The 56,159-nt window shown below is 68.2% G+C and carries 57 protein-coding genes (2 of these 57 only partly in view); 25 read left to right on the top strand and 32 right to left on the bottom strand.

Features of this window, described 5'->3' with window-relative positions; genetic code table 11:
• Positions 1–1,296: the 5' portion of a vWA domain-containing protein gene (locus NM203_RS06150; RefSeq protein WP_255058829.1), read on the bottom strand. It extends 681 nt beyond the left edge of the window; 1,296 of the gene's 1,977 nt are visible here — the first part of the coding sequence; the start codon lies at positions 1,294–1,296; its stop codon lies beyond the left edge, outside the window.
• Positions 1,289–2,707 (bottom strand): sigma 54-interacting transcriptional regulator, encoded by a 1,419-nt coding sequence (locus NM203_RS06145; RefSeq protein ID WP_255058828.1) that lies wholly within the window; start codon positions 2,705–2,707, stop codon positions 1,289–1,291. Before NM203_RS06145 ends, NM203_RS06150 begins: the two co-directional genes overlap by 8 nt.
• Before the next feature lie 210 nt (positions 2,708–2,917).
• Between NM203_RS06145 and NM203_RS06140 the strand changes: the two genes are divergently transcribed.
• Entirely contained in the window at positions 2,918–5,011 is a 2,094-nt protein-coding gene (locus NM203_RS06140) for a lipase family protein (protein ID WP_255058826.1), read from the top strand.
• Positions 5,012–5,252: 241 nt separating this feature from the next.
• On the opposite strand, the gene purH is transcribed toward NM203_RS06140, so the two are convergent.
• The 5 genes from purH to sfnG all read right to left on the bottom strand — a co-directional run bounded on the left by purH (position 5,253) and on the right by sfnG (position 11,096).
• A complete protein-coding gene (gene purH, locus NM203_RS06135) occupies positions 5,253–6,827 on the bottom strand; it encodes a bifunctional phosphoribosylaminoimidazolecarboxamide formyltransferase/IMP cyclohydrolase (protein WP_255058825.1) in 1,575 nt (524 codons plus the stop codon).
• Positions 6,824–7,453: a phosphoribosylglycinamide formyltransferase gene (purN, locus tag NM203_RS06130; protein WP_255058824.1), complete on the bottom strand. Its 630-nt coding sequence runs from the start codon at positions 7,451–7,453 to the stop codon at positions 6,824–6,826. Before purN ends, purH begins: the two co-directional genes overlap by 4 nt.
• A gap of 10 nt (positions 7,454–7,463) precedes the next feature.
• Entirely contained in the window at positions 7,464–8,879 is a 1,416-nt protein-coding gene (locus NM203_RS06125) for a cell division protein PerM (protein ID WP_255058823.1), read from the bottom strand.
• A 56-nt stretch (positions 8,880–8,935) separates the two neighbouring features.
• Positions 8,936–9,895, bottom strand: a complete 960-nt coding sequence (locus NM203_RS06120; RefSeq protein ID WP_255058822.1) for a DUF5336 domain-containing protein — start codon at positions 9,893–9,895, stop codon at positions 8,936–8,938.
• A gap of 70 nt (positions 9,896–9,965) precedes the next feature.
• Positions 9,966–11,096 carry a dimethylsulfone monooxygenase SfnG gene (sfnG, locus tag NM203_RS06115; RefSeq protein ID WP_255058820.1) on the bottom strand — a complete coding sequence of 377 codons (1,131 nt, stop codon included), beginning with the start codon at positions 11,094–11,096 and terminating at the stop codon, positions 9,966–9,968.
• Positions 11,097–11,224: 128 nt separating this feature from the next.
• Here sfnG and NM203_RS06110 point away from each other — a divergent pair, with 128 nt between their 5' ends.
• The gene (locus tag NM203_RS06110) at positions 11,225–12,073 is read left to right on the top strand and encodes an LLM class F420-dependent oxidoreductase (RefSeq protein ID WP_255058819.1); all 849 of its coding nucleotides are present in this window, start codon (positions 11,225–11,227) and stop codon (positions 12,071–12,073) included.
• Position 12,074: 1 nt separating this feature from the next.
• Here NM203_RS06110 and NM203_RS06105 read toward each other — a convergent pair whose 3' ends face one another.
• From NM203_RS06105 to sucC, 3 genes are all read right to left on the bottom strand, one after another.
• Positions 12,075–13,604 carry an acetyl-CoA acetyltransferase gene (locus NM203_RS06105; RefSeq protein ID WP_255058818.1) on the bottom strand — a complete coding sequence of 510 codons (1,530 nt, stop codon included), beginning with the start codon at positions 13,602–13,604 and terminating at the stop codon, positions 12,075–12,077.
• Between the two features lie 147 nt (positions 13,605–13,751).
• Complete coding sequence (gene sucD / locus NM203_RS06100) at positions 13,752–14,654, bottom strand: succinate--CoA ligase subunit alpha (protein WP_255058817.1); 903 nt, start codon at positions 14,652–14,654, stop codon at positions 13,752–13,754.
• Positions 14,655–14,671: 17 nt separating this feature from the next.
• Positions 14,672–15,835, bottom strand: coding sequence for an ADP-forming succinate--CoA ligase subunit beta (gene sucC / locus NM203_RS06095; protein ID WP_255058816.1), 1,164 nt, complete (start codon positions 15,833–15,835; stop codon positions 14,672–14,674).
• Positions 15,836–16,106: 271 nt separating this feature from the next.
• Between sucC and NM203_RS06090 the strand changes: the two genes are divergently transcribed.
• Positions 16,107–17,171 (top strand): M23 family metallopeptidase, encoded by a 1,065-nt coding sequence (locus NM203_RS06090; RefSeq protein ID WP_255058815.1) that lies wholly within the window; start codon positions 16,107–16,109, stop codon positions 17,169–17,171.
• A 52-nt stretch (positions 17,172–17,223) separates the two neighbouring features.
• Positions 17,224–17,790, top strand: a complete 567-nt coding sequence (locus NM203_RS06085) for a hypothetical protein (RefSeq protein WP_255059133.1) — start codon at positions 17,224–17,226, stop codon at positions 17,788–17,790.
• Between the two features lie 7 nt (positions 17,791–17,797).
• On the opposite strand, the gene pcrA is transcribed toward NM203_RS06085, so the two are convergent.
• Complete coding sequence (gene pcrA, locus NM203_RS06080; protein WP_255058814.1) at positions 17,798–20,119, bottom strand: DNA helicase PcrA; 2,322 nt, start codon at positions 20,117–20,119, stop codon at positions 17,798–17,800.
• 249 nt (positions 20,120–20,368) lie between these two features.
• Here pcrA and NM203_RS06075 point away from each other — a divergent pair, with 249 nt between their 5' ends.
• Positions 20,369–20,632 (top strand): chorismate mutase, encoded by a 264-nt coding sequence (locus tag NM203_RS06075; protein WP_255058813.1) that lies wholly within the window; start codon positions 20,369–20,371, stop codon positions 20,630–20,632.
• A gap of 20 nt (positions 20,633–20,652) precedes the next feature.
• Here NM203_RS06075 and modA read toward each other — a convergent pair whose 3' ends face one another.
• The 3 genes from modA to NM203_RS06060 all read right to left on the bottom strand — a co-directional run bounded on the left by modA (position 20,653) and on the right by NM203_RS06060 (position 23,345).
• Positions 20,653–21,390: a molybdate ABC transporter substrate-binding protein gene (gene modA, locus NM203_RS06070; RefSeq protein ID WP_303624271.1), complete on the bottom strand. Its 738-nt coding sequence runs from the start codon at positions 21,388–21,390 to the stop codon at positions 20,653–20,655.
• Positions 21,391–21,422: 32 nt separating this feature from the next.
• Entirely contained in the window at positions 21,423–21,830 is a 408-nt protein-coding gene (locus NM203_RS06065; RefSeq protein ID WP_255058811.1) for a TOBE domain-containing protein, read from the bottom strand.
• 66 nt (positions 21,831–21,896) lie between these two features.
• Positions 21,897–23,345, bottom strand: coding sequence for an NAD-dependent succinate-semialdehyde dehydrogenase (locus NM203_RS06060; RefSeq protein ID WP_255058810.1), 1,449 nt, complete (start codon positions 23,343–23,345; stop codon positions 21,897–21,899).
• A 50-nt stretch (positions 23,346–23,395) separates the two neighbouring features.
• Here NM203_RS06060 and pgi point away from each other — a divergent pair, with 50 nt between their 5' ends.
• Positions 23,396–25,051: a glucose-6-phosphate isomerase gene (pgi, locus tag NM203_RS06055; protein WP_255058809.1), complete on the top strand. Its 1,656-nt coding sequence runs from the start codon at positions 23,396–23,398 to the stop codon at positions 25,049–25,051.
• 53 nt (positions 25,052–25,104) lie between these two features.
• Here the strand turns inward: pgi and NM203_RS06050 are convergent, their stop codons facing one another.
• From NM203_RS06050 to NM203_RS06035, 4 genes are read right to left on the bottom strand one after another with little or no spacing between them, the layout of a single operon-like run.
• Entirely contained in the window at positions 25,105–25,938 is an 834-nt protein-coding gene (locus NM203_RS06050) for a glycoside hydrolase family 16 protein (RefSeq protein WP_255058808.1), read from the bottom strand.
• 35 nt (positions 25,939–25,973) lie between these two features.
• The gene (locus tag NM203_RS06045; RefSeq protein WP_255058807.1) at positions 25,974–26,504 is read right to left on the bottom strand and encodes a hypothetical protein; all 531 of its coding nucleotides are present in this window, start codon (positions 26,502–26,504) and stop codon (positions 25,974–25,976) included.
• A 5-nt stretch (positions 26,505–26,509) separates the two neighbouring features.
• Positions 26,510–26,773, bottom strand: a complete 264-nt coding sequence (locus NM203_RS06040) for a helix-turn-helix transcriptional regulator (RefSeq protein ID WP_255058806.1) — start codon at positions 26,771–26,773, stop codon at positions 26,510–26,512.
• Positions 26,774–26,829: 56 nt separating this feature from the next.
• Positions 26,830–27,579 carry an SDR family oxidoreductase gene (locus NM203_RS06035; RefSeq protein WP_255058805.1) on the bottom strand — a complete coding sequence of 250 codons (750 nt, stop codon included), beginning with the start codon at positions 27,577–27,579 and terminating at the stop codon, positions 26,830–26,832.
• Between the two features lie 50 nt (positions 27,580–27,629).
• On the opposite strand from NM203_RS06035, the gene NM203_RS06030 reads away from it, so the two are divergent.
• Positions 27,630–28,187, top strand: a complete 558-nt coding sequence (locus tag NM203_RS06030) for a chorismate mutase (RefSeq protein ID WP_255058804.1) — start codon at positions 27,630–27,632, stop codon at positions 28,185–28,187.
• Positions 28,188–28,190: 3 nt separating this feature from the next.
• Here NM203_RS06030 and NM203_RS06025 read toward each other — a convergent pair whose 3' ends face one another.
• Genes NM203_RS06025 through cobF form a run of 3 tightly spaced genes read right to left on the bottom strand, consistent with a single transcriptional unit; the run spans position 28,191 to position 30,292 of the window.
• A complete protein-coding gene (locus NM203_RS06025; RefSeq protein ID WP_255058801.1) occupies positions 28,191–29,054 on the bottom strand; it encodes an Fpg/Nei family DNA glycosylase in 864 nt (287 codons plus the stop codon).
• A gap of 19 nt (positions 29,055–29,073) precedes the next feature.
• Positions 29,074–29,478 (bottom strand): phage holin family protein, encoded by a 405-nt coding sequence (locus NM203_RS06020; protein ID WP_255058800.1) that lies wholly within the window; start codon positions 29,476–29,478, stop codon positions 29,074–29,076.
• A gap of 37 nt (positions 29,479–29,515) precedes the next feature.
• A complete protein-coding gene (cobF, locus tag NM203_RS06015) occupies positions 29,516–30,292 on the bottom strand; it encodes a precorrin-6A synthase (deacetylating) (protein ID WP_303624185.1) in 777 nt (258 codons plus the stop codon).
• Positions 30,293–30,345: 53 nt separating this feature from the next.
• Here cobF and NM203_RS06010 point away from each other — a divergent pair, with 53 nt between their 5' ends.
• Entirely contained in the window at positions 30,346–31,560 is a 1,215-nt protein-coding gene (locus NM203_RS06010; protein WP_255058798.1) for a diiron oxygenase, read from the top strand.
• Here the strand turns inward: NM203_RS06010 and NM203_RS06005 are convergent.
• On the bottom strand, positions 31,521–32,717 hold the full coding sequence (locus NM203_RS06005) for an MFS transporter (protein ID WP_255058797.1): 1,197 nt from the start codon (positions 32,715–32,717) through the stop codon (positions 31,521–31,523). The genes NM203_RS06010 and NM203_RS06005 overlap by 40 nt on opposite strands.
• A gap of 53 nt (positions 32,718–32,770) precedes the next feature.
• Here NM203_RS06005 and NM203_RS06000 point away from each other — a divergent pair, with 53 nt between their 5' ends.
• Positions 32,771–33,652, top strand: coding sequence for an LLM class flavin-dependent oxidoreductase (locus tag NM203_RS06000; protein WP_255058796.1), 882 nt, complete (start codon positions 32,771–32,773; stop codon positions 33,650–33,652).
• Here NM203_RS06000 and NM203_RS05995 read toward each other — a convergent pair.
• Positions 33,649–35,139, bottom strand: a complete 1,491-nt coding sequence (locus tag NM203_RS05995; protein ID WP_255058795.1) for an arylsulfatase — start codon at positions 35,137–35,139, stop codon at positions 33,649–33,651. The two genes, NM203_RS06000 and NM203_RS05995, sit on opposite strands and share 4 nt — an antisense overlap.
• 76 nt (positions 35,140–35,215) lie before the next feature.
• Complete coding sequence (locus NM203_RS05990; protein WP_255058794.1) at positions 35,216–36,373, bottom strand: ROK family transcriptional regulator; 1,158 nt, start codon at positions 36,371–36,373, stop codon at positions 35,216–35,218.
• Between the two features lie 100 nt (positions 36,374–36,473).
• On the opposite strand from NM203_RS05990, the gene NM203_RS05985 reads away from it, so the two are divergent.
• Positions 36,474–37,688, top strand: a complete 1,215-nt coding sequence (locus NM203_RS05985; RefSeq protein WP_255058793.1) for an MFS transporter — start codon at positions 36,474–36,476, stop codon at positions 37,686–37,688.
• 1 nt (position 37,689) lies between these two features.
• Here the strand turns inward: NM203_RS05985 and NM203_RS05980 are convergent, their stop codons facing one another.
• Positions 37,690–38,265, bottom strand: a complete 576-nt coding sequence (locus NM203_RS05980) for a hypothetical protein (protein ID WP_255058792.1) — start codon at positions 38,263–38,265, stop codon at positions 37,690–37,692.
• Between the two features lie 71 nt (positions 38,266–38,336).
• Here NM203_RS05980 and NM203_RS05975 point away from each other — a divergent pair, with 71 nt between their 5' ends.
• Positions 38,337–38,999, top strand: coding sequence for a cutinase family protein (locus NM203_RS05975; RefSeq protein ID WP_408633300.1), 663 nt, complete (start codon positions 38,337–38,339; stop codon positions 38,997–38,999).
• A gap of 86 nt (positions 39,000–39,085) precedes the next feature.
• On the opposite strand, the gene NM203_RS05970 is transcribed toward NM203_RS05975, so the two are convergent.
• On the bottom strand, positions 39,086–39,472 hold the full coding sequence (locus NM203_RS05970) for a hypothetical protein (RefSeq protein ID WP_255058791.1): 387 nt from the start codon (positions 39,470–39,472) through the stop codon (positions 39,086–39,088).
• A gap of 53 nt (positions 39,473–39,525) precedes the next feature.
• Entirely contained in the window at positions 39,526–40,101 is a 576-nt protein-coding gene (locus tag NM203_RS05965; protein ID WP_255058790.1) for an RNA polymerase sigma factor, read from the bottom strand.
• A 172-nt stretch (positions 40,102–40,273) separates the two neighbouring features.
• Here NM203_RS05965 and NM203_RS05960 point away from each other — a divergent pair, with 172 nt between their 5' ends.
• From NM203_RS05960 to NM203_RS05930, 7 genes are all read left to right on the top strand, one after another.
• Positions 40,274–40,735, top strand: a complete 462-nt coding sequence (locus NM203_RS05960) for an Asp23/Gls24 family envelope stress response protein (RefSeq protein ID WP_255058789.1) — start codon at positions 40,274–40,276, stop codon at positions 40,733–40,735.
• Complete coding sequence (locus NM203_RS05955) at positions 40,735–41,052, top strand: hypothetical protein (protein ID WP_255058788.1); 318 nt, start codon at positions 40,735–40,737, stop codon at positions 41,050–41,052. Before NM203_RS05960 ends, NM203_RS05955 begins: the two co-directional genes overlap by 1 nt.
• Positions 41,049–41,228: a hypothetical protein gene (locus tag NM203_RS05950; RefSeq protein WP_255058786.1), complete on the top strand. Its 180-nt coding sequence runs from the start codon at positions 41,049–41,051 to the stop codon at positions 41,226–41,228. Before NM203_RS05955 ends, NM203_RS05950 begins: the two co-directional genes overlap by 4 nt.
• Positions 41,221–41,592, top strand: coding sequence for an Asp23/Gls24 family envelope stress response protein (locus NM203_RS05945; RefSeq protein ID WP_255058785.1), 372 nt, complete (start codon positions 41,221–41,223; stop codon positions 41,590–41,592). Before NM203_RS05950 ends, NM203_RS05945 begins: the two co-directional genes overlap by 8 nt.
• Positions 41,589–42,158, top strand: coding sequence for a DUF6286 domain-containing protein (locus NM203_RS05940; RefSeq protein WP_255058784.1), 570 nt, complete (start codon positions 41,589–41,591; stop codon positions 42,156–42,158). The genes NM203_RS05945 and NM203_RS05940 overlap by 4 nt, the downstream gene beginning before the upstream one ends.
• The gene (locus NM203_RS05935; RefSeq protein WP_255058782.1) at positions 42,155–42,718 is read left to right on the top strand and encodes a hypothetical protein; all 564 of its coding nucleotides are present in this window, start codon (positions 42,155–42,157) and stop codon (positions 42,716–42,718) included. The genes NM203_RS05940 and NM203_RS05935 overlap by 4 nt, the downstream gene beginning before the upstream one ends.
• 77 nt (positions 42,719–42,795) lie before the next feature.
• Positions 42,796–43,416, top strand: coding sequence for an FHA domain-containing protein (locus NM203_RS05930; protein ID WP_255058781.1), 621 nt, complete (start codon positions 42,796–42,798; stop codon positions 43,414–43,416).
• Here the strand turns inward: NM203_RS05930 and NM203_RS05925 are convergent.
• A complete protein-coding gene (locus tag NM203_RS05925; protein ID WP_255058779.1) occupies positions 43,409–46,441 on the bottom strand; it encodes a serine/threonine-protein kinase in 3,033 nt (1,010 codons plus the stop codon). The genes NM203_RS05930 and NM203_RS05925 overlap by 8 nt on opposite strands.
• Positions 46,442–46,750: 309 nt before the next feature.
• On the opposite strand from NM203_RS05925, the gene NM203_RS05920 reads away from it, so the two are divergent.
• The 4 genes from NM203_RS05920 to NM203_RS05905 all read left to right on the top strand — a co-directional run bounded on the left by NM203_RS05920 (position 46,751) and on the right by NM203_RS05905 (position 48,953).
• Complete coding sequence (locus NM203_RS05920) at positions 46,751–47,380, top strand: VOC family protein (protein ID WP_255058777.1); 630 nt, start codon at positions 46,751–46,753, stop codon at positions 47,378–47,380.
• Between the two features lie 32 nt (positions 47,381–47,412).
• Positions 47,413–47,595 carry a helix-hairpin-helix domain-containing protein gene (locus tag NM203_RS05915; RefSeq protein ID WP_255058776.1) on the top strand — a complete coding sequence of 61 codons (183 nt, stop codon included), beginning with the start codon at positions 47,413–47,415 and terminating at the stop codon, positions 47,593–47,595.
• Positions 47,596–47,597: 2 nt separating this feature from the next.
• The gene (rnhA, locus tag NM203_RS05910) at positions 47,598–48,053 is read left to right on the top strand and encodes a ribonuclease HI (RefSeq protein ID WP_255058775.1); all 456 of its coding nucleotides are present in this window, start codon (positions 47,598–47,600) and stop codon (positions 48,051–48,053) included.
• 267 nt (positions 48,054–48,320) lie between these two features.
• Entirely contained in the window at positions 48,321–48,953 is a 633-nt protein-coding gene (locus NM203_RS05905; protein ID WP_255058774.1) for an Rv1733c family protein, read from the top strand.
• Here the strand turns inward: NM203_RS05905 and NM203_RS05900 are convergent.
• Both NM203_RS05900 and NM203_RS05895 read right to left on the bottom strand, forming a co-directional pair.
• Positions 48,950–50,020, bottom strand: coding sequence for a GGDEF domain-containing protein (locus NM203_RS05900; protein WP_255058773.1), 1,071 nt, complete (start codon positions 50,018–50,020; stop codon positions 48,950–48,952). The genes NM203_RS05905 and NM203_RS05900 overlap by 4 nt on opposite strands.
• Before the next feature lie 134 nt (positions 50,021–50,154).
• Positions 50,155–51,750, bottom strand: coding sequence for a PucR family transcriptional regulator (locus NM203_RS05895; RefSeq protein WP_255058772.1), 1,596 nt, complete (start codon positions 51,748–51,750; stop codon positions 50,155–50,157).
• A gap of 80 nt (positions 51,751–51,830) precedes the next feature.
• Here NM203_RS05895 and NM203_RS05890 point away from each other — a divergent pair, with 80 nt between their 5' ends.
• Together NM203_RS05890 and NM203_RS05885 are read left to right on the top strand one after the other, a co-directional pair.
• The gene (locus NM203_RS05890) at positions 51,831–53,333 is read left to right on the top strand and encodes a CoA-acylating methylmalonate-semialdehyde dehydrogenase (RefSeq protein WP_255058771.1); all 1,503 of its coding nucleotides are present in this window, start codon (positions 51,831–51,833) and stop codon (positions 53,331–53,333) included.
• A 10-nt stretch (positions 53,334–53,343) separates the two neighbouring features.
• Entirely contained in the window at positions 53,344–54,720 is a 1,377-nt protein-coding gene (locus tag NM203_RS05885; protein WP_255058770.1) for an aspartate aminotransferase family protein, read from the top strand.
• A 46-nt stretch (positions 54,721–54,766) separates the two neighbouring features.
• Here NM203_RS05885 and NM203_RS05880 read toward each other — a convergent pair whose 3' ends face one another.
• Positions 54,767–55,009: a hypothetical protein gene (locus tag NM203_RS05880; RefSeq protein WP_408633308.1), complete on the bottom strand. Its 243-nt coding sequence runs from the start codon at positions 55,007–55,009 to the stop codon at positions 54,767–54,769.
• Between the two features lie 105 nt (positions 55,010–55,114).
• Here NM203_RS05880 and NM203_RS05875 point away from each other — a divergent pair, with 105 nt between their 5' ends.
• Positions 55,115–55,765: a GAF and ANTAR domain-containing protein gene (locus tag NM203_RS05875; protein ID WP_255058768.1), complete on the top strand. Its 651-nt coding sequence runs from the start codon at positions 55,115–55,117 to the stop codon at positions 55,763–55,765.
• A gap of 5 nt (positions 55,766–55,770) precedes the next feature.
• Here NM203_RS05875 and NM203_RS05870 read toward each other — a convergent pair whose 3' ends face one another.
• Positions 55,771–56,159: the end of an acyl-CoA thioesterase gene (locus tag NM203_RS05870; protein ID WP_255058766.1), read on the bottom strand. It continues 478 nt past the right edge of the window; 389 of the gene's 867 nt are visible here — the last part of the coding sequence; the start codon falls outside the window, past its right edge; its stop codon occupies positions 55,771–55,773.

Genomic DNA, 56,159 nt, shown 5'->3' with positions numbered 1-56,159 from the left:
GTTCGTCAGCGTCCTCGTCACGTTCCACGGCTCGGTGTCGCCGAACTGCCACGGCCGGGTGCCACCCGTCAGCTCGCCCGCCGCACCGGCTCGCCGCGTTTCCCGCTCACCGTGGCGACCCGAAAGCTGTTGCGCCACATCGCGTAGCGCGGCCTGACCCAGTTGGCGCATCGCCTTGGGCGACAACCGCCACTGCCCGTCGGAGCCGCGATCGAGGAAGCCCTGGTTCATCATCGCCTTCTCCAACTCGGCAAGGGTGCGCGCGTCGACGGCGGCGTCCTCCCCCAGTTGGCGGGCGAGCATGTCGAGGTCGACGTCGTCCATCTGGGCGCCCGCGTAACTCTGCGAGAGTTGGTCGGCCAGCTGCTCCAGCTCGGCGATGTCGTTCATCGCCTGCGCGCCCTCGCCCATGCCGAGCGGGTTGTCGCCGGAGAAGCGCTGCGAACCGTTCCAGTCCTCGCCGGGACGGGCTGCCTGCAGGTGCGAGTCGAGCCGGTTCAGCGCGTTCATCAGCGACGGCGAGCCGAAGGCGTTCTGCGCCAGTTGATCCAGCTCGGCGCGCTGCTGTTCGGACAGGCTGTTGCGGAACCGCTGCGCGGCCGCGGCGCGCTGCGCCAACGAGTCCAGGAGCTCGTCGATGTTCTTCGGATTCTCGGGGAAGAACTCGCCGTGCTTGGACATGAAGTCCTTGAAATCCTGCTCGGTGTCCTGCCCCTGCGCGTGCTTGTCGAGGAGATCGTTGAGGTCGTCGAGCATGTCGTTGACGCGCTGCCGGTCCTCGTCGGTGGCGTTCTCAAGGGCCTCCTTCATGCCCGCGAAACGCTGGTCGAGCATCTCTCGGCCCATCAGATCCTTGATCTGCTCGTACTTCTGGCGCGCCGCCTCGCTGCGCCAGTCGTACTCGGAGAGTTCCTGCACCGCCTTGGCCGGTGAGGTCGACAGCGACTCGAGCTGCAGCTCACCGAAGCGGGCGTCGTCGTCGAGCGCCCGCGCGAGTTCCTTGCGCTCCGCTAGCACCGCTTCGTCGAGCAGCTTCTTGATCTCCTGAAGCGTGCCGTCAAGGTTGTTGTTCTGCAACAGCTTCCGGCGCTTGCTGTTGGCCTCAGCCGCCAGCCGGTCGGCGCCCTTCATGTTCTTCGAGCCGCGACGCATCAGTTCCTGGAGAGCCCGGCGTGGCGACGACCCCTCCATGACGTCCTGGCCGATCGCCTCAAGCGCCTCCCGCAGATCGACGGGCGGAGCCAGCGGATCGGGCCCGCCGGTGTATCGCGAATAGCGCGAAAGGCGTTTAACCATAGACTGTTTCACCCTCGCCCGATACCTTGTCGATCTTCTTGGCGAGGTACAGCGCCTCGAGCGCCATCTCCAGCGCGGCGGCCCGTTGCCCGTCGGACTGGGCGCCGAGCTTCTCCGCGATCGCCTCGACCACGGGCAGGTCCGGCACGGCGGCGAGAACGTCCTTGGCCGAGACGCGCTCGCCGGTGGTGACCGGTGCGCCCTCCTCGACGGCGGCCACCAGGGCGCCGACGTCCAGTCCGCCGAGCAGTCGCTGCGCGGTGTCCGCGGTGGCCCGGCGGAGCAGGTGCTCGAGCACGGCCTGCTCGCGACCCTCCTCGCCGGATTCGAACTCGAGCTTGCCGCGCAGCACGTCGATCACCGTCGACAGGTCGACGACGCGGGCGACGGGGTCCTGCTCGCCGAGGATCGTCGAGCGGTGCCGCGCGGCGGCGGCGACCGTCTCGGCAGCGGCGATCGCGAACCGCGCCGACACCCCCGAACGCTGGTCGACCGACGTCGACTCGCGCAGATGCCGCGCGAACCGTGCCAGCACCTGCAGCAGATAGGCGGGCACCTCCGCGGCCAGATGCGCCTCCTGCGTGATGACGCCGACCTCGGCCGCGAGTTCGAGCGGGTAGTGCGTGCGAATCTCGGCGCCGAACCGGTCCTTGAGCGGCGTGATGATGCGGCCGCGGTTGGTGTAGTCCTCGGGATTGGCGCTCGCGACGACGAGCACGTCGAGCGGGAGGCGCAGCGTGTAGCCGCGGACCTGGATGTCGCGCTCCTCCATCACGTTGAGCATCGCGACCTGAATGCGCTCGGCGAGGTCGGGCAGCTCGTTGATCGCGACGATGCCGCGGTGCGCCCGCGGGATGAGGCCGAAGGCGATGGTCTCCGGATCGCCGAGGCTGCGTCCCTCGGCCACCTTGATGGGGTCGATGTCACCCACGAGGTCGGCGACGCTGGTGTCCGGCGTCGCGAGCTTCTCGGTGTAGCGCTCGCTGCGGTGCACCCATCGGATCGGAAGGTCGTCACCCGACGTCGTCGCGCGGCGGATCGACTCCGGCGTGATGGGCGTGTACGGGTGCTCGTTGAGTTCGGACCCCTCGATGACGGGCGTCCACTCGTCGAGCAGGCCGGTGAGCGCGCGCAGCAGGCGGGTCTTGCCCTGACCGCGCTCGCCGAGCAGGACGATGTCGTGTCCGGCGATCAGCGCGCGCTCGAGTTGCGGCAGCACGGTGTCCTCGAAGCCGAGGATGCCGGGCCACGTCTCGCGTCCCTCCGCGAGCGCAGCCAGCAGGTTCTCGCGCATCTCGGTCTTGACGCCGCGTTCCCGGTGACCGGATGCACGCAGCTCGCCGACGGTGCGGGGAAGATCGTTAGGTGACGTCACAACCTCCACGCTACGACGGACTAGCCCGCTAGGCATCGGTTACCCGTCGCGCGAACTCGGGAATAGGGCCGGCCAGGGGCATGTGTTGGCATGAGTGCGATGGTCCTCGAGTCCCCGCTATCGGCCGGTCGAGGCGAAAATCCACGGCCTGGCAAATATGCGTAGTCAACTACGCGTGTCGCGTCGACGCCTTTCGCCCGACACTGACGGATGCGCGAATGCGCGACTGATTCAGGGGGTGGGGAAATGGCGGTAGATAGGGAAGACAAGGGCCGGGACTACGGAATCGAAGTTCGAGTGCACGGCATCGGCGATCACGAGCGCTACAGCGCACTTGGCGAGCCGACCTATAAGGAGACGGTGGACAGCCGCGTGTGGATCGGACGCGTGCCTCAATTGCCCAAGCACAAACTGCGACTCGTGAACTGGAGCCGTGCGAATCGGAAGATCACCCGAAATACCGCGTGGTATCTGGCATTCCCATTCACCCTCCTCAACGTCGTCGGCTTCATGGAACCTCGGGAGAAGCGGTGGCGACTCGTCGTCCGAGCCATGATCGCGAGCGCGAGCCTGTGTCTCACGATCAGCATGGCAGCGTGGATCACCGTGATCGTCGAGACCGCATGGCGGTCTCTGGACGGCCACGACGACCGGTTGACCGCCGTGATCCTGCAGGCGTCGGGGCCGAGCATCCTGATCATCCTGGTCCTCTATCGGCTGGTAGCGGGTCGCCCTCTCGTCGATCGCGGTGGCACGCTGATATCGGTCACCACAATCGCCGCGCTCATCGGCATGATCGTGTATCTGCACGGGCACCCCGCGTCGCGGACCCACGGTTTCCTCCACACGATGCTGAACCGTGGGAACGAGAACGCAATCGATCCGATGACTCCGGTCGTGGTCTACACGACGGCGACGATCTGGTTGATTGCGCTTTTCCTCGGTGTCGCCGCATGGACCGATCGGAAGAGACGGGCTCACCTCGCGGGGGCGGCGATCCTGGCGATGCTCGCGGTCGTTCTCCTGCACGCCGGCGGTTCGATAATTCGATTGTTCGTCGCGAGTGCGCTGCAGATCGTGCCATTCGTTCGGAGTAGCGACGACGACAAGAGCACGGGGCTCGAGTACATCCTCTTGCCGAAGGCCGATGATTTCCAAGGCGGGAAATCGCTGGAGTTCGGACACGCATTGCGCATCGACCTGATCCCGCTGTTCCTTCTCGCGATGTTGGCTGCCTTCAGTGTGTTCGTGGCCATCGAGGTGTTTCGGTTCAGAAAGAAGCGTGAGCTACCTGGATTCCGGCCGGACGCTGAATGTTCAGTTCCTGCGGCGGGCGCCCCGGAGTCCCGCAGGATTACGATTAACGGACATTCTTCGACCAACGGACACGGTGCGAGTTCGCGGCTTCCGCGGCCGCCAGCCGAACACGGCAGAGGTGTGGCCGAGGACGCCGAGGATCGCAAGGGAGTCTCCGCGTCGCACTATCTGGTGACCCACCTGTCGAGTTTCCTACCTCGGCTGGCCGTGTTATCACTCGCCCTCACCGCCGCGCTGTGGCTCCTATCGGCATACGCGATCAGCAAGGTGAGCCTCCCGCTCATCGAGGAGTGCTTGATCGTGCTCAAGATCACCGGAGCGGTCGTGATCGTCCTGATCATCGTCCGCCGACCCGAGGACTGGGCCAATCGCCTCGGACGCTTCTTCGGGTCGATCGCCGACATCGCCGGATTCTGGGCCCCCGACCTGCATCCGCTGGCCGGTGCGTCGTATCGGCGGGCGCTGCTGTCGGGAATCCGCCAGGCGATCAACGACCTGGCTCTTCAATTCCCAGGGGAGCCCGTAGCTCTCGTCGGCCACAGTCAGGGATCGGTAGTCTGCGCATGGTTCGTGCGCGGCGGCCACTGGATGGAGAAGCGCACCGAGGGTCGGACGGATCGACGCTCGCTGAAGGATGAGTTGCACCTGGTCGAACGCGAACGATCGGCTCGGATCGCACTGTTCACGTGCGGATCGCCGCTGCACTCGTTGTACGAGACGTTCTTTCCCCGGTACTTCGACGACGCCTTCTTCAAAACGGCGTTGACGATGTCGTACGGCGGGGATCAGTGGAAGAACTATTGGCGCGCAACCGATCCGATCGGAACCTGCCTGCCGTCGTTGGGTGAGGACAGCAACGAGGATGTCACGGAACTGGCCAAGGAGGACACCCTGGGCCACAGCGAGTACTGGAAGGACGATGACCTCCGAGCGGACGTGACGGCCTTCTTCCACCGGGTCCAGAATGACAAACCCAGCCGTGCCACCGTAGTCGCCGACTCGGAGCTGGCGAGATCGCGATGAACAGCACGCGACGATTGAGGAAGACCGTGGTCTGCATCGTGGCTCCCGCCGCCCTGCTCCTGACCGCCCCCAGCGGATCGTGGCTCAGAGCATGCAGCCATGAGCGCCCTCCGATTTCGGTTGTCCACGAGACCCCACCGAAACCGCCGCTGTGGACGCCGCCGACGCGGAAGCCGAGGAACGTCCCGACCGATCTGCCCACCACGGAGACCAGCGAAACGGAGCGCCCATACGGGTGACGTCAGTGCGCGAAGTGTCGTGCGCCCGTCAGATACAGCGTGATCCCGGCCTTGGCCGCGGCCGCGGTGACCTCGTCGTCGCGGACGGAGCCGCCGGGGTGCACGATCGCCCGCACGCCCGCGACGGCCAGCGTTTCGAGGCCGTCGGGGAACGGGAAGAACGCGTCCGACGACGCGACCGCTCCGTCCACCCGCTCGCCGGCCCGCTCGACCGCGAGTCGGGCGGCATCCACCCGATTGACCTGACCCATGCCGACGCCGACCGTCGCCCCGTCCTTCACGACCACGATCGCGTTGGACTTCACCGCCCGGCACGACCGCCAGGCGAACACCAGGTCGGCCAGCGTCTCCGGGTCGGCGGGGGTGCCCGTCGCGAGCGTCCAGTTGTTCGGATCGTCGCCCGCTGCGTCGAGCGCGTCCCGGCCCTGCATGAGCAGCCCTCCGCTGATCTGCCGGAACTCGGTGCCACCCACCTGGGGTTCGGAGGCGACGAGCACGCGGATGTTCTTCTTGCGCGTCAGCACGTCGACGGCACCGGGCTCGTAGGCGGGCGCCACGATCACCTCGGTGAAGATGTCGGCCACCGTCTCCGCCATCTCGACGCTGACCGTGGTGTTGGCCGCGATGACGCCGCCGAAGGCGCTCAGGGGGTCGCACTCGTGCGCCTTGCGGTGCGCGTCTGCCACCGAAACCGACGACACCGCGATGCCACAGGGGTTGGCGTGCTTGATGATTGCGACGCACGTCTGCTCGTGGTCGAACGCAGCACGCCACGCCGCATCGGCGTCGGTGTAGTTGTTGTACGACATCTCCTTGCCGTGCAACTGCTCGGCCTGGGCCAGGCCCGGCCAGCCGATGTCGTTGCGGTACAGGGCCGCCTGCTGGTGCGGGTTCTCGCCGTAGCGCAACACCGCGGCGCGCTTCCACGTCGCGCCCGCCCACGGGGGCAGCGGCGACGGATCCTGCTCGGGCGCCAGTACCGACGTCATCCAGCTCGCCACGGCGACGTCGTACTCGGCGGTGTGCCGGAATGCCAATGCCGCCAGCTTCTTCCGCTCGGCGAGCGTGAAGCCGCCGGCGCGTACCGCGGCGAGCACGCCGTCGTAGCCCATCGGCTCGACCACGACGGCGACGCTCGGGTGGTTCTTGGCCGCGGCGCGCACCATCGACGGGCCGCCGATGTCGATCTGCTCGACGCACTCGTCCTCGCCGGCGCCCGACTCGACGGTCTGACTGAACGGATACAGGTTGACGACGACGAGTTCGAAGGCCGCGACCCCGAGTTCCTCGAGCGCGGCCAGATGTTCGGCCTTCCGGGTGTCGGCCAGCAACCCGGCGTGCACGCGGGGGTGCAGCGTCTTGACGCGGCCGTCGAGCACCTCGGGGAACCCGGTCACGTCCTCGACCGGGGTCACCGGAACACCGGCATCCGCAATGGTTTTCGCGGTCGATCCCGTCGAGACGATGCTCACACCCGCGTCGTGCAGGCCGCGCGCGAGGGCACCGAGACCCGTCTTGTCGTACACACTGATCAACGCCCGCCGGATCGGTCGCCTACCCTCACCGCTGCTGGTCATCCCAACGCCGCCTTTCGTCCAGTCCACGTCACGCCGCGTGTGGCCATCGCGGCGAGTACATCCACCAACAGGCGGCGCTCGACCACCTTGATCCGCTCGTGTAGTGCGGCCTCGTCGTCGCCGTCGAGGACCGGGATCGCCTCCTGTGCCAGGATCGGCCCGGTGTCGACGCCGGCGTCCACCAGGTGCACCGTGCAGCCCGTCACCCGCACCCCGTAGGCGATCGCGTCGCTCACCGCGTGCGCACCGGGGAAGGCGGGCAGCAACGCGGGATGCGTGTTCACGATGCGACCGAGGAAGCGCGAAAGGAACCGTGCACCAAGAATCTTCATGAAACCGGCGGCCACGATGAGATCGGGTCGGTGTTCTTCGGTCGCCGCGGTGATCGCGTCGTCCCACGCCCCCCGGTCGGTGTGATCGCCGAGCTTGACGGCGTAGCCGGGGACCCCGTCGGCCGCCGCGATCTCCAGCGCGCGGCAGTCCCTGTCGGCACCGACCGCCACCACGCGGGCCGGGTAGTCGTCGACGGCCGCGGCGAGCAGCGACTCCAGCAGCGATCCGGTACCCGATGCCAGCACCACGAGTCGCGCAGGCGCACTCGGTGGCACGTGGAGGGGTGGCTGCACGCGATGCAGCCTAATCTGCCGTTCCGCGCTTCTCGTCGCTGGTGCTCTCGTCCTCGTCGGCGAAGAAGTGGGCTTCGGGATCGTCGTCGTGATCGGGAACGGGTGCCGGGGCGCGCGGAGGTTCCGGCGCCGGCTCGGGTTCGACGTACTCGGGCTCCTCGTCGGCCCACTCGACGTACTCGGGCTCGGTCTCGGTCTCGACGTACTCGGCTTCGACGTCCTCGGGCTCGGGCTCCTCGTCGACGGCCTCCGGCTCCGGTGCAGGCGCCGGCGCGGCCGGTGCTGTGCGGACCTTCGGCGTCCGCGCGATGCCGCCGGCCATCGCCACCGTCAGACCGCCGATTCCGAGGAACCACAGGAACACCGCGGGCCCGAACGTCACCTGGTCGACACCGACAGCGCCGAAATTGCCAAGCTTGCCGCCGCTGACGTGGCCCAGCAGCGCCATCACCAGCGCGGCGATGCCCGCCGCGACGGTCACCTTCGCCGCTGCGAGTGCGACGGGCAGTGGCCGACGCGCGCACTGCTGGCCTACGGCTACGGCCGACGCCGCCCCGACGATGAGCAGCGCCACCCAGATGGGCCCGAGCGGGGGCGTCGGCACGGCCGCGAGCACCGGCAGCGCCGGGATGTCGCCGCCGAGCACGGTGAACGAACTGAACGTCGCCAGCCCGATGTGCGCGCTGGATCCGACCGCGATGGCTGCGGTTCCGACGATGACGTTCGGCGCGTACAGGACCGCCAGCACCGTCAGGCTGAACTGGCCGAACACCGAATCCGTGATGCCGTACAGCTGATCCATGGTCGACCAGTGCACGATCATCGAGATCGCCGACACCACGCCGGACAGCCCGAGCAGGGCGAGCACACCGGCCGCGGCGGCCCGCGTCGCGTCCGGTAGCCAGCCGGGCAGCGGCGACTGCCGGAGCAGCCGCCGACCCACCTTCGTGCCGACACCGATCAGCGCCCCGGCCAGATGCACCCCGAGGACGCCGGTGAAGGCGCGCAGCGCGTTCGGCGTCTGCAATTCGGTGAGCACCGACGACGCGTCGTGGATGACCGCGAGGGCGATCGCCGCGATGAGCAGTGGGCCGCCGAGTGCCGACGCCACGACCCACCGCACGACGAACAGCGACGCGCCGGGACTCGTCGCTCTCGCCGTGGTGCGCGCGGTGCCCCACACCATCAACAGCACGGGCAGCAGCGGCATGACGCCGAGTTCGCTCCCGCCGATGTTGACCGGAACCTGGTGCACGCCAAGCCACATGCTCGCGATCGCACCGAACGCGCCGGTCATGTCGCTGTTGGCGATCAGCAGTTGCAGCAACACGAGCGCTGCGATGACCACCAGGGCGACGACCGACGGGCCGAACGCAACCCTGAGAAGGTCGCGGGCCTGACGGGTGCCGACTGGCCGGTTGTCCACTAGACGGGTAGCTCCTCGCGCCTGGTGCGCGCGAACGCCGCGTGCGCCGCTAGTGATTATGACGGCGGCGGCGCCGATTGCTGCGGAGCCACCTGAGTGTGGTGTGCCGCGTCGTCAGGCTCCGGTTTCGCGAGGGACGGTGCCGCCGCGGAGTCGGGTGCCGCCTGCGGCTGACCGAATGCGGGGAAGCCGGTCGGCGGCGTCGGAGGGCCGCTCTGTTGGCCGCCCTGTGATCCGGATGTCGGCCAGGCGGTGGTCTGCGCCTGCGACCCCTGAGGCGCGTTGCCGAAGTGGCCGCCCTGCGGACCCGGTCCGTTCGGCGGCCCGTTCGGGCGTCCGAGGGCCTGGAATCCGCCGGTGTTCGGGGCGCCGCCCTGATAGCCGCCGTACTGCTGCGGCGGGTAACCCTGCTGCTGCGGTCCGCCGTGTGGCTGACCGTAGTACCCACCCGATGCGCCGTAGCCGGGGCCGTAGGCCGGTTGCTCGTACTTGGGCCGCGGCGGGGGCGCGGTGATGACGCCCGCGTCGAGGAGCACAACGGCGACCGCGGCGATCGACTGCAGCACGGAGAACACGATGAACGGGTAGAACGCCCAGTCGATGGGCGCGCCGGCCACGACGACCAGGATCAGCAGCAGGAAGCCGAGCACGGCGAACACCGCGGCGATGGCCGAGCGGTCGGTCTGCTTCGGCAACAGCCCGACACCTGCGAGCAGCGCCGCGACCACGGGTGCCACCACGAGTTCGAAGGCGCTACCGCCGAACTCGCCGAAGACCGGGCCGAAGCTGGTCAGGTAGATCGCGAAACCGAGCACCGCGACCGCGGCACCGAGGTAGACGGGCAGCTTGCTCGGGCCTGCGTCCGGGGCGGACGGCGCTGCCGACGGAGTCGCCGACGCATGCGCCAGCGCCGGGGGCTGGGCGGGCTCCGGGACCCTCTCGAACTGCTGAGTGGGCGCCGAGAACTGCGATTGCGGCGGCTGTGGGTAACCGGGGCCGCCGGGCGGGTAGGTCATGACCTCTCCTGTCCTGTGCGTGTCGAACACCCACGCTAGCGCACCCACCCGTGAGCGCGTCCGGTGCGCGTCAGGCCGACACCAGCACGGGTGTGTTACGCGAATCCGCTTCTGATTCCTCGATTTCCCGAACGAGGGGCAGGACGTGGGCCCCGAAGTACTCGATCTCCTCCTGGAAGTGGAGGAAGCCGCCGAGGATCAGGTCGACCCCGCGTTTGCGGTAGGCCGCGATGCGCTCGGCGATCTGTTCGGGCGTGCCGATGAGCTGGGTACGGAAACCGTCGTTGTACTGCACGAGGTCCTCGAACGACGAATCGGCCCACATGCCCTTCTTGTCACCGGTGGAGTTGCCGGCCTGCTGCACCGCGCCGCGGAAGCCCTCGACGGCGGGCTTGTTGGCCTTGGCGATGATCTCCCGCAGCGTCTCCTTCGCCTCCCGCTCGGTGTCGCGGGCGATGATGAAGCCGTTCAGACCGACCTTCACCTCGCGGCCCACGCTGCGGGCGTGGTCGCGCACCTCCACGACCTGCTCGGTGATCCCGTCGAAGTCCTTGCCGTTGGAGAAGTACCAGTCGGAGTAGAGGCCGCCGTTGCGTCGGGCCGCCGTCGAGTTGCCCCCCTGGAACAGTTCCGGGTTGGGCCGCTCGGGCGTGTTGAGCGGCTTGGGCTTCAGCGTGAAGTCGTGAATGCGGTAGAAGTCGCCGCGGAAGTCCACGTCATCCACGGTCCAGATCTTGCGCAGCACCTGCAGGAACTCCGCGCTTCGCCGGTACCGCTCGTCGTGTTCGAGCCAGGGTTCGCCGAGGTGGGTGAACTCGTCCTTGAACCACCCGGACACCACGTTGACCGCGAACCGGCCGCCCGACAGGTGATCGGCGGTGGCGCCGAGCTTGGCCAACACGGCGGGCTGCCACAGGCCGGGGTGTACCGCGGCGATCACCTTGAGCCGCTCGGTGGCCAGCAGCAGCGCGAGGCTGAAGCTGGTCGACTCGTGCTGGTACTCCGCGCCGTAACTCGCCTCGTAGCGGACCTGCGACAACGCGTACTCGAACCCGTTGTTCTCCGCGGTCTGCGCCAACCTGCGGTTGTACTCGTAATTCCAGTCGGTGCGCTGCTCGATGTCACTGGTCACCAGCCCGCCGCTGACGTTGGGCACCCAGTAGGCGAACTTGACGTGGTCGGCGATTCGTTCGGTCGTCATACCGCCATGCCACCAAGCGAGGTGGCCGCGGTCACGGGTAACGATCCGCGTGACCCTAAGTGGTTGCTGCGGACGCGCTGGGAGGTCCGCCTTGCTTTCCCAGACTGGAACACGTTCTAATTCCAGTCATGAACTTCGGGCTCGTCCTCTTCACCAGCGATCGCGGCATCACCCCGGCGGCGGCTGCCAAGCTCGCCGACGACCACGGGTTCGAAACCTTCTACGTGCCCGAACACACCCACATCCCGATCAAGCGCGAGGCCGCGCACCCGACCACCGGTGACGAGTCGCTGCCCGACGACCGCTACATGCGCACCCTGGATCCGTGGGTGTCGCTGGGAACGGCCGCAGCCGTCACGACGCGGGTACGGCTGTCGACCGCGGTCGCGCTGCCCGTCGAACACGACTGCATCACCCTGGCCAAGTCCATCGCCACGCTCGACCACCTCTCCGGCGGCCGCGTGTCGCTGGGCGTCGGGTTCGGTTGGAACACCGACGAACTCACCGACCACAACGTCCCACCGGGGCGGCGGCGCACCATGCTGCGCGAGTACCTCGAGGCGATGCGCGCCCTGTGGACGCAGGAGGAAGCCGAGTACGACGGCGAATTCGTGAAGTTCGGCCCGTCCTGGGCGTGGCCGAAGCCGATCCAGTCGCACATCCCGGTCCTCGTCGGCGCGGCGGGCACCGAGAAGAACTTCAAGTGGATCGCGAAGTCGGCGGACGGCTGGATCACCACACCGCGCGACTTCACCATCGACGAACCGGTGAAGCTGCTTCAGGACACCTGGGCCGCCGCCGACCGCGACGGCGCCCCGCAGATCGTCGCGCTCGACTTCAAGCCCGATCCCGAAAAGCTGGCGCACTGGCGCGAATTGGGTGTTACGGAGGTGCTCTTCGGGCTGCCCGACAAGTCCGAATCCGACGTCGCCGCCTATGTCGAGCGGCTCGCGGGCAAGCTCTCCGCGCTGGCGTAACTCAGGCCAGCTGGGCCCTGTTGACGTCACCGTCCGCGGTGACCGTGATCTTCGCGCCGAGCGGATCGCCCTCGGTCATCAGCGCCATCAGGCGCTCATCGGTGCTGAGCGCCATGAACCGGCTGCCGTCGGCGTCGAGCCGGCCGATGACGACGCCGGTGATCTCCGGCCAGTCGTAGCGCACCGAATACGTCTCGATGGTGCCGCGGCCGTCGGCGTTGCGGGTGACGGGGATCGTCGGAAGCGCGGCGATGTCGGCCTGCAGCTCCCTGCTCCGGTCCGGCGCCCAGTCGGCGGGCTCGGTTGAGTACACCCCCACCGAGTACTTGCTCATCACACCGCCGTTCGCACCGACGAGGCCGAAAGCACCTGGCTTGTCTCGCATTTCGGCGACAGTCTCGGCGATCCCGTGCAGGGAGTAGCTGTTGCCGGGTCCGCCGAAGTATGGCAGGCCACCGGTGAGCGTCAACCCGCGCGGATCGTCGGGGGCGACGCCCGTCTCGTCGCACACCGCGAACACCGGGAAGGGGAAGCAGCTGTAGAGGTCGAAGGTCGCGACGTCGTCGATACCGATGCCCGCGACCCGAAGCGCTTCGGCCACAGCCTGTCTCGCGGAGACGCTGACATCAAGATCGACGCGATCGAGGAGGTCCTGCTCGGTCTGGTCGGCGTGCCCGCGCAGGTACACCCACCTCTCCTCGGGCACCCCGAGTCGAGCGGCGGCGGCCACCGACATGACGAGCACCGCCGCGCCCTGGTTCACGGTGTCGCGAGCGACCAGGTAACGGGGGTACGGGTCGCAGATCATCCGGTTCTCGTCGGTGACGGTCACGATCTCGTCGACCGAACGCTCCACCGGGGACGACGAGAACGGGTTCTTGGCAGCCACTTTCGAGAACGGAGCGAAGAGCTCGGCCATCGCCCGGCGGTAGTCGGCCACACCGAGCCCCAGCCGTGCGCGGCGGGCGTTGTCCAGCAGCCCGTACTGCACGGGGGCACCGGTCAGGCCGTGCTTGGCGGTGTACTCGCTCATGTACTGCTCGAAGCCGTACCCGCGGTCCTCCAGCTGCCCGCCGACGCGCTCGGTGAAGTCCGGCTTGTCGGCACGATTGGAGAAGTACTTCGCCGTGGACCCCGGCTCCGAGCCGAGGACCAGGGCCACCTCGATGTCGCCGGCCGCGATCACCCCGGCGAACTCCGTCACCACCTTCTGCGATCCGTTGCCCCCGATGGGCTCGAGCACCGCACGCGCCGGATCGGCGCCGACTCGCTTCGCCACCGACCGCACGTAGTTGTCCGACGCACCGAGGGGCGGATCGGCGAACGGCGTGCAGATCTCGAACTGCCGGAGGCCGGCGAAGACCTCGATCGCCCGCGCCACCTCGGCCACGTCGGCTCCGGTGTCGGCGAGCGCCGCCCGCACCGCCTCCGTGGCCAGGTCGACCGCCGACATACCGCGGTATCCGGGGTCGTCGAGGCGTTCGGTGAACTGGCCGACTCCGACGATGACGGGCGTGCGCGGATCCACCATTACAGACCTCCTGGCAAGTGTTAGTTCGTGAGGCTAACCGATACCTGGAACCTGTTCCAATTCCTGTGACTCACCAGACCCGCGACCAGACGCAGAATCCCCTCAATCGCGGGGATTGAGGGGATTCTGCGTCTGCTCGCGGAGGAACTAGAGCGCCTCGAAGATCTCGCGCGCCAGCTTGGCGGTCTCGGACGGCGTCTTGCCGACCTTCACCCCGGCGGCTTCGAGCGCTACCTTCTTGCCGTCGGCGGTGCCCGCACCGTCGGAGACGATGGCACCGGCGTGGCCCATGGTCTTGCCCTCCGGCGCGGTGAAGCCCGCGACGTAGCCGACGACCGGCTTGGAGACGTTGGCCTTGATGTACGCGGCGGCCTTCTCCTCGGCGTCGCCGCCGATCTCACCGATCATCACGATCAGCTTGGTCTCGGGATCCTTCTCGAACGCCTCGATGGCGTCGATGTGGGTGGTGCCGATGACCGGGTCGCCGCCGATGCCGATGGCGGTCGAGAAGCCGAGATCGCGCAGCTCGAACATCATCTGGTAGGTCAGGGTGCCGGACTTCGACACCAGCCCGATCGGCCCCTTGCCGGTGATGTTGTTCGGCGTGATGCCGACGAGCGCCTCGCCGGGCGTGATGATGCCGGGGCAGTTGGGCCCGATGATGCGGGTCTTCTCACCCTTGTCGACGTTGTACGCCCACGCATACGCGGTGTCCTGCACCGGGATTCCCTCGGTGATGACGACGAGCAGCGGGATCTCGGCGTCGATGGCCTCGATGATCGCGTCCTTCGAGAAGGCGGGCGGCACGAAGGCGATCGACACGTCGGCGCCGGTCTCCTTCATGGCCTCGGCGACACTGCCGAACACCGGCAGTTCAACGTCGTTGCCGTTCTTGTCCTTGTGCGACACCGTCGTTCCGGCCTTGCGCGCGTTCACGCCGCCGACGACCTGCGTGCCCGCCTTCAGCATCAGCGCGGTGTGCTTGGTGCCCTCGCCGCCGGTGATGCCCTGGACGATGACCTTGCTGTCCGCGTTAAGGAAAATCGACATGGGTCATAGTTCCTTGTCTACTTGTTGGCCAGCTCGGCGGCCTTGTCGGCGCCGGCGTCCATGGTGTCGGCCTGGATGACCAGGGGGTGGTTCGCCTCGTCGAGGATGCGACGACCCTCTTCGACGTTGTTGCCGTCGAGGCGAACGACGAGCGGCTTGTTCGCACTGTCGCCGAGCTTCTTGAGCGCGCCGACGATGCCGTTGGCCACCGCGTCGCACGCGGTGATGCCGCCGAACACGTTGACGAACACGCTCTTCACCTGGCTGTCGCCGAGAATGACGTCGAGTCCGTTGGCCATCACCTCGGCCGACGCGCCGCCACCGATGTCGAGGAAGTTGGCCGGCTTGACGCCGCCGTGCTTCTCACCGGCGTAGGCCACCACGTCGAGCGTCGACATGACCAGACCCGCGCCGTTTCCGATGATGCCGACCTCGCCGTCGAGCTTGACGTAGTTGAGGTCGTTCTCCTTGGCCTTGAGCTCCAGTGGATCGGTCGCGTCCTTGTCCTCGAACTCCGCGTGGCCGGGCTGCCGGAAGTCGGCGTTGGCGTCGAGGGTGACCTTGCCGTCGAGCGCGAGGATCTGATCGTCGGGCGTGCGCACCAGCGGGTTGACCTCGACGAGGGTCGCGTCCTCGCCGACGAACACCTCCCAGAGCTTCTGAATCGTCACCGCGGCGGCGTCGAGCACCTCGGCGGGCAGGTGACCCTTCTCGGCGATCTCACGGGCGAAGGCCAGGTCGACGCCCTTGACGGCGTTGACGGGCACCTTGGCGAGACGCTCCGGCTTGGTGGCGGCGACCTCCTCGATCTCCATGCCGCCCTCGACCGAGCACATGGCGAGGTAGGTGCGGTTCGAGCGATCGAGCAGGAAGGAGATGTAGTACTCCTCGGCGATGTCGCTCGCTTCGGCGACCAGCAGCTTCTTGACGATGTGGCCCTTGATGTCGAGGCCCAGGATGTTGGTGGCGTGCTGATGAGCGTCTGCGGGCGTGGCAGCAAACTTGACGCCACCGGCCTTGCCGCGGCCCCCGACCTTCACCTGCGCCTTCACCATGACGGGCTTGCCGATCTCCTCAGCAATCGCCTTGGCGTCGTCAGCCGATTCGGTCACCCGGCCGGGGGTGGTGGGTACGTTGTGCTTGGCGAACAGTTCCTTCGCCTGGTATTCGAATAGATCCATTGTGCTTTACCAGGATTCCTGTCTGTCTGCGTTGACTCTCGGACTGACTTCCACGGGTTCGGGCCTAGAAGGCTCGAGGGAACTTTATCCACACCCGCTCAGCCCACCCGCACCGCCTACCACTCATGTGGCAGATCTCACCGGGCCCCATTGGTGATACAAATCACAATATTCCGCGGAATTACCGCTCGGGTTGCCACCAACATTGGATTTTGGTTAACGTGCCTGTGGTCTTGATAACGGACAGGTCACGACGACAAGGACATTTGGGTTGGCATCGCATAGTTCGTCCCGCTCTCCACGAAGAGCTTCGACGAACGCCCGGCCCGCGGTATTCGACGCCGACGTCACCGACATCATCCCCTTCAACGAGTTCGGCGATCTGTCCGAATCCGTGACCGACCTGGACTTCTGCAACTCCTCGGCGTTCGACCGGGAAGCGCGTGTCATCAGCGCGCCCGAGCTCGACGACCTGCACCACACCGACGATCTGGTGCCGTTGCGACTCGTCGTTCCCTCGGAGTTCGCCGCCGCGCCCGGTGCCGAGCGCCGGTCACGGGCCTACCGCGACAGCCGGACCGACATCAGCGACGGCATGGACCAGACCGACGTCATCGACATGCGTCGCGGCGGGTCCCATCGCAAGCTCAACGACGGTCACGTCAAGGGCAAGCTGGTCGCCGCTGCGATGGCGATCGGCGCGACCGCAGCCGGCGGCTACACGATGGCCACCGCGACCAACACCCCCGAGGCCGACGCTCTGGTGGCCGCGGGCCCCGGCGCGTTCGTCGATGAGAGCGTCAGCACCTCCGGCGGGGGCATGCAGATCGTCTCCGTCGCTCCCGCCGCCAGCTCGGCCATCCACAGCGAGGAGCTCGCCAAGGGCGCCGCCTTCGCAGCCGAGCGCGCCGAGCGTGAGGCGCGGCTCGCACGGCCGTTGTTCGAGATGCCCACCCGCGGCGTCTGGACGTCCGGCTTCGGCTACCGGTGGGGCGTCCTGCACGGCGGCATCGACATCGCGAACTCCATCGGCACCCCGATCCTGGCTGCGTCCGACGGCGTCGTCATCGACGTCGGCCCCACCGCCGGATACGGCGCCTGGGTCAAGCTCCGGCACTCCGACGGCACCGTGACGCTGTACGGCCACATCAACACCTGGCTCGTCAGTGAGGGCCAGCGCGTGATGGCGGGCGACCAGATCGCCACGATGGGCAATCGCGGTAACTCGACGGGGCCGCATCTGCACTTCGAGGTGCTCGTCAACGGCAGCGACCGGGTGGATCCCACCCCGTGGTTGGCCCAGCGCGGCCTGAGCCCCGGCAAGTACTCCGGCTGACGCCGACTACTCTGGCCGAGTGACCTCCGGCGGCGATTCCGACCGCACCCAGATGATCCGGCGCGAGCCCGATACCACTCTCGCGCCGACCACCGCCGCGGAGATCCCGGACGCCGACGCCCCGCAAACCAGCATCATCCGCCGTCACCCCACCGGGTCGTTCCCCGTCCTCCCCGAACCGCCGGTCGACGAGATCGCCACCAGCTACCTGCCTCGGGCAACCCCGGTCGAAGTTCCCGCGCCGCGACCGCCCAGACCGGATCCCCGTGCGGCTGTCGCGACCGCGGCGGTCAGCATCCTCAGCGGCTGGGCGACCGCCGTCATCGCCACGTCCCTGATCTCGGCCTGGTGGCGCACCGACGAGTTGTTCTGCGTCGCAATAGGTTTCCTGGCGGCAGTATCAGCGGGAGCGACCATCGGCGGGCTCATCTCGCTGCTGCTGCGCCGGCGCGTCGGCCGTCTGCTGATCATCGTCGGCGCGTTCGTCGCGGTCATGATCTTCGCCGGCCTGTTCGTCGCGGGTGCCGCGCTGCCGACCATCGTGTACGCCATCCCGCTGCTCCCGATCGCCAGCGTGGTGCTCGCCGCGCTGCCGGCGACCGGCCGGTGGTGTCGCTAGCCGGCTGTTACAGCTTCTGCACCGGCGCGTGGTTGTGCATCAGCTTCACGCGTCCCGCACTGCCGAAGTCGATGAGCGACATCGCGGACTCCCCCACCCCGGACACCTCCTCGACGCGGCCCAGGCCGTACTTGTCGTGGGTGACGCGATCACCGGGTTCGAGCGTGATCGGCGGCCGTTTGTTGCCACTGGAGCGGGCGGGGGACGGCCGGGGGTTGTTGCCGAACCGTCCTGCACCGGAAACGGGCGCGCTCATCGCCGACGGTGGCGCTTCCACCCGGCGCCAGTCGATGAGCTCCTGCGGGATCTCGCGCAGGAAGCGCGACTCCGGATTGAGCATCGGCTGACCCCACGAGGACCGGACCTTGGCCCGGCTGAGGTAGAGCCGCTGCCTGGCGCGAGTGATCCCGACGTAGGCGAGCCTGCGCTCCTCGGAGAGTTCCATCGGATCGCCGAGAGCGCGCATGTGGGGGAACATGCCGTCCTCCCACCCGGTGACGAACACGACCGGGAATTCGAGCCCCTTGGCGGTGTGCAGCGTCATCATCGTCACGACGCCTTCGCCGTGCTCGGGGATGCCGTCCGCATCGGCCACCAGCGACACCCGCTCGAGGAAGGCGGCGAGAGCGCCGGTTTCGGGGATGTCCTCGTCGACCGGATCGTCGGACTCCTCGCGCAGCGCGGTGGCGTTGGCCAGGTCGATGCTGAATTCGTGTGCGACGCTGACGAGTTCGTTCAGGTTGTCGAGCCGGGCCAGATCCTGCGGGTCACTCGACGCTTCGAGCTCACGCCGGTAGCCGGTGCGGTCGAGCACCGCCTCAACGAGGTCGCCGAGCTCGTCGCCGAGCAGGCCGCGCAGCCCGTCCACGAGTTCGACGAACGCCGCAATCGCCTTCTCCGAGCGGGTGTTCAGCATCGGCACCCGGCCCTCGGCCGCGGCCTGCAGCGCGTCGTTGAAGCTGGCGCCGGTGTTCTCGGCGTACACCGCCACGCACGCCTCAGCGCGGTCGCCGATGCCGCGGCGCGGCGTGTTGAGGATGCGCCGCATGCTGACCGAGTCGCCGGGGTTGTCGAGCACCCTCAGGTACGCGACGATGTCGCGAATCTCCTTGCGCTCGTAGAACCTCACGCCGCCGACGACCTTGTAGGGGATGCCGGCGCGGATGAACACCTCCTCGACGGCGCGCGAGTTGTTGTTGGTCCGGTAGAAGACGGCGACGTCGTTGTACGAGATGTCACCGCGGTCGTGCAGGGTGTCGATCTCGCCGGCGACGAACCGGGCCTCGTCGTGCTCGTTGTCGGCGACGTACCCGACGATGAGCTCGCCCTCACCGGAATCGGTCCACAGCCGCTTCTCCCGACGGCCGGTGTTGCGGGAGATGACGGCGTTGGCCGCCGACAGGATGTTCTGCGTCGACCGGTAGTTCTGTTCCAGCAGAATGGTTTCCGCGTTCGGGTAGTCCCGCTCGAAGTCCTCGATGTTGCGGATCGTCGCGCCCCGGAACGCGTAGATGGACTGGTCGGCGTCGCCGACGACGCACAGCTCCGCCGGCGGTACCTCGGTGTCGGTGAGATCGTGGCCGACCAACTCGCGCACCAGGACGTACTGCGCGTGGTTTGTGTCCTGGTACTCGTCGACGAGGATGTGCCGGAAGCGGCGCCGGTAGTACTGGGCGATCTGCGGGAACGCCTGCAGCACCGCGACCGTCTCGCCGATCAGGTCGTCGAAGTCGAGGGCGTTAGCCGCGCGCAGCCTGCGCTGGTACTCGCCGTAGACCTCGGCGACGATGCGCGGGAGCTCCTCCTCGGCCTCGGTGGCCTCGGTGAGCGCCTGCTGCGGGTCGACCAGCTCGTTCTTGTGGTTGGAGATGCTGTTGGACAGCAGTCGCGGCGAGTACCGCTTGGTGTCCAGGCCCATGTCCTTGCCGATCATCATCAGCAGGCGGCGGGAGTCGTCGGCGTCGTAGATCGAGAAGTTCGAGTTCAGCCCCGGCAGCAGCGAGGCCTGGTTGCGCAGAATGCGCACGCACGTCGAGTGGAACGTCGACACCCACATCGACCGGGCGCGGGGCCCGATCAGCCCGACGACGCGCTCGCGCATCTCGGCGGCGGCCTTGTTGGTGAACGTGATGGCGAGCACCTGTCCGACACCGACGTCGCGGGCGGCCAGCAGATAGGCGATCCGGCGGGTGAGGACGGCGGTCTTGCCCGAGCCGGCACCGGCGACGATGAGCAGTGGCGAGCCCTCGTGCAGCACGGCCTGCCGCTGCTGGGAGTTGAGGCCGTCGAGGAGCTCGTCGGTTTCGGTTCGCGCGGGAAGCACAGTCATATCGTCGCCGAATCTACCGCTGCCGGGCGACACATTGCATCGACGCGACCGGTGGTGGCACACTCAATCCGTGCTTAATGCGCAGGGACGATTTTTCTACGGGTACCGGCCAGCGGTGCCCGTGGTCTAGCTGCTCCCCAGTCAGCCCCGCGGTCCGCATCCGGATCCGGGGCTCTTTTGTTGTCGAGGCCCGAAACCGGTTCGGATCGCACACCCCCAACGCAACCCCGAAACGACAAGGAACCCGACATGAGCGTAGAAACTGAAGCCATGGCCGACATCGACGACCTTCGCCTCGAGATCGACACCCTCGACGCCACCATCCTCGCGGCGGTCAAGCGCCGCACCGAGGTGTCGCAGGCCATCGGCAAGGTCCGGATGGCGTCCGGCGGCACCCGGCTGGTGCACAGCCGCGAGATGAAGGTCATCGAGCGCTACAGCGAGCTCGGCCCTGACGGCAAGGACCTCGCGATGCTGCTGCTGCGCATGGGCCGCGGCCGCCTCGGCCACTAGGACCTGAGCCGCCTCGGCCACTAGGGCTTGGCGAACCCCGCCGCGTCGAGCACCTGCTGCCCCCGCTCCCCGGTCACGTAGCCGACGAACCTGCTCGCCAGCTCGGGGTCGGCGGCGTCCTTCAGCGACGCGATCGGGTAGGTGTTGACCGCGTCGGTCGTCTCCGGGAACGCCACGGCGTCGACCGAGTCGCCCGCGCCCTTGGCGTCGGTGACGTAGACCAGGCCGGCGTCGGCCTCGCCCGAGGTGACCTTGTTCAGCACATCGGTCACCGAGGACTCCTCGCTGACCGGGTTGAGCGTCACGGCGGTGGCCTTCTCGATCTTCTCGGTGGCCGAACCGCACGGCACCTGCGGGGCGCAGACGACGACGTCGAGGCCCTCGCGGGTCAGGTCCGTGAAACCGGTGATCCCCTCGGGGTTTCCGGGGGCGACGGCGATGGTGAGCGTGTTCGACGCGAAGTTCACCGGATCGCCTGAGAGCAGGTTCGCCTGGGCGGCCTTGTCCATGTTCCCGGCGTCGGCCGAGGCGAAGACGTCGGCTTTCGCGCCCTGCTGCAACTGGGTGACGAGGTCCGAGGATCCCGCGAAGGAGAATTCGACCGAGGTTCCGGGGTTGTCGGCCTCGAAGCGCTCGCCGATGTCGGTGAACGACTGCTTGAGCGATGCCGCGGCGAACACCACCAGGTTGGTCGCACCCTCGCCCGCCGTCGCGGGCTGCGAGCCGGAGCCGCAACCGGCGACCAGCACCACCGCCATCGCCGCGGCGAAGGCAAGGGCGGCAGGACGTTTCACCAGGTTCCTCCGGGCGTTTCGACGATGACGGTGGTGGCCTTGACGACGGCGGTGGCGACGCTGCCCGGCTCGAGGCCGAGCTCACGCACGGCGTCGGTGCTCATGAGCGAGACGACCGTGAACGGGCCGCAACGCATCTCCACCTGGGCCATCACCTTGTCGGCGGTCACCTTCGTGACGAGGCCGGCGAAGCGGTTGCGCGCCGAGCTGCCGACCGCGACGGGGTCCCTGGGTACCCGGCCGCCCTGGGCGCTGACGAACCGCGCCAACTCGGCTCCGTCGAGCACCTTGCGGCCGGAGTCGTCGGTGCGCACCGACAGCTGGCCGTCGTCGACCCAGCGTCGGACGGTGTCGTCGCTGACCCCGAGCAGTTCAGCGGCGTCGCGGATGCGGATGGACGGCACACCCCGGATATTAGCCGCAGGTGCGGATGAATACGCCCTCTCCAGCCGCAGCCGCGGAGCCCGTGCCTAGTTCGTCAACGCGATGTACTTGATGTCGAGGTACTCGTCGATGCCCTCGGAGCCGCCTTCGCGGCCGAAGCCCGATTCCTTGACACCGCCGAACGGCGCGGCCGGATCGGAGATGACACCGCGATTGACACCGACCATGCCCGCCTCGAGCGCCTCGGCGACGCGCAGCGCCCGGTCCAGCCCCTGGGTGTAGATGTAGGCCGCCAGACCGTATTCGGTGTCGTTGGCCGCGGCGATGCCCTCCTCCTCGGTGTCGAAGCCGATCACCGGGGCGACGGGCCCGAACACCTCCTCCTTGAAGATGCGCGCGTCGGCGGTAACGTCGGCCAGCACGGTCGCCGGGTAGAAGTGCCCTGGCCCGTCCGGCGCGGCGCCGCCGACGGCGACCCGTGCGCCCTTGGACACGGCGTCGGACACCAGGTCCTCGACGGTGGCGACCTGCTTCTTGCTGATCAGCGGACCCAGGGTCGACGACTCGTCCAGCCCGTTGCCGAGCTTGTACTCGCTCATCCGCTTCACCAGCTTCTCGGTGAACTCCTCGCGCACCGCGTTCGCGACGTGGAAGCGGTTCGAGGCGGTGCAGGCCTCGCCGCCGTTGCGCATCTTGGCCAGCAGGGCGCCGTCGACCGCGGCGTCCAGATCGGCGTCGTCGAACACGATGAACGGTGCGTTGCCGCCCAACTCCATCGAGGTGCGCAGCAGCTTGTCGGCGCTCTGCTTGACGAGTGCCTTGCCTACGCCGGTGGAGCCGGTGAACGTCAGCTTGCGCAGCCGGCCGTCGTCGATGAGGGCCGTCGTCAGATCGCCCGGCTTGGTGGTCGGCAGAATCGAGAGCACGCCCTTGGGCAGCCCGGCCTCGTCCATCAGCTTGGCGAGCAGCAGCATCGTCAGCGGCGTCTCCTGGGCCGGCTTGATCACCATCGTGCAACCGGCCGCCATCGCCGGGCCGATCTTGCGGGTGCCCATCGCCAGCGGGAAGTTCCACGGCGTGATGGCCAGACACGGGCCGACGGCCTGCTTGGTGACGATGATGCGGCCGGTGCCCGCGGGGCTTCGCGTGTAGCGGCCGTCGATGCGCACGGCCTCCTCGGCGAACCAGCGGAAGAACTCGGCGCCGTACTTCACCTCGCCCATGCTCTCGGCGACGACCTTGCCCATCTCGAGGGTCATCAGCGTCGCGAACTCCTCGGCACGCGCGGTGATCGCTTCGAACACCGAGCGGAGGATCTCGCCGCGCTCACGCGGCGGCGTCGCGGCCCACTCCTTCTGCACGCCCGCGGCGGCGTCGAGTGCGGCGATGCCGTCCTCGGGGGTGGCGTTGGCGATGGAGATCAGGACCTCGTCGGTCGCGGGGTTGAGCACGTCGAAGGTCGACGATCCCGGTCGTTCCTCACCGCCGATCCAGAGTCCGGTCGGAACGGATGACAGCAGCTTTTCGATGTCCATGCATCCATCATTTACACCTTCATTCAGCGCTCCGCACTAGGGTCGAAGGAATGACCGATGCCGTGGATATTTCGTCAACGCCAGCATGGAACGCGCTCGCCCGCCACCACGATCAGATCGCGGACAAGCACCTGCGGGAGTACTTCGACGAGGACCCCGAACGCGGCCGCGAGCTGACGCTGACCGTCGGCGACCTGTACATCGACTACAGCAAGCACCGAGTCACCCGCGAGACGCTGACGCTCCTCGTCGACCTGGCCAGGGCCGCCGATCTGGAGGCCAAGCGCGACGCCATGTTCGCCGGCGCGCACATCAACACCTCCGAGGATCGCGCCGTGCTGCACACCGCGCTGCGACTGCCCCGCGGTGCGGAACTCGAGGTCGACGGTCAGAACGTCGTGGCCGACGTGCACGAGGTGCTCGACGCGATGGGCGACTTCACCGATCGGCTGCGCAGCGGCGAGTGGACCGGCGCGACGGGTGAGCGCATCAGATGCGTCGTCAACATCGGCATCGGCGGCTCCGACCTCGGCCCGGTGATGGTGTACCAGGCGCTGCGGCACTACGCCGACGCGGGCATCTCGGCCCGCTTCGTGTCGAACGTCGACCCCGCCGATCTGGTGGCCAAACTCGACGGGCTCGATCCCGCCACAACGCTTTTCATCATCGCCTCCAAGACGTTCTCGACGTTGGAGACGCTGACGAACGCGACCGCGGCGCGGCGCTGGCTGACCGACGTGCTCGGCGACGCCGCGGTGGCGAAGCACTTCGTCGCGGTGTCGACGAACAAGAAACTGGTCGACGACTTCGGCATCAACACCGACAACATGTTCGGCTTCTGGGACTGGGTCGGCGGGCGGTACTCGGTGGACTCGGCGATCGGGCTGTCCGTCATGGCGGTGATCGGCAAGGAGCGGTTCGCGGAGTTCCTGGCGGGCTTCCACGTCATCGACGAACACTTCCGGACCACGCCGCTGGAGGCGAATGCGCCTGCGCTGCTGGGCCTCATCGGACTCTGGTACAACGAGTTCTTCGGCGCCCAGTCACGCGCGGTGCTGCCGTACTCGAACGACCTGGCGCGGTTTGCGGCGTACCTGCAGCAGCTGACCATGGAGTCCAACGGCAAGTCGGTGCGCGCCGACGGCTCCCCCGTCACCACCGAGACCGGCGAGATCTACTGGGGCGAACCGGGAACCAACGGCCAGCACGCCTTCTACCAACTGCTGCACCAGGGCACCCGGCTGATTCCCGCCGACTTCATCGGTTTCAGCCAGCCCACCGACGACCTTCCGACGGCCGACGGCACCGGCAGCATGCACGACCTGCTGATGAGCAACTTCTTCGCGCAGACGCAGGTGCTGGCGTTCGGCAAGACGGCCGAGGAGATCGCGGGCGAGGGCACGCCCGCAGACGTGGTGCCGCACAAGGTGATGCCGGGCAACCGGCCCACGACGTCGATCCTCGCGACGCTGCTGACGCCGTCGGTGGTCGGCCAGCTCATCGCGCTCTACGAGCATCAGGTGTTCACCGAGGGCGTCATCTGGGGTATCGACTCGTTCGACCAGTGGGGTGTCGAACTCGGCAAGACGCAGGCTAAGGCGCTGCTCCCGGTCATCACCGGGGACGCGTCACCCGCGCCGCAGACCGACTCGTCCACGGATGCACTCGTCCGCCACTATCGCTCCGAACGCGGCCGCACTGCGTGATTCGTGCACGCGCAGGAGCGGTCAGCGCTCTGTGGTGTGCACGAACCGCGAGATCACCAGACGCGGACGTAGTCGATCAGCATGTCGGCGGGGTAGGTGCCGCCCGACGGGTCGCCGCCGCCGGAGCCCGCGATCGCGAGGTCCATCACCGGGTAGAACGTGTAGCCCGGCGTGTTGAACTGCCAGCCGGGCAGCGAGTCGGCGGGCACGTTGAAGTACGGCTGCGCGCCGTCGGTGTAGTCCTTCCAGAACCGCATCCCGGCGTCGTCCCACTGCACTCGCCACGTGTGCCACGCGCTGTCGACGGCGATGGTCTGGCTGACGTGTTCGCCGCCGTTCAAATTGGCGTGCACCGTCGAACCGGGTGCCCAGCTGCCGTTGCCGTACCACTCCATGACGTCGACCTCGCCGCCGTTGACCGGGTTGTTGTTGGCGAGGTACCACGCGGGCCAGGCGCCGGGGGTGATGCAGTTGCACTTGATGCGGGCTTCCCAGTTGTGCCCGATGCCGCCGCGGTAGGTGCCGAACACCTTGCCGCTGTAGTAGGTGTCGCCGTCCTTGGCCGCGTGGAAGACCAGATTCGACTTGCCGTCGACGTACACGTTGCGGCGGTCGTCGCGGTACTGGCCGACGTTCTCCGGAAGCTCCCAGAACGTCGGGTCCTCCATCGACTCGCGCTCGGTGGCGATCTCCCACTTGGACCGGTCGGGAGCCGAGCCCGCCGGCCCGTCGAAGTGATCCTCGAACAGGTACTTGCCGCTCGGCGGTGGCGCCGCCGGTGGCGACCCGTCCCACGGGGCGGCCGCGGCCTCCGCGAGAGGCAGCGTTGCCCCCAGCAGACCGATTCCGGTCATCGTGAGCATCGTACGCCGATCGAGTTGAGGCATCGGGCTATCAAAACACCCGAACCCGGGAACGGTTCCTACTCCGGATCGGGGTCGCGCCGCGTCCAGCCGAGGATCATCGCAGGAGTCGAGCCTCCGACGAGGAGGACGGCCAGCGCCATCAGTCCGCCCGCGTAGGCCATGTTCTCGTCGGTGCCGCCGGTGATGGCGGCGCCGAAGATCAGGTAGGCGATCGGGATCATCATCAGGTTCTGCGTCACCGTCAACCCGATGGATCGCGCGCTGTTGCGTTGCGCGACCTCGTACTCGTCGAGCGTGGCCTCGGGGGCGTCGCTTTGACGGCCCAATACGATCTGCAGCGCGACCCACATCGGCATGAACACCGCACACGCCGGAAGCCACAGCAGTGCAACCCATTTCACGCCGAACGCGTACACCACTCCGACGGCGAACATGAACGCGAACGTGACCGCGAGGCCGATGACGAGCGAGCGTCGCCGACGCTGTGTGCGCCAGCCCGGCAGGGACTGCGCGGTCTTGCGTTGGTGCTCGGTGAAGCGCCGGGTGCGGTAATCCTGATAGCGGTCGAGCAGGTTCTGTTGCGTCATCCCTCTCACGTCCTTCCGTAGAGCTCGGCCGACAACGGCGTGAAGGCGGAGCGCGAGAAGACGGCCTCCACGGGCAGGCCGAACACGTCACAGATCCGGAACGCCAGATCGAGGCTCGGATAGTGATCGCCACGCTCGAGCGCTCCCACGGTCTGCGGGTTCACGTCGACGAGCGCTGCGAGCTCCGCCCGCGTCATCCGCCGCTCGGCGCGCAGCACGCCGATGCGGTTGTGAATGGGAAGATTTTCCCCACGTCTCACCGGGCTCATACAACTAAACGTTAGGAAAACCCAACGCTCACGTCAAGCCGTTCTGCGATTTTCGGTCAGGCGAAGTACTTGGTGAAGCGCGGTGGCAGCACCTTCATCACTTCGACCAGCGGCCACCAGGGCCAACCGGGGACGACGGCGCGGCCCTTCTCGTTCTCGATGGCGTTGACCATCGCGCGGACGCCGGTCTCGTTGTCGACCATGAGCATCGTCGAGTTGGACTTCGCGGTCATCTCGGACTCGATGTAGCCCGGTTCCAGCACGGTGATCTTGATCGGCCCCGACGGGTACTCGGCCCGCAGCGACCCGCCGAGCGACGTCACGCCCGCCTTGCTCGCGGAGTAGGCGGCCTTGTGACCGGGCACGCCGACGTTGCCGAGCACCGACGACACCAGCACCAGGTGCCCGTGGCCCGCGGCCTTGAACATCTCCAGCGCCGTCTCGATCTGGACCAGCGCCGCAACGAGATTCGTTTCGAGGGTGGCCTTGTTCGCCCACAGTTTGCCGCCGCCGAGTGGATACCCCTTGCCGATGCCCGCGTTGACGATGACGCAGTCCAGGCCGCCGAGTTCGTCGGACATCTCGGCGAACACCTTCGGCACCGCCTCGTGATCGTTGACGTCGAGCGCTGCGACGGCGACCTTGATGCTCGGATACCGCGCCGTGAGCTCGGCTTTCAACTCGTCCAGATTGTCGACGCGACGTGCGCACAGGGCCAGGTCGCGGCCCTTCGCGGCGAACTGGCGGGCCATACCCGCGCCCAAGCCCGAGCTCGCGCCGGTGATGAGGATCTTCTGCCGAGTCATGCGTGCAGAATAGCTGGACTCGACAGGTGTCAAGAAATCGGTGAACGAAGATGGAGTCCGTGAAACCCGCCATCCCGGTCCTGGCCGCACTCCTGCTCATCGCCGGAGCACCCGCGGCCCACGCGGACGACGACAACCCTCTGCACCTTCTCGTCGACACCGCGGCCCAGCGCCTGCAGACCGCCGATCCCGTCGCCGCCTACAAGTGGGTCAACGGCGGGTCCATCGAGGATCCCGCTCGGGTGGCGCAGGTGCTCGACACCGTCGGCGCCGACGCCTCGAACCGCGGCATCGACCCGGCCTACGTCCGGGAGGCCTTCGAGAACCAGATCCACGCGACCGAAGGGGTCCAGTACATCCTGTTCGGACACTGGAAGTTCGTCCCCGCCGCCGCGCCGGCCAGTGCGCCGGACCTCGCCGAATCACGCACGGCGATCGACGGTTTCAACAAGTCGATGGTCGCGGAGATGGCGGCGCAGTGGGGAGTGCTGCACGGTCCGACCTGCCCGGCCGCCCTGGACGCGGCCAAGCGCACGGTCGCCGCTGAACGCGGCCTCGACCCGCTGAAGGTGGACGCGCTGGCCGTGGCGACCGCGTCGTACTGCTGACACCTACTTGAGCAGCTTCGACATCCGCCGGTCGGCCAGCACCTTGCCGCCCGTCTGGCACGTCGCGCAGTACTGAAACGACTTGTCGGCGAACGACACCTCGCGCACGGTGTCGCCGCACACCGGGCAGGGCAGCCCCGTGCGGGCGTGCACCCGCAGACCGGACCGCTTCTCGCCCTTGAGCGTCGCCGCCCCCTGCCCCACCGACCGCGACACCGCATCGGTCAGCACGCCGATCATCGCGCTGTGCAGATCCGCGAGTTGGGCGTTGGTGAGCTTGCCCGCCGTCGCGAAGGGCGACAGCTTCGCCACGTGCAGGATCTCGTCGCTGTACGCATTGCCGATCCCGGCGATCACCTTCTGGTCGGTGATCACGGTCTTGATGCGCCCGGTGTTACCCGTGAGCACCGCCGCGAGCCCATCCGGATCAAGCGACAGCGCGTCGGGTCCGAGCCCCGCGATCTGCGGCACCGTCGCCGGATCCCCCACCAGCCAGACCGCGAGCCTCTTCTGGGTGCCGGCTTCGGTGAGGTCGAATCCCGGTGCCTCGCCGGGTGTTCCGAGGTGGACGCGCAGTGCGATCGGTCCCTTGCCGGGCTTCAGCGGTGCGGGCGCCAGCTTGTCCGACCAGCGCAGCCACCCAGCCCGCGACAGGTGGGTGATCAGATGCAGGTCGCCCACCTGCAGGCCGAGGTACTTCCCCCAGCGATCGGCGCCCGTGACCTCCCGGCCGTAGAGCGCGGTGACGGGTGGATCGAACGTCTTGAGCACCGAGAAGGCCGACACGTCGATCCGTCCCACTGGCAGTCCGACGGCGTTGCGGCGCAGGTGGTCCGCCAGCGCCTCGACCTCGGGTAGTTCCGGCATGACGTCCAGTGTGCACCGGTTACGAGCGCGAACCCACCCGATCGCCGTCGGGCAGCACCAGCGAGAGCAGCCAGCTGACGATCGACAGGACGATCGCCGCCCAGATCGCCGTCCACCAGAAGTCGTCGATGTACAGGCCCCAGTGCGTGGTGTTCTCGGTGATCCACGACGTGATCCAGAGCATCAGCGCGTTGATGACGATGTGAATGAGGCCGAGCGTGAGGATGTAGAGCGGGATCGAGATGAACTGGACGATCGGCTTGATGAACGCGTTGACGACGCCGAAAACGAGCGCCACGACGAAGATGATGCCGACGTACTGCAGTGTGGTGTCGCCGCCGATGATCTCCACGCCGGGAACGACGAGCGTCACGATCCAGAGCGCGACACCCGTCAGCGCGGCACGAACCAGGAATTGCCCCATGCGGTTGATCTTGTCATCTTCAGTGGCGCCCCGCGGGCTATGCCGGTCGCAGCAGGTACGTGTCCATGATCCAGCCGTGCCGCGCTCGGGCCTCTGCCCGCACGTCGACGATGCGCTGCCCGACGTCCCCCACCGAGCCCGCGACGAGCAGTTCGTTCGCCGTGCCGAGGTAGGCGCCCCACCAGATGCGGGTGTCCGGCGGGCAGTCGAGGAACGCGCAGTCGCCGTCGAGCATCACGACCGAAGCGCCCGTCAACCCGTCGGCGCGCAGCCGGCGTCCCGTCGTGATGAGCACCGGTTCGCCGATGTCGTTGAGCGGGATGCGATGTCGCGCGGTGAGCGCCTGGATCGCGGTGATGCCGGGGACGACGTCCCAGCTGAGGTCGACACGCTGCGCGACGAGGTCGAGGATTCGCAGCGTGCTGTCGTAGAGCGACGGATCACCCCATGCGAGGAAGGCCCCGACCCCGTCGTCTCCCAGCTCGTCGGTGAGCGCGCGCGCCCAGACGTCGGCGCGCGCGGCGTGCCAGTCGGCGACCGCCTGGTGGTAGTCGCCGTCGCGGGCGCGCGGCGGGTCGGCCAGCTCGACGAAGCGGTACCGCGGCTGATCGATGAATCGTTCGCAGACCTCGCGGCGCAGCGCCACCAGGTCGTCCTTCGCGTCGCCCTTGTCCATCGCGAAGAACACGTCGACGCTGTTCAGCGCCGCTACGGCCTGGGCCGTCACGTAGTCGGGGCCGCCGGCGCCGATGCCGATGACGCGAACGCGGCGCGTCACGGAACCCGAAGTATCCGGTACCGGGGGTATTGACATGTTGAGAGCGGCGTCATTAGGTTCTGGAGCATAGCTGCGGCGAGAGGACTGCCATGACGAGCTCCGTGAGGTCCAACTCCCCCACGCGCGAGGAGTTCTCGGAACGCCTCCTGCGCGGGTCGGTGAAGAAGTACTACGAACCCGTCGTCGACATCGACTGGGACGCACCGCTGGATCCCGACAAGTTCTATCTGCCGCCGAAGCTCGTCTCGCTGTACGGCACCCCGCTGTGGGACACGATGACCCGCGAACAGCAGATCGAGCTGTCCCGCCAGGAACTCGTCAACACGCTGTCGGCGGGCATCTGGTTCGAGAACATTCTCAATCAGGGCATCCTGCGCAAGCTGATGCACGAGGACCCGACCAGCAACGCGACGCACTACGCGCTCACCGAGATGGGCGACGAGACCCGCCACATGGTCATGTTCGGCAAGGCCATCGAGCGCATGGGCGTGAAACCCATTGCGCCGAAGCGGTATCAGCGGATGATCATCAACGCGGTCCCCCTCGGCTTCAAGGGGTCGGTGTTGTGGGTCGCAGCGCTCATCGGCGAGGAGATCTTCGATTCGCTGCAGCGTCAGATGATGGACGATCCGCAGCTGCAACCGATGGTGCAGCGGCTCATGCGGATTCACGTCACCGAGGAGGCCCGGCACATCCAGTTCGCCCGTGACGGGGTGCGCAAGCGCATCGACGACATGCCGCGGTTGAACCGGTGGTGGATCTCGACGATCAACGGGATCGGGGGCCCGTTCTTCCGGTACATCTTCAGCAACCCGGTGATGTATCGGCGCGTGGGACTCGACTGGCGGCAGGCGCGGCGCACGGCGCGACGCAGCCCGCACCGGCACGAGATGCAGATCTCGGGCTTCGCCCCGCTGGCCGCCTTCCTCGAGGAGGTGGGCCTGATGGGCCCGATCGCCCGGATGATGTGGCGGCGCAGCCACTTCCTGCCCGCGAAGACCCCCCGCGTAGCCGTCGAGGCGCCGACGGGACCGGCGCCCGACGAGGTCTACGACGGGCCGGCGAACATCAAGGTGTCCGACGAGGAGCACGCGGTGCGGGTCCGCCTCACCGGCAGACTGGATCCCGTTGACGGTAAATACCATTGGCGCGGAACGGTTTTCGGTGCACTGCCCGAGGACGTGCTGCGCCGCCCGGAGGCGCTGCTGACCGCCAACGGCCGCACCGCGGCGGCACGCCTCACCGAGCGCACTCCGCAGGGTGGCTACTCGGTGACCGGCGTGGGCGCGCCGCCCTTCGGCTGACGCAGCCCCCACCCGATCAACCCGACCGCGAGGACGGCGCCGACGCCGCCCGAGATCAACAGCGGCAGTTCGCCGTCCGCCCCCCACAGCAGACCGGCCCACACTCCGGCGATCAGGATGGCGAAGCCCGAGGCGCCCTGGAACACCCCCTGGGCGCTGGACTGCACATCGCGTCCGACCAGTGATGAGATCCACGCCTTGCCGACCCCGTCCGTGCATCCGGTGAAGACACCGTAGGCGGCGACCAGGAGCCACGCCGTCAGCGTGTCGTCGGTCAGGCCGAGCCCGCCGTAGCCGACGGCGAAGAACACCATTCCGATGCCGAACACCAGGGGCTTCGACAGCCGGTCGGCGAGCACCCCGGCCGGATAGCTGACGATCGCGTACACGGCGTTGTAGCCGACGTAGGCCAGGATCACCTCGACCACCGAGAAGCCGATCTCGTTGAGCCGCAACAGTAGTAGCGCATCGGGGAAGTTGACGACACCGAAGGCGATCAGGACCCCCGCCACCCGCCAGTAGCCGCCCGGCAGGTCCTTCACGTGCGCGAAGATCCCCGCGCGGACCGCCGTCACCGCGCGGCGCTTCTCCCGCGTCGCGAATACCAGCGCCACGCTGAGCACCGCGGGCACCACGGCGATCCACAGCAGCGGCGCGATCCGGTGGTCGAGCAGTTCGTATCCGACGAGCCCGAGCAGCGGACCCACGACCGCGCCCGCGGTGTCCACCGCGCGGTGGAAACCGAACACCCGGCCACGGGCGGAGTCGTCCACATCGGCCACCAGCAGCGCGTCGCGTGGCGCACCCCGCAGGCCCTTCCCCAGTCGGTCCACGACTCGGCCGGCCAGCACACCGGGCCACGCCGCGAACGCCGCGACCATCACCTTGCCGAGCGCCGCCAGCCCGTAGCCGGTCGCGATCAGCGGACGCTTGGCGTAGCGGTCGCCGAGCGGGCCGGAGGCCAGCTTGGTCAGCGCGGCCGCGCCCTCGGCCGCACCCTCGATTGCTCCGACCACGGCAGGCGGCGCGCCCAGCACCGTCGTCAGGTAGATGGGCAGTAGTGGATAGAGCAGTTCGCTGGCCGTGTCCTGCAGAAACGACACCGCCGAGAGCACCCGGACGTTCCTGGTGAGCCACGGTCTACTTACGTTGCTCATCCGGCCCGCCTGTTCCGTATCGCAGAACTAGAACGTGTTCTAGTATCGGGTTCATGCGGTTCACCTATGCGGAAGCCATGACCGATCCCAAGTACTACATCCCGTTGGCCAAGGCCGCCGACGAGGCCGGGTATCACGGGATGACCATCGCGGACAGCGTCGCGTATCCCGAGGTTTCGGACTCCAAGTATCCGTACACCGAGGACGGGAACCGCGAGTTCCTGGACGGCAAGGCGTTCATCGAGACGTTCGCCCTGATCGGCGCGCTGTCCGCGGTGACGACGAAGCTGCACTTCAACATCTTCGTGCTCAAGCTGCCGATCCGCCCGCCCGCCCTGGTCGCCAAGCAGGCCGGCTCGCTCGCGGCGATGTTCGACAACCGCCTCAACCTCGGCGTCGGCACCAGCCCGTGGCCCGAGGACTACGACATCATGGGCGTGCCGTTCGCGCGGCGCGGCAAGCGGATGGACGAGTGCATCGACGTCATCCGCGGCCTGACGTCCGGGGACTACTTCGAATACCACGGCGAGTTCTACGACTTCCCGACGTTCAAGATGACACCCGCGCCGAGCAAGCCGATCCCGATCCTCATCGGCGGCCACGCCGACGCCGCACTCAAGCGCGCCGCCCGCAACGACGGCTGGATGCACGGTGGCGGCGACCCCGCCGAACTCGACCCGCTGCTGGCCAAGCTCGCCAAGTACCGGGAGGAAGAGGAGCGCATCGGACTGGCCGACGAGTTCCAGATCCACGTCATCTCGATCGACGGGTTCACCCTCGACGGCGTCAAGCGCCTCGAGGACAAGGGCGTCACCGACGTCATCGTCGGCTTCCGGATCCCGTACATCATGGGACAGGACACCGAGCCGCTCGACGACAAGATCCGCAACCTGGAGTGGTTCGCCGAGAACGTGATCGCGAAGGCGAACGGCTAGTAGTCCGGAAGGCCCTTCTGCAGCTTCGCCATCACCTGCTCGAGGTTGAAGGTCGCCGACTTCTGCCGTTGCGGGAACTCGACGAGGGTCTGCAGCATCTCGGCGACGAACGCCTGCGCCGGCGTGAACAGGTAGATGCGGTCGAGCATCCAGTCGAAGTAGGTGTTCGACGTGATGTCGGCACGCTCGTATGGGTCGGTGCGCAGGTTGAACAGCTTCGGTGCGCGCAGTTCGACGTAGGGCTCCAGCCAGATCCGCAGCGTTCCCACAGCGCGCTGCTCCATGAACACGACCTTCCAGTTGTCGAAGCGGAGCGCGGTCAGGTCGCCGTCGTCGGAGACGTAGAAGAAGTACTTGCGCGGGCTCTCGTCGACCTCGCCGGTGAAGTACGGCAGCTGGTTGTGTCCGTCGAGGTGCACCTTGTACGTCGTGCCGTTCAACTCCGTTCCCGCGCGCAGCTTCTCGGCGATGTCGGGCACCCCGGCGGCCGCCAGAAGCGTCACGAACCAGTCGTTGTGGCTGACGATGCCGTTGAGCACGCTGCCCGCCTTGATGCGGTTCGGCCAGCGAACCAGCGCCGGAACCCGGTACGCGCCTTCCCAGTTCGAGTTCTTCTCGTTGCGGAACGGTGTCATGCCGGCGTCCGGCCAGCTGTTCATGTGGGGGCCGTTATCGGTGGAGTACATGACGATCGTGTCATCGGCGATGCCCAACTCGTCGAGCAGGTTCAGCAGGTCGCCGACGACGTCGTCGTGGTCGAGCATGGTGTCGTGGTACTCGGACTGCCACCTGCCCGCGCGGCCGACGCTCTCGGGCTTCGGGTGGGTGCGGAAGTGCATGTGCGTCGAGTTGAACCAGACGAAGAACGGGGTCTCGGCGTCGTGCTGGCGCTTGATGAAGTCGATTGCCGCGTCGCGGAATTCGTCGTCGCAGGTCTCCATCCGCTTCTTGGTCAGCGGGCCGGTGTCCTCGATGCGCTGCGTGCCGTCACCGTTCGCCCAGGTGTGCAGCACGCCGCGGGGGCCGAACTTCTTCCTGAACTCCGGATCCTTCGGGTAGTCGACGTTCTCCGGTTCCTCTTCGGCGTTGAGGTGATACAGGTTGCCGAAGAACTCGTCGAAGCCGTGCATGGTGGGCAGGAACTCGTCGCGGTCGCCGAGGTGGTTCTTACCGAACTGTCCGGTCGCGTAGCCCTGCGCCTTGAGCGCGGTGGCGATGGTCGGATCCTCGGCCTGCAGCCCGATCGGTGCGCCCGGCAAGCCGACCTTCGTGAGCCCGGTGCGATAGGGATTCTGTCCGGTGATGAACGCGGCGCGTCCCGCGGTACAACTCTGCTCGCCGTAGTAGTCGGTGAACATCGCGCCCTCGGTCGCGATCCGGTCGATGTTGCGGGTGCGGTAACCCATCACCCCGTTGCTGTAACAGCTCAGATTGGTCTGGCCGATATCGTCGCCCCAGATGATCAGGATGTTGGGTTTGTCAGCCATGGGCCCGCCTCACGTGTCGTCAACGCCGCCTTCCGGACGTCCGCACGCGATGCTAGTCCTCGTATTGACGCCTACGTCACACCTTCGCCGACACCAACTGGTCCACCGCGTGAACACTCAGCACCTCGTCGAGCACCATCGCGGCCGTTCCGATCACCGCCGAGTGCCCGCCGTGCGCGGCGGCCACCACGTCGAGCCGGCGCGTGGCCATCGCCGAGGCGTTGCGGTAAAGAGTTTCGCGAAGACCGGCGACGAACACGTCGTAGGCCGCCGCCATGTCGCCTGCGATGACGAGGACGGCCGGGTTGAGCAGGTTGACCGCCGCGGCGACCACCTCGCCGACGTGGCGCCCGCTGTCGCGGACCATGCGCCGTGCCTCGGGGTCGCCGGCGTGGACGAGCTCGACGACGTCGCGCATGTGCCGGACGTCGCGGCCCTGCTGTTGCAGCCGGTGCACCAGCGCCCAGCCGCCCGCGACGGCCTCGAGGCACCCCGTGTCGCCGCAGCGGCACGGAAGCCCTTCCGCCGCAGGGGTTTTGTTGTGCCCGAACTCGCCCGCCGCCTCCGCGGCGCCACGCTGCAGCACCCCGCCGGAGATGATGCCGGCCCCCAGGCCGGTGGACGCCTTGAGCACCAGGAGGTCGTCCAGGCGCTCCAGCTCCCCGCCGCGCTCGCCGATGGCGATCGCATTGGCGTCGTTGTCCATCAGAACGGGCACCCCCGACAGCAGTTCGCCGAAGTAGGGCCGCAGCTCGACACCGTCCCAGCCGCGCAGGATCGGCGAATCGCGGCTGCAGCCGCGCACCCGATCGACGGGGCCGGGCAGGCTGAGACCGACGCCGTAGACCGGCACGTCGGGGTGCTCCTGCAGCAGCACGTCGAGCCGCTTGACGACGTCGGGCATGAGGTCGTCCGGGCCCAGCGCGACCTCCTGCTCGATATCGCTGGTGGCGATGACCTCGCCCGCGAGGTTGCACACCGCCATCCGCGTCCGGCTGATGCCGATCGCGACGCACAGCACGATGCCCGCGTCCGCGTCGAACGTCAGCATGGTGGCCGGGCGACCACCGGTCGACGCCGCCTGCTCGCTTTCGGCGACCAGACCGAGCTCGGTGAGCGACGCCACTCTGGATGCCACGGCGGTGCGGGAGAGTCCGGTCAACTGGCCGAGTTCGGTGCGCGTGGTGTCACGCAACTCCCTGATCAGGACGAAGACGTCGCCGGCGCTGGCCATGGGATCGATTGAACACGGAAATCGTAAGCTCCGCCACTTTCGCCCTGAAAATGCAAAAGTCGTTTTACATTCCTGCTTAAGTGGACCTACCGTTGTGCACGTGACTCGAACCGTGCCCACCCGGCCCACGCGACCCTCAGCGGTGGTCGCGCCCGACCCCACCATCCGGTGGCTGGCCGTATTCGCCCTGGCCGTGGGCGGATTCGGCATCGGCACCACCGAGTTCGTCGCGATGGGCCTCCTGCCCGACATCGCCGCCAGCCTCGACATCACCGAGCCCACGGCCGGTCACGTCATCTCGGCGTACGCGCTGGGTGTCGTCGTGGGAGCACCCCTCATCGCCGCGCTCACCGCGCGGGTACCCCGCAAGACGCTGCTGCTGGGCCTGATGGTGGTCTTCACGCTCGGCAACCTGGCCAGCATCTTCGCGCCCACCTACGGCACGCTGATGGCGGCGCGGTTCATCGCGGGCCTGCCGCACGGCGCGTACTTCGGCATCGCCGCACTGGTGGCGGCGCACCTGATGGGCCCGCAGAACCGGGCCAAGGCCGTCGCGCACGTGCTGACCGGTCTCACGGTCGCCACGGTGCTCGGCGTGCCGGTGGCGTCGTGGTTGGGACAGCACTTCGGCTGGCGCAGCGCGTTCGGACTCGTCGTCGCGGTGGGCCTGGTGACGCTGACGGCGATCTGGTTCTGGCTGCCGACCATGAACACGATGCACGTGACGAGCCCGCTCACCGAACTCGGCGCGCTCAAGCGCCCGCAGGTACTGCTCGCGCTACTCGTCGGCATGATCGGGTTCGGCGGCATGTTCGCGGTGTACACCTACGTGTCGACCACGCTGACCGACGTCGCGGGACTGTCCCGCGATCTGATCCCCCTGGCGCTCATGGTCTTCGGCGTCGGCATGGTCATCGGCAACCTGGTCGGCGGCAAGATGGCCGACAAGTCGGTGATCGGTTGGCTCTACACCTCGCTCGCCGCGCTCGCCGTGGTGCTGGCGGCCTTCGTCGCCGCAGCGCACAACCCGTGGACGGCGCTGGTCGGACTGTTCTGCATCGGTGCCGTGGGCTCGTCCATCGCGCCCGCGCTGCAGTCCCGGCTGATGGACGTGGCGCAGGACGCGCAATCGCTGGCGGCAGCACTGATGCACTCGGCGTTCAACTTCGCCAATGCGACCGGCGCGTGGATCGGCGGCGTCGTCATCGCCGCGGGCTACGGCTACACCGCACCCGCCGCCACCGGCGCGGTGCTCGCGGTCGCCGGGATCGTGGTGCTGACCCTGTCGGTGCTGCTGCAGCGACGAAGCCGCTGACTCAGGCTCCGACCGAGGGGTGTACGACGGGCCGGTACCCGTTACGCAGCGCGGTGACGGACAGGTCGGGCGTCACCACCGGCGCCACTCCCGACACCGGCACCGGATCGACGTAGCCCGCTGGCGTCCAACGGCGCAGCGCGCCTTGCCATTTCAACCGCGGCTGGTCGTCCACCAAGACGAACACGCCGTCGGGCAGCGCGTCGACGTCGCGGATGATGCGATCCGCATCGCGGGATTCGCGTAGCCGCTCGTTCAGTTCGGGTGCGCCCGAGATCCGCACCGCTTGCAGGTAGGCCCGGTAGTCGGAGCGTCGGCATTCGGCGCACGGTCGATGGCCCGCCGCCAGCGCAACTGCCTCGTCGAGGAAGAACAGTTCGGTGTAGCGGCCGGGCGTCATCACCTCGCGACGGCGTCCTTTGAAGTCGAGCACGCAGATGATCCAGAGCATCGAGTTCGCCGCGCGCACGATGCGCCGCTGATCATCGTGTAATCGGCCGCGGTTTCCCATGTACATCCCACGCGCGGTGGCGGCGATCAGCTCACCCCGAGGCGTCACCCGGTTCTGCAGGGGCATGCCGCGAAGGTAGCGGGCACGTTCGCAGATCGTCACCTGAATTCGAGGGCGTCGTATGCCACTGTGGAGTGATGAACGGACTGCGCTGTATCGGCCTCGTCGGCACCGTCACCGCCGCCGCCGCGCTGCTGACGTCGATGCCCGTGGCGATCGCCGCACCGTGCGCCGACGTCGAAGCAGTGTTCGCGCGCGGCACCTTCGCCCCGCAGGGTTTCGGAGGCATCGGCGATGACTTCGTGAGCGCGCTGCGGTCGAAGCTCAGCGATAAAGCCGTCAACGCGTACGCCGTGGTGTACCCGGCGAGCACCGATTTCCCGACGGCGGTCGACGGCATCCGCGACGCGGCCGATCACATCGAGGACGTCGCGACCCGCTGCCCGAACACCAAGCTGGTGCTCGGCGGCTATTCGCAGGGCGCCGCGGTCATCGGGTTCACGACCGCCAATGCCGTGCCGGGCGGCGTCGACCCCGCCGAAGTGCCGGAGCCGATGCCAGCGGCCGTCGCCGACAAGGTGGCTGCTGTCGTGCTGCTCGGCAAGCCCGACCCCGAGTTCATGGACCTCATCGGCCAGCCACCGGTCAGCGTCGGCCCGGCGTACGCGGCGAAGACGATCGAACTGTGCGCGCCCGGCGACCCGATCTGCAGTGACGGCGGCGACGGTTCGGCGCACAGCAGCTACTCGAGAAACGGCATGGTCGATCAGGCGGCGACTTACGCGGCCAGTCGGGTCTGAGCTCGCGACTCGGAATCCGACGACGCGAAACCCGGCCCAGCGTCGGCAGATTCAGTCTCGCGAGCGAAGAGGCGCCGACCTGCTCGTCAGCGGTGCACGTCGGTCACGGTGACGGTGATCGTCGCGTCGGCGACGTCACCGATGACGTCGGCGACGACGGCCGCGCACCGTTCCCGAACCCGAAGCGCCGCGCCCTGGGCGTCGGCCAGGTAGCGGCAGCTCAGATCGATCGAAACATCAAGCAGTGCACCGTCTCTCGATTGCGCTCGGATGTCGGTGACCTTGTAGTCGAGGCCGCCTCGCAGGGCCCGGCTCAACAGGTTCGTCAGCGCCAGATCGCTGACTCGGAGCACTCCCCGTGCGCCGCCGGGCTCGGGATCGACCACGTCGAGCGGCCAGCCCCCGCGCGGCGTGGTGCGGACCGCGGCGATGACGTCGCGTTCGATCGCCTGCCAGCCCGGTTCGGGCACCACGCGCAGAATCCTCGCTGCCCGATTGACGAGCTCGTACTCACCTTCCGACCGTGCTAACGCCATTGCTGAAGCCTCTTTTGCAGTGTGGCGCGGGCTCGATGGTGGTGACCCCGCGCGCCGTCCGCGCTCATGTCGAGGATGGTCCCGATCTGGGGGAACGTCAACCGCTCCACTTCTCGGAGCGTCCACACCGCTCGCTGCCGCGGCGGTAATTCGGCGAGCGCGGCCTCCATGGCCTCCAGGAACGCGGTGTTCGAGGCGACAGCGAAGGGGTTGCTCTCCGCATCGTGACTCACGGGGTCGATGAGGCGGTCGTCGATCGGAATCGCGCGTTTGACGCGGTGTGAGTCGACGACCTTGCGAGCGCATATCGCGAAGAACCACGTCTGCGGACTCGATTCGCCGCGGAAGGTCCCGATCTGTCGCCACGCGGCGACGAAGGTCTCCTGCACAATGTCCTTGACCGCGTCCGCGTCGCGGGTCATTCGCCGTGCGTAGCGGTACAGACCGGGGCCGTAGCGACGGACGAGCTCCTCGAACGCCTCGGCGTCTCCCGCGCGTGCCGCCGCCACCAGGGCTCTGTCGTCGACGGCCTCCGGGTCCGCTTCCACAGCGTCGTCTGTGAGCACCTGCGCCCTCCACCTGCACCATCGGCGCCGAGCGCACCGTCCAGAAGTATTCGCAGCCGGAAGTTCCCTGTCGCTTGTGGCGTGAAACACACGGCCCCGGCGTTCGGTTTGCGCCACCGCACCCGTCCCACCCTGCGTACGAAGAAGTCACGCTTCAGAGAGGATGCTGAAAATGGCAACCACCACCCAGGATTCGTCCACCGCTCCCGCTGTCGCCACCGGTGCCAACGGCCCGCTGACCACCAGCCACGGTCGCACCACCATCGCCGACACGGTCGTGTCGAAGATCGCCGGGCTCGCCGCACGTGAGGTGAACGGCGTCCATGACCTCGGCGGCAACACCAGCCGCGCCGTCGGGGCGCTGCGCGAGCGGATTCCCGGTGCCTCCACCAACTACGCACAGGGCGTCTCGGTCGAGGTCGGCGAGAAGCAGGCCGCCGTCGACATCGACATCGTCGCCGAGTACGGCGTGTCCATCTCGGACCTGGCGTCGGGCATCCGTCGCAACGTCATCGCCGCACTCGAGCGCATGACCGGTCTGGAGGTCGTCGAGGTCAACATCACCGTCCACGACGTCTACGTCGCCACCGAGGACGACGGTGACGTCGAGTCCCACCTGGCGCGGGTCGAGTAGTGACGCTGGACCCCTCATCGGTTGCCGACACGGTCGCGGACGTCGTCCGCGCCGTGCCCGGCGTCGCCGATCTGCATCCGGGCATGTTCGGCGAGGTCGCCACCTATCTGCCCGGCCGACGTGTCGTCGGCGTGCGCGTCACCGACGCAACCGTCGACGTCCACGTCACGGTGTCGGCGGACGCACCCGTCCGGCCGACAGCGGCGGCGGTGCGCGCGGCAGTGGCCGCGGCCCTGCCCGATCACGTCGTCGACGTCACCGTCGAGGACGTGGCCACCAACCCGACAACGGTTACCCCATCCGAAGGAGTGAGATGACTACTGCGACCGCAGGCATGCTCGCCGGCGTACTGCTCGGCGTTGCCGCCGCCGCCGGCGGATTCACCGGTTTCCTACTGGCCCTCGTACTCGGCGTGATCGGGTACGTCGTGGGTGGTCATCGGGACGGTGAGTTCGACGCCACCACCTGGCTGCAGGGCCGGGGTCGTGGCTGAGATCGACCAGGAGGTCGACCCGGCGGAGCGTGGGCGCCTCACGATCCGGCACCGGGCCGTTGAGCACATCACGGTGGCGGCGGCCCTGAACACCCCCGGTGTCCGCCGCCACGGCAGCGGACTCGGCAGGCTCGCAGGTCGTGAGCTACCGCGGGTCGACGTCGACGTCGCGGGCGACCGCGTTCGTGCGGACGTGGAGGTGGCCGTGGAATGGGGCCGATCCCTCGCCGCGACCGCGACCGCCGTCCGCCGTGACGTCACCCGCGCACTGTCCGACCACAGCGGTCTGACCGTCGACGGCGTGAGAGTTCACATCGCGGCAGTCATCCCGCCCGACACCACGTCGACTAGGAGTCTGGAATGACCATCACCGAGTCCCGTCCTACCGATGCTGTGACGACACCTCGGGCGCGTGCTCCACTCGGTGCGGCGAAGTCCGCGTTCGTGGCCGCGTTCCTGGCACTCGTGCTCATCGCGATCGGTGCACTGGGTGTTCGTGACGCAGCGGTGGCCGCGGGCTGGCTGCGCGGGGAACCGTTGATCCCCAAGGCTTTCGACGCGATTTCCGAGTTCGGACCGCAGCCCTGGATGGTGCCCGCCGGTGTAGCACTGGCGTTGTCGGGTATCGTGCTGGCCGCGGTCTCGCTCCTTCCGCGGCGGCCGACCGCCGTCGCCGTCCAGGCCGGCACCGCGGTGTACGTCGGTCACGGTGACGTCGCCCGCGTCGCGTCGGCCGCCGCGCTCGACGTGCCCGGCGTCCTCACAGCCACCAGCACCGCCTCGGCGCGCAAGGTCGTCGTGCGATGCCGCGCAACCGGACACGGTGACGACGTGCGCGCACTCGTCAACGAAGCGGTTTCCGACGCGCTCGAACCCCTGCGCCACACGCCTCGTATCGCCGTCCGCATTCGTCAGGAGGACCGCTCATGACCCGCCTCGCCGTGGCATTCGACCGCGTGGCCACTCTGCTGGCCGGCCTCATACTGCTGGCCGCCGGCGCGGCGGCGGTCGCGTGGCAGCGTGGCGCTCTGGTGGACGGACGCAGCCTGTCGTTCGGCCCCGCGGCCGACGCGACCCGGACGGACTGGTGGCCCTGGGCTTCCGGTGGCGTCGGCGCCCTCCTCGTCATCCTCGGTATCCGGTGGCTGCTCACGCACCGGCCCGCCAGGAAGGCGTCGCGCGTCACGCTGGAGACGCCGGCCGCGAGCCTCCCGCGCAGCACCGCCGACGCGGCCTCGGTCGCACACGCCGCAGCCATCACGATTCGACGAGATCCCGCGGTTCTCAAGGCGAGTGGGGCGGCCGTCATCGAGCGCGGTACACCGACGGTGGCGATCACCGCGACGGTGACCGCGCGCCACGGCCTGCATGCCGGCGCACGGGCCGCCGACGAGACGGCTGACGTGGTGGGCACCATGCTCGGTGCCGCCGTCGCCGTCCGGACGGTGCTGCGCGTCGATTCGAAGAAGGCGCGCGGCCCGGTCGCCTGACTCGCTTTCCCGGGTCGGGCCGAGTTCGGCACACGGACCTCCTATCTGCGCCAAGATTGGCGTCGATAGGAGGTTCCATGTCGTCCCACCTCGAGGTGTCGAAGCCGTCCGGCCGCGAGTTGGTCCCGTTGACGGGCCAGCGGGTCACGATCGGCAAGGCGTCGACCAACGCCGTGTCGCTGGACCACGACGACACCGTGTCACGGCTGCACGCCGTGCTCGAACACCTCGAGTTCGCCTGGTCGATAAGGGATCTCGGGAGCCGCAACGGCACCTACATCAACGGCGAGCGGATCACCGCGGAGCGGGTGCTGCGCTCGGGTGACGAGGTGCGGATCGGGAAGTCGCGGCTGATGTTCTGGGAGGTGAAGGACGGCGGAGGCGGCAAACTCGACGAGGAGACGGTCTCAGCCGCACCGCACGACGTCCCTCCGCGGTTGACCAGGCGAGAGCTCGACGTCCTGATGGTGCTCTGCCGCCCGCTGGTATCCGACAACCCCTTCCCCGAACCGGTGTCGGTGAAGCAGATGGCGGGCGAACTGTTCGTCAGCGAGGCCGCGATCAAACAGCATCTGCAGAACCTCTACGACAAGTTCGCCATCCCGACGGAGGGTGACCGCCGCGTCCGGCTCGCCAACGAGGCGTTGCGGCGCGGCGCCGTGACGATCGCGCAGTTGCGCGACGGCGGCACTACCTGAAGTCGAGCGCCTGCACCGTCGCGACCGCACCCTCGTGGGTCGGTCGGTCGGCGCCGCCGATGACGTAGAGGGTGTCGCCGACCGCTGCCACCACCTGACCGTGAACGGGAGTTGCCAACGGCGCCAACGAGGTCCACTTAACGCCGGTGATGTCGTACATCTCGACGGTCGGCAGCACGCGGGTCGGAACCTCTCCGCCCACCGCCACGATGCGGCCCTCGACGACGGCGGCGCCGTAGCTGCCGCGCGGTGTCGGCATCTCGGGCAGTGACTCCCACGTTCCCGAGGCCGGGTCGAACCGCTCGAAGGCGCCCGAGTTCTCGTCGGAGCTCAGCTCGCGGCCGCCGACCGCGTAGACGTAGCCGCCGTCCGAGACCGCGGCCAGATGTTCCCGCGGCACCGGCAGTTCGGCGCCCTCGGACCACGAGGTGCCGTCGAAGATCTCGGTCGGCGGGACGAGTTGCTTGTCGTCCTGACCGCCGAGCACCACCAGCTTGTCGCCGACGACGGCCGCCGCCGCGGCGGCCCGGCCGTGCTTCATCGGAGGCAGCTCCGTCCAGCTCCCGTTGCGGAACGCGAAGACCTTGTCCGATGCCTCGGCGAGGTTGTCGCTGGCACCGCCCATCACCACGACCTCGCCGCGATACGTCGTCGCCGTCGCGTGGTGCAGTGGGATCGGCAGGGCGGGCTGCGGTTGCCACGCCCCGGTCGCCGGATCGAAAGTCTCGACCGTCGCCAGCGTTTCGCCGTCCCGAATGCCGCCCGCGACCCAGATCTTCCCGTCCAGCACGGCCCAGGCCATCATCAGCCGGGGGGTCGGCGCGTCCGGGAGGACGCGCCACGCGGCCGCGGGCTGCGGGATCCGCGGTGGCAGCTTCAGTGCCTCCGCCGCCGGGGTGACGTCGTCGTCCGAGGCGCCGGTGGAGCCGCCGATCGCGTACACGTTCTTCCCGACGGCGGCGACGGCCATTCCGTGCCGCGCGGTGGCGAGGTCGGGCAGCGAGCTCCACGTCGTCATCGCGAGGTCGAAGGCGGCGACGGTGTCGGACGCCTTTCCGCCGGACTCGCCGCCGACGGCCACCAGCCGGCCGTCGACGATCGCCGCGCCGAGATCGCTGCGCGGCGCCGGCATGTCGGTGAGGGCGGTCCAGCGGTTCGCCGCCGGGTCGTAGGACTCGACCGTCGCCATCGCGGCCGTGCCGTTCGTGCCGCCGACGGTGTAGACCGTCTCGTCGTCGGACGCAACGGCCAGCAGTTGACGCGGCGTCGGGATCGGCGCTCCGAGCGTCCAGCCCGACCCGTCGAAGATCTCGGTGGTGTTCAGCAGCTGCCCGTCGGTGCCGACGCCGCCGGTCACGATGATCCGGTCACCGACGACGGCGGCCGCCGCGGCCGCCCTGGGCTGGAGTAGGGGCGGCAACTCGACCCACTTGCTGTTGACCACGCGCCAGACCCGATCGGTGGCGACCTTCGTGTCGGCGCCCTCGGTACGCCAGCCACCCAGCACTACCGGGGTGCCGGACCAGGTCACCGCCATCGCGTGCTGCACGGGGACGGGCAGATCGTCGCCGCCCTTCCAGCTGTCGATCGGAGGATCGAAGCCCTCGTGCGCGCCGCTCACCTTGCCGTCGGTCCCGACTCCGCCGAACACCCAGATGGTGCCGTCGGCCTGCGTCGCCGCGACCCCGGTACGGGCGACGCGGGCATCGGCGATCGACTTCCACTCGGGTGCGGGGGGCACGTTGGGCGCCGCTGTCTGCGACGGGTTCTGGGCTGCGTCACCGCCGTCCTTCGGAGCGGCAACGATGTACACGCCGCTGACCACCAGCGCCAGCGCGGCGAGCACTGCGAGCACCGCGATCAGAATGCGTTTGCGACCCGAATTCGGTTGTGATGCAACGGGTTCGGGCCCCGCCGACGGTGGGGCCGACGGCGGCGGGGGCGGTGGCGGAGGCGGCTGCGACTGCGGTGGCTGAAACGCTTGTCGCGGCGGGCTCGAGGCGCTGAACGCAGCGGTGTGCGCGAACATGCCGGGGTCGGAATCGCCGGACAGCGGCGCCTTGATCGGACCGGAACCCGTTATCACCGGGTCGATTCGAGTAGCGGGCGCGTGCGATCCCAAGCCGCCTACGACCGCGTGCTCACCGCTGACAGCGGTGCCACCGGAAAGCGCCATGTGGTCCGTCGGGAGTCCGAGCTTGCGCTGCACCAGTTGCAGTGCACGGCCGAACTCCTCGGCCGTCGCGTACCGGGCGGCCGGTTCGGCTGACATGGCCTTCTCGATCACCGCGCAGACATCGGCCGGGATGCCGTTCATGCGCATGTCGGGAACGGGCTCCGACGTGATGCGCAGATAGTGCGCGATGAGTTCCTCGTCGGTCTTGCGCTCGTAGGCGGCCTGACCGGCGATCACCGCGAACATCGTCGATGCGAGCGAGTACACGTCCGCGCAGGCGGTCGGCGGCTTTCCACCGAGCACCTCGGGCGCGGTGTAGGACAGCGTGCCGGTGAAGAACCCGGTGATGGTCTTGTAGCCCCCGGCGATGCGAGCCGTGCCGAAGTCGCTCAGTTGCGGTTCGCCGTACTCGTTGACGAGGACGTTGCCCGGTTTGATGTCGCGGTGCAGAGTGCCGGTGCGATGGGCGGTTTCGAGCGCGCCGCTGAGTTTCACGCCGAGGCGGAGCGCGTCGGGCCAGGACATCGGACCCTCCCGCCGCACCCGGTCCGCGAGGGATCCCGATGCGTGGTACGGCATGACGATGAACGGCCGGTCACTCTCGGTGACGCCCACCTGCAGGATGTTGACGATGTTCGGGTGGCCGGACAGCCCACCCATCGCGAAACCCTCGCGCAGGAAGCGTTCCCGGTCGGCCTCGTCGAGTTCCGATCCGAGCACCTTGATCGCGACGCTGCGGCCGAGCGCCATCTGCGTGCAGCGGTAGACGACACCGCCGCCACCCCGGCCGACCTCGACGGCATCGTCGAACCCGGCGGCCGCCAGTTCCCACACGATCCCGCCCGCCATAATCCCCATCCCTCAGCTAGAACCCCGTATACACCCGCACCTAAAGGTACCGAGGTGTTGTTCGGAATAAATGAAATATTCGTTTCATGATCGGTCGACCGTCCAGCCGTCCTCCTCGCCGTTCCTCGCGCTTTGGACCGCCCACTCGGCCGTCTGCGCAGAACCTCCCCCGGTGAGCACGATGGCGAGCACGCATTCGTTCAACACGCTCGCGCCGGACTCGTGGATGAGGTTGCGGCAGATCGATTTCGGTGCAGCGTCTGCGGGCGAGCCGGCTGAGCCGAGGTGTCGCCCGACATACTGAGCGACATGACCGTCACCGTCGACGAACTCGTCGTTGCCGACCCACCCGAGGCGTGGAGGCACGCCGGGTTCACCGTCGACCCGGACGACGTCTGCCGGGTCGGCGGGGTCCGCGTCCGACTGGTCGGCCCGGATCGGGGTGCGGGCGTTCTCGGGTGGGCGTTGCGCGGGCTACCCCGCAACACGGCCCCGGACCTCGACGGCGTTCCGACGACGCCGTCTGACGCCGACCCCGGCACCCCTGCCGAGCACCCGAACGGCGTCACCGGGATCGACCACGTGGTGCTGCTGTCCCCGAACCTCGGTCGGACCGTCGACGCGCTCGCCGCGATCGGGGTCGCACCGCGCAGGGAGCGCGACGGCGAACTCGGCGGCCGCCCGATCCGCCAGATCTTCTTCCGGCTGGGCGAGGTGATCGTCGAGGTCGTCGGTTCACCCGACGACGCGGGTGACGGCCCGTCGACGCTCTGGGGGATCACCTACGTGGTCGGGGACCTCGACGCGACGGCCGCGTTCTTCGGTGAGCGGACGTCCGCGGTCAAGGACGCGGTCCAGCCGGGCCGCCGGATCACCACCCTCCGGCACCGCGACCTCGGCATGTCCGTTCGGACCGCGATGATCTCGGCGCGTCGGTGAGTGCGCCGCCCGGCACGCCTTATTCTCGGCGCATGACCGACGACCGCGGCCCCGTCTTCGACGGAATCCGCATCGGTAGGCCCGCAACCGGCGCGCTCGTCGACGCCGGCTACCGCACGGTCGCGGATCTGCCGTCAGATCTCGAGCAGCTGCTGTCGCTGCACGGCGTCGGACCGAAGGCAGTGCTGCTGCTCCGACAGGCTCGGGTGGACTGACGGTGGACGACGAACCCGTGATCATCCACACCGACGGCGGGTGCCGCCCGAACCCCGGCCCCGGTGGTTGGGGTGCGGTTCTGCGCCATCGCAAGCACGTCCGCGAGATGTGCGGCGGTGAGCCGGGCGAAACCAGCAACAACCGGATGGAGCTGATGGCGCCGATCATGGCGCTCGAGGCCCTCACCCGGCCGGTCGTCGTGCATCTGCACACCGACAGCACCTACGTCCGCAACGGCATCACCAAGTGGGTGTTCGGCTGGGAGCGCAACGGCTGGCTGACCGCCGCGAAGCAACCGGTGAAGAACGTCGACCTGTGGCAGCGGCTGCAGGCCGCGTGCGCGCGACATCGGGTCGAGTGGTTCTGGGTGAAGGGTCATTCCGGCGTCGCGGACAACGAGTTGGCCGACGTGCTGGCCACCCGCGGTCTTCAGGAGGCCGTCGCCGGGACCCGCTGACGGCCCGACGTTCTGCGCGTCCCTCGCTCTGGCGAGTGTGGACAGCAGGGGCCAAGGGGGTGGCAGGCCGCAACCGCGTCGCGTGCGTGGACCTGGACGACGCGGAACCGCGGCCGCGGGTTGTCAACGTGCTTTAAGGGTCTCGGACGTCAACCGCGTGGAGTCGGTCTGCGGCCTGCTGCACCTTGCGGCGCGACGGTGTGACGTCCATCGCGAGGACGCCGTTCGACTTGGCACCGCGGCGACACCGGTGTCAGGCTGTAGGCAATGTTTGCGCGAAACGGTGAAAGCGCCGCTGATAACGATGTAACCGGCATCACACTGTTTGCTGGCCGCATCGGTTGGTACCTGCGCGCACTCGGTGTCAACCCGCTGGTCCGCGCGGTCGACCGGCTCGAAGCCCTCGCTGTCATCGGCGTTCTCGCCACCGCCCTGTTCGCGATTCCCGCGGCGGTGTCGGCGGGGACCCTCGTGCACGACAGCGGCATGCGGACGGCTGCGGAGCAGGCGCAGAGTCGGCACTCGGTGCAGGCGACCGTCGTCGAGGGCATCGGCCTCCCGACGGACCTGGACACCCCGGCCTACGTCCAAGCGCAGTGGCGCGAAGGGCAGCAGACGCGTTCCGAGTCCGTTGTCGGACCCGCCACGATCAAAGCGGGCGACCAGATGACGATCTGGCTGGACCGAAGCGGCAAGGTCGTCGCCGCGCCGCTGACGACGAGCGACGCCGAGTTCAACTCGATTGCCGCCGCGGGGACCCTCTGGGTGAGCATCGTGATGTGCAGCGTGCTGGCCGCGTATCTCGTCCGGCGCGTGCTGGACCGCTCCCGAGACCGCCTGTGGGAGCGTGAAATTCGTCTTCTGGCGCACAACGACGACGGCTGGGCCAACCGGCACTAACCGGCGTGGCGAAACCTGTTGCCGCCGGCTCGTTTCGCGTTGTACATCGCCTCATCGGCGGCCACGACCAAGCGGTCGACGCGAGCACCGAGGTCGTCACCGTGCAGGGTCCGGATCTCGGCGCTCGCCGTCCCCACGCTCGCTGTGATCGGTACGGGGAGGTCGGCGATCGCGTCGCAGATCCGGCGGGACAACAGCGCCGGATCGTTGGTCCGGCACGCGGCGGCGACCACGAACTCCTCACCCCCGAGCCGGGCGATGACCGCGGTGGTGTCGAAGACCGCCGCCCCCAGCGCACGCCCCACCGACACCAGTGCGTCGTCGCCGGCCTGGTGACCGTGAGTGTCGTTGATGCTCTTGAAGTCGTCGAGGTCGACCATCGCGACTACCAGGTGCGGTCGCACCGTGGCCGCCACCATCTTCGCCGTGTGCTGTTGAAAGGACCGCCGGTTGAGCAACCCGGTAAGCGGATCGCGGTCCGCCTCCTCGAGGTCGACGCCCAGCGCGCGGATGAGAACGTGAATCGATACCGGCATGACGATGTTGATCTGGAGAACCAGGAAGAGGTCGACCGCGGCGAGCGCGAGGTGCCCCTCGGCGATTACGCGTGCCGCGGCGATCGCGGCCACGATGGCGGCCAGGGCGAAGTGGCAGAACACCAGTGCCGAGGAGTGGAAGAACGCGATGTAGGCGGCGATGATCGCGAACGCGATGCACCCCGTGAGCGCACCCTGAGGGTTGGGGTAGGACAGGCAGGCCAGTGCGACCGAGGTGCTCGACACCACGGCGTAGGCCGACGACTGTCGTCGGGTCGGCCATCGCAGCGCCCACAGCAGCGCACCTGCGACCCCACCGACGAACGCGGTCCACATCATCGCGGCGGCGAGGCCGCGCGGGCCGTCGACACTGCGCAGAAGTGCCAGCAGACATACGGCGAGCGATGCGGAGACCAGCGCCATCATGACCCGAACGGCGCCGGCCATCTGACGTGCGGCCAGGTAGTCGGTGATCCACTCGTAGTGGTTGGCCCGGAGGAGCCACCTGCTACTCGGTACCGCGGCCGTCATCGTCGTCGCCCTTGCCTCTGAAGTCAGCAAATTTACGTCGAGGGTACATGGCAGCCGCGAACATGCCAGTGAACTGCAAGAACGGGATGATTAGCCGAGCGTTTCGTACCATCGGTCAGCAATCGTCGCTCCGGCTAGATCCCCGACTTCCCGAGTACGGGGTCGACCCCTCGCCGTGCATCGACGACCATGAGCGCCACCGACAGCGAGGTCATCGACTCCGCATCGTCCAAGTCGACGCCGAGCGTCCGCTCGATCCCGGCCAGCCGCTTGTAAAGCGACGGCCTGCTGATGTGCCGTCGGGCGGCCAGCGCCGCCTTGTTTCCGGCGAGACTCAGATACTCGCGAAGCAAGTCGACGTCGCCTGCCGCGCCGAGATCCAGCAGCGGCTTGAGTTCGGTTTCCGCGAACCGCTGCACGCGCGCGTCATCACCGAGCAGTGCTATCAGTCCCCGGAGACGGACGTCGGATGCGCGGTAGTACCACCGCGGGTTCGGCGGCATCGCCAGCGCCACCTCGGCGACGTGGGCGGCCTCGGCCACCCCGCGAATGGCGTCGGTGAGTTCGGGTTCGGGCGTCCCGACCGCGCACACCGTCCGGGTGATGCCGCCGACGCGACGGACGTCGGCGTCGAGACGTTCGCCCATGTCGGCCAACGCCTTGTCCACGCCGCCCCTGGAGGAGTTGAGCGCGAGCACGGCCGCGATCTCACCGTCCCGCCGTCCTGCGAACAGCCCGGTGTGGCCCGCTGCATTCACCGCGTGCGCGACGGCGTCCAGCAGTTCGGCGTTACGTCGTTGCGTGACAACGGGATCCCTGGCCAACCGGGAACGCGCCACGCGGACCACGACGGGCTGGTAGCGCGATGCCTTGCGCAGTCCCAACGCGTGCGCTCGCGCGGCAGCGTCTCGTTCATCGGCGACGCGCCCCTGCAGCACGTCGTCGATCAGCCCGCTCTGCGCCTGCTGGTGCAGCCCGCTGCGACTCCGCTCGACCATCCGGCTCATCGCCAGCGCAGCCGAGGCTCGCTCCAGCACCATCGACGTCCGGGCGCGGTGATCGGTGGCGACGGGCACGATCAGCCGCCCCCACTCCTCCCCGCGCGGACCTACAGGAGTCACGGCCCAATCGGCGGGCGTCCCTCGCGATCGCCGCTCCCAGTCGTCGAGCAGATCCGCGGCGCTGCCACCACTCGTCGCGACCGCCTGATGCGCGAGGTCCTCCAGCACCACCGACAGATTCAGCATGCGCGATGCCGCGTCGATGATGCCCCCGATGGACGCTCGCCTCATGCTGAGTTCGGTGAAGGTCTCGTGCACGCGGCGGTCGAAGGCCACCTCGTCGTACTGATCCGCGACGATGCGCCGGTGCACCACCTCGGTCACGCTCACGAACTTGATCTGTCGGTGCAGCGTGACAAGCGCCAGGTCGAGCTCGTGCGCAAGCGCCGGAAGCGACGCGGGGATCGTCGGCATCGCCCTACCCAGTTCGACGACCAGGCCGAGGGCCCCGGCGTGCGCCAAACCCTGCAGGTACCGCTTGGGGGCGCGCCCGAGTCCGACACCGGTGGTGAACACCAACTCGCCGCCCTGCAGCATCGACGGCAGGTCGGCGACGTCCCCGACGTGCAACCAGCGGATGGGATCCGACCACCGCGAGCTGCTCAGCACCTCAGGGTCCCCGCGCTGCACCTCCGGGAGGCCGATCACCTCACCGACGGTCATGGCCATTTACACAGTGTATCCGTGTGGGCGGAATCGGATACATAACGTAACCACAACTCACGATCACGAGCGGCGACAATGGACGCATGGCGAACACGATTTCCCATTGGGTTGATAACGCCCCCTTCGACGGTTCGAGCAGCGCGACGGCGCCGGTGACCAACCCGGCCAGCGGCGAGGTGACCGGGCAGGTCGCCCTCGCGACCGTCGAGGACGCCCGCCACGTCATCGACGCCGCCGCCGCGGCGTTCCCCGCCTGGCGCGACACCTCGCTGGCCAAACGCACCCAGATCCTGTTCACCTTCCGCGAGTTGCTCAACACCCGCAAGGGCGAACTCGCCGAGATCATCACCAGCGAGCACGGCAAAGTCGTCTCCGACGCCCTCGGCGAAGTCGCCCGCGGCCAGGAAGTCGTCGAATTCGCCTGCGGTATCCCGCATCTGCTCAAAGGCGGCTACACCGAGAACGCCTCCACCAAAGTCGACGTCTACTCGATCCGCCAGCCGCTGGGACCGGTCGGCATCATCTCCCCGTTCAACTTCCCGGCCATGGTCCCCATGTGGTTCTTCCCCGTGGCGATCGCCTGCGGCAACACCGTGGTGCTCAAACCCTCGGAGAAGGACCCGACCGCGTCGTTGTGGATCGCGAACCTGTGGAAGGACGCCGGCCTGCCCGACGGCGTGTTCAACGTCCTGCAGGGCGACAAGACCGCCGTCGACGAACTGCTGACCAACCCCAAGATCAAGTCGATCAGCTTCGTGGGCTCGACCCCCATCGCGCAGTACGTCTACGCCACCGCCACCGCGGCGGGCAAACGCGTCCAAGCCCTCGGCGGGGCCAAGAACCACGCCGTCGTCCTGCCCGACGCCGACCTCGACCTGGCCGCCGACGCCATGGTCAACGCCGGCTTCGGCTCCGCCGGCGAACGCTGCATGGCCATCAGCGCCTGCGTGGCCGTCGGCCCCATCGCCGACGACCTCGTCGCCAAGATCGCCGAACGCACCACACCACTGAAAATCGGCGACGGCACCACGGACTCCGACATGGGCCCCCTGGTCACCAAAGCCCACCGCGACAAGGTCGCCTCCTACATCGACGCCGGCGAAACCGACGGCGCCAAAGTCGTCGTCGACGGCCGCACCATCTCAGAAGACGGCGCCGACAGGGATTCCAGCGGCTTCTGGCTGGGCCCCACCCTGCTCGATCAGGTCACCCCCGACATGAGCGTCTACACCGACGAGATCTTCGGCCCCGTCCTCTCAGTGCTACGCGTCGAGACCTACGACCACGCCCTGGAACTGATCAACACCAACCCCTACGGCAACGGCACCGCCATCTTCACCAACGACGGCGGCGCCGCCCGACGCTTCCAGAACGAAGTCGAAGTCGGCATGGTCGGCATCAACGTCCCCATCCCCGTCCCCATGGCCTACTACAGTTTCGGCGGCTGGAAAGCCTCCCTGTTCGGCGACAGCCACGCCCACGGCATGGACGGCGTGCAGTTCTTCACCCGCCAGAAGGCCATCACACAGCGTTGGCTCGACCCCAGCCACGGCGGCATCAACCTCGGCTTCCCCGAAAACCAGTAGGTCGCTTCCCGTGACACTCGCCATCGACACCCTGCCCAACGGCCTCACCACCGACGAGGCCCGCCAGCGCGCCGCCCGAGCCTACGCGCTGGACCGGGCACACGTGTTCCACTCGTGGTCGGCGCAGGCCGAGATCACGCCCATGACGATCACCGCGTCGCAGGGCAGCCACGTGTGGGACGGCGAGGGAAACCGGCTGCTGGACTTCAGCTCTCAGCTCGTCAACACCAACATCGGTCATCAGCACCCGAAGGTGGTAGCGGCGATCCAGGAGCAGGCGGCCACGCTGTGCACCGTGGCTCCGCAGTACGCCAACGACGCCCGTTCCGAGGCGGCCCGGCTGATCGCGGAGCTGACCCCCGGCGATCTGAACAAGGTGTTCTTCACCAACGGCGGCGCCGACGCCAACGAGCACGCGGTGCGGATGGCGCGGCTGCACACCGGCCGCTATAAGGTGCTGACGCGCTACCGGTCCTACCACGGCGGCACCGACACGGCGATCAACATGACCGGCGATCCCCGCCGGTGGCCCAACGACCACGGCACCAGCGGCGTCGTGCACTTCTTCGGGCCGTTCCTGTACCGCTCGCACTTCCGCGCGACGACCGAGGCCGAGGAGACGGAGTTCGCCTTGGCGCACCTCGACGAGGTCATCCGACTCGAGGGTCCGTCGACGATCGCGGCGATCGTGCTGGAGACCATTCCCGGCACCGCGGGCATAATGGTTCCGCCACCGGGATACCTCGCGGGAGTGCGGGAGATCTGCGACCGCTACGGCATCGTGTTCATCGCCGACGAGGTGATGGCGGGCTTCGGTCGCAGCGGCGCGTGGTTCTCCGTCGATCACTTCGACGTCACGCCCGACCTTCTGACGTTCGCCAAGGGGGTCAACTCCGGGTACGTGCCACTGGGCGGGGTGGCGATCAACTCCGCCATCGCCGAAACCTTCGCGCACCGACCGTATCCGGGCGGCCTGACGTACTCGGGCCACCCACTGGCCACCGCCGCCGCCGTGGCGACGATCACCGCAATGCGGGACGAGGGCGTCGTCACCAACGCCGCCCGTGTCGGCGAGGAGGTTATCGGCCCCGGCCTCCGCGACATCGCCCGCCGCCACCGCAGCGTCGGCGAGGTCCGAGGGCTCGGCGTGTTCTGGGCCGTCGAACTCGTCGCGGACCAGTCGACGCGAGAACCGTTGGCACCGTACGGTTCCAGCAGCGCGGCGCTGAACGAGACCGTCGCGGCCTGCAAGTCGCGCGGGCTGCTACCGTTCGCGAACTTCAACCGCATCCACGTCGTGCCGCCGTGCACCGTCTCCGACGACGAAGCGCGGGAAGGTCTCGAAATCCTCGACGCCGCATTGGACGTCGCCGACAGCCACGTCTGAGGGCGGATCTCCGCGCGCAGGATCGCTATTCGGGAGGCTAACCCGACTACGTGTTCCGCTCGGCCTCACTGCGCGCCTCCGCGCCGCTCTCCTGCACGTCGGCGTCGAACTGCGGACTCGTCCGGCCAACGTAACTGCCATCCTGGTCATCGACGTTCGCGCGCGACCCTGCGACCCCGGCGTCGGGCTTCACGTCGGATTCGGCCTTCTCCTGGCGCGCGGCACGGTTGTCGCGAGCCGTGCCGGCCAGATCGCCCACTTTGTTCTTGACGTCATCGATGAAGCTCATCGAGTGGCAGTACCCGCGGTGAATGGCCTGAACCGGTTTGGCCATCGGCAAACCGGGAAAGCGCTCGCGGTGATAAGCCCCTCCAACCACAATTTCGCCGTCCGTATGGCGGATATGGCGCGCACCCTGGCGACGGAACGCACGCTCGACGCGGTCCTCGCCGAGGTGACGGCGGCAGCCGTGGAACTGATCCCCGGTGTCGACACCGCGGGGATCCTGCTGATCACCCCCGGCGGCGGCTTCGAATCCCTTGCCACCACGTCCGATCTGCCGGCCCAGCTCGATGTTCTGCAGATGACCTTCGACGAGGGTCCGTGCGTGCAAGCGGCGCTGGCGGACACGATCGTGCAGACCAACGACTTCCGCCTCGAGTCGCGATGGCCTCAGTACTCTCCCGCGGTCGCCGAGATCGGCGTGCTCAGCGGCTTGTCGTTCAAGCTCTACACCGGTAGCCAAACCGCAGGGGCCCTGAATCTCTTCGGCTTTCACCCCCGCGACTGGGAGCCGGACGACGAGTCGACCGGTGCCGTGCTCGCCGCCCACGCGGCCGCGGCGATCATGGCCACACAGCAGGAACAGCAGCTTCAAGCCGCCCTGTTGACCCGCGATCGGATCGGTCAGGCGAAGGGCGTCATCATGGAGCGCTTCGGCGTGGACGACGTCCGCGCCTTCGGGATGCTGCGCCAGCTGAGCCAGGAACAGAACGTCAAACTCGTCGACATCGCCGACCGCGTGATCGGCACCAGGGAGAGCTGAGCGCTCTAGCAGTCGCCTGGAAGCCGGATCAGGCCCTCCTGAGCGATCTCGGCGACCAACGCACCGCTGCGGTCGAACACGCACGCCCGCGCGAAACCGCGTCCGTCACCCGCCCACGGCGAGTCGGCGTCGCACAACCACCACTCGTCGGCGCGCGACGCGCGGTGAAACCAGACCGCGTGGTCGATCGTGGCGGGCAGAACGTCCTCCGCCGCCATCGATCGTGCGTTCGGACGGGTGACCGGATCGAGCACCGTCAGGTCGCTGGCGTACACGAAAAGCGCGGTGTGCAAAAGCGGGTCGTCACCGACGTCGCCGTCGGCCCGCATCCACATTTGCGACCGGTCCGTCGTCTCGCCGAGATCCCGGCTGACGCGTGAGTGATTGCCCACCG

Origin of the sequence: Mycolicibacterium arenosum (assembly GCF_024320865.1) — a bacterium.
Taxonomy (GTDB): Bacteria; Actinomycetota; Actinomycetes; order Mycobacteriales; family Mycobacteriaceae; genus Mycobacterium; species Mycobacterium arenosum.
Note: the sequence above shows the minus strand (reverse complement) of the source record. Positions and strands in the feature narration are given on the sequence as shown.

Bases quoted from the DNA above. Each gene is read 5' to 3' on its own strand.
- NM203_RS06145 (WP_255058828.1), bottom strand. From the start codon at position 2,707: ATGCCTAGCGGGCTAGTCCGTCGTAGCGTGGAGGTTGTGACGTCACCT.
- NM203_RS06140 (WP_255058826.1), top strand. From the start codon at position 2,918: ATGGCGGTAGATAGGGAAGACAAGGGCCGGGACTACGGAATCGAAGTT.
- purH (WP_255058825.1), bottom strand. From the start codon at position 6,827: ATGACCAGCAGCGGTGAGGGTAGGCGACCGATCCGGCGGGCGTTGATC.
- NM203_RS06120 (WP_255058822.1), bottom strand. From the start codon at position 9,895: ATGACCTACCCGCCCGGCGGCCCCGGTTACCCACAGCCGCCGCAATCG.
- sfnG (WP_255058820.1), bottom strand. From the start codon at position 11,096: ATGACGACCGAACGAATCGCCGACCACGTCAAGTTCGCCTACTGGGTG.
- NM203_RS06110 (WP_255058819.1), top strand. From the start codon at position 11,225: ATGAACTTCGGGCTCGTCCTCTTCACCAGCGATCGCGGCATCACCCCG.
- NM203_RS06105 (WP_255058818.1), bottom strand. From the start codon at position 13,604: ATGGTGGATCCGCGCACGCCCGTCATCGTCGGAGTCGGCCAGTTCACC.
- sucD (WP_255058817.1), bottom strand. From the start codon at position 14,654: ATGTCGATTTTCCTTAACGCGGACAGCAAGGTCATCGTCCAGGGCATC.
- sucC (WP_255058816.1), bottom strand. From the start codon at position 15,835: ATGGATCTATTCGAATACCAGGCGAAGGAACTGTTCGCCAAGCACAAC.
- NM203_RS06085 (WP_255059133.1), top strand. From the start codon at position 17,224: ATGATCCGGCGCGAGCCCGATACCACTCTCGCGCCGACCACCGCCGCG.
- pcrA (WP_255058814.1), bottom strand. From the start codon at position 20,119: ATGACTGTGCTTCCCGCGCGAACCGAAACCGACGAGCTCCTCGACGGC.
- NM203_RS06075 (WP_255058813.1), top strand. From the start codon at position 20,369: ATGAGCGTAGAAACTGAAGCCATGGCCGACATCGACGACCTTCGCCTC.
- modA (WP_303624271.1), bottom strand. From the start codon at position 21,390: ATGGCGGTGGTGCTGGTCGCCGGTTGCGGCTCCGGCTCGCAGCCCGCG.
- NM203_RS06060 (WP_255058810.1), bottom strand. From the start codon at position 23,345: ATGGACATCGAAAAGCTGCTGTCATCCGTTCCGACCGGACTCTGGATC.
- pgi (WP_255058809.1), top strand. From the start codon at position 23,396: ATGACCGATGCCGTGGATATTTCGTCAACGCCAGCATGGAACGCGCTC.
- NM203_RS06050 (WP_255058808.1), bottom strand. From the start codon at position 25,938: ATGCCTCAACTCGATCGGCGTACGATGCTCACGATGACCGGAATCGGT.
- NM203_RS06045 (WP_255058807.1), bottom strand. From the start codon at position 26,504: ATGACGCAACAGAACCTGCTCGACCGCTATCAGGATTACCGCACCCGG.
- NM203_RS06040 (WP_255058806.1), bottom strand. From the start codon at position 26,773: ATGAGCCCGGTGAGACGTGGGGAAAATCTTCCCATTCACAACCGCATC.
- NM203_RS06035 (WP_255058805.1), bottom strand. From the start codon at position 27,579: ATGACTCGGCAGAAGATCCTCATCACCGGCGCGAGCTCGGGCTTGGGC.
- NM203_RS06030 (WP_255058804.1), top strand. From the start codon at position 27,630: ATGGAGTCCGTGAAACCCGCCATCCCGGTCCTGGCCGCACTCCTGCTC.
- NM203_RS06025 (WP_255058801.1), bottom strand. From the start codon at position 29,054: ATGCCGGAACTACCCGAGGTCGAGGCGCTGGCGGACCACCTGCGCCGC.
- NM203_RS06020 (WP_255058800.1), bottom strand. From the start codon at position 29,478: ATGGGGCAATTCCTGGTTCGTGCCGCGCTGACGGGTGTCGCGCTCTGG.
- cobF (WP_303624185.1), bottom strand. From the start codon at position 30,292: ATGTCAATACCCCCGGTACCGGATACTTCGGGTTCCGTGACGCGCCGC.
- NM203_RS06010 (WP_255058798.1), top strand. From the start codon at position 30,346: ATGACGAGCTCCGTGAGGTCCAACTCCCCCACGCGCGAGGAGTTCTCG.
- NM203_RS06005 (WP_255058797.1), bottom strand. From the start codon at position 32,717: ATGAGCAACGTAAGTAGACCGTGGCTCACCAGGAACGTCCGGGTGCTC.
- NM203_RS06000 (WP_255058796.1), top strand. From the start codon at position 32,771: ATGCGGTTCACCTATGCGGAAGCCATGACCGATCCCAAGTACTACATC.
- NM203_RS05995 (WP_255058795.1), bottom strand. From the start codon at position 35,139: ATGGCTGACAAACCCAACATCCTGATCATCTGGGGCGACGATATCGGC.
- NM203_RS05990 (WP_255058794.1), bottom strand. From the start codon at position 36,373: ATGGCCAGCGCCGGCGACGTCTTCGTCCTGATCAGGGAGTTGCGTGAC.
- NM203_RS05980 (WP_255058792.1), bottom strand. From the start codon at position 38,265: ATGCCCCTGCAGAACCGGGTGACGCCTCGGGGTGAGCTGATCGCCGCC.
- NM203_RS05975 (WP_408633300.1), top strand. From the start codon at position 38,337: ATGAACGGACTGCGCTGTATCGGCCTCGTCGGCACCGTCACCGCCGCC.
- NM203_RS05960 (WP_255058789.1), top strand. From the start codon at position 40,274: ATGGCAACCACCACCCAGGATTCGTCCACCGCTCCCGCTGTCGCCACC.
- NM203_RS05950 (WP_255058786.1), top strand. From the start codon at position 41,049: ATGACTACTGCGACCGCAGGCATGCTCGCCGGCGTACTGCTCGGCGTT.
- NM203_RS05940 (WP_255058784.1), top strand. From the start codon at position 41,589: ATGACCATCACCGAGTCCCGTCCTACCGATGCTGTGACGACACCTCGG.
- NM203_RS05935 (WP_255058782.1), top strand. From the start codon at position 42,155: ATGACCCGCCTCGCCGTGGCATTCGACCGCGTGGCCACTCTGCTGGCC.
- NM203_RS05930 (WP_255058781.1), top strand. From the start codon at position 42,796: ATGTCGTCCCACCTCGAGGTGTCGAAGCCGTCCGGCCGCGAGTTGGTC.
- NM203_RS05925 (WP_255058779.1), bottom strand. From the start codon at position 46,441: ATGGCGGGCGGGATCGTGTGGGAACTGGCGGCCGCCGGGTTCGACGAT.
- NM203_RS05920 (WP_255058777.1), top strand. From the start codon at position 46,751: ATGACCGTCACCGTCGACGAACTCGTCGTTGCCGACCCACCCGAGGCG.
- NM203_RS05915 (WP_255058776.1), top strand. From the start codon at position 47,413: ATGACCGACGACCGCGGCCCCGTCTTCGACGGAATCCGCATCGGTAGG.
- NM203_RS05905 (WP_255058774.1), top strand. From the start codon at position 48,321: ATGTTTGCGCGAAACGGTGAAAGCGCCGCTGATAACGATGTAACCGGC.
- NM203_RS05900 (WP_255058773.1), bottom strand. From the start codon at position 50,020: ATGACGGCCGCGGTACCGAGTAGCAGGTGGCTCCTCCGGGCCAACCAC.
- NM203_RS05895 (WP_255058772.1), bottom strand. From the start codon at position 51,750: ATGGCCATGACCGTCGGTGAGGTGATCGGCCTCCCGGAGGTGCAGCGC.
- NM203_RS05890 (WP_255058771.1), top strand. From the start codon at position 51,831: ATGGCGAACACGATTTCCCATTGGGTTGATAACGCCCCCTTCGACGGT.
- NM203_RS05880 (WP_408633308.1), bottom strand. From the start codon at position 55,009: ATGAGCTTCATCGATGACGTCAAGAACAAAGTGGGCGATCTGGCCGGC.
- NM203_RS05875 (WP_255058768.1), top strand. From the start codon at position 55,115: ATGGCGGATATGGCGCGCACCCTGGCGACGGAACGCACGCTCGACGCG.